The sequence below is a fragment of the Pseudomonas lopnurensis genome (genome assembly GCF_015070855.1).
Classification (GTDB): domain Bacteria; phylum Pseudomonadota; class Gammaproteobacteria; order Pseudomonadales; family Pseudomonadaceae; genus Stutzerimonas; species Stutzerimonas lopnurensis.
Genome location: NZ_JADDIX010000045.1, coordinates 1 through 49,721, shown reverse-complemented (window position 1 = coordinate 49,721; position 49,721 = coordinate 1). Strand labels below are relative to the sequence as shown.

Genomic DNA, 49,721 nt, shown 5'->3' with positions numbered 1-49,721 from the left:
GTTTTGATCCTGGCATGCGTTGGTTCGAATCCAGCCGCCCCTGCCATACACTTGAAGCTGTTCAAGAGCCCGGCTTTTGAACAGCTTTTTATTCATCGGACCCACCCTCAGGCAGGTACTGCGCGTGTCCAAGATGATGGTCTTCACGGGGAACGCCAACCCCGATCTGGCCCGGCGTGTCGTACGTCAGCTGCATATTCCCCTCGGTGATGCCTACGTCGGAAAGTTCTCCGACGGTGAAATCAGCGTCGAGATCAACGAGAACGTTCGCGGCAAGGACGTCTTTCTGATCCAACCGACCTGCGCTCCGACCAACGACAACCTGATGGAACTGGTGGTACTGGCCGACGCCTTCCGCCGCTCTTCGGCTTCCCGAATTACCGCTGTGATCCCTTACTTCGGTTATGCCCGCCAGGATCGCCGCCCGCGCTCTGCCCGTGTACCGATCAGCGCCAAGGTCGTGGCCGACATGCTCGACGTCGTCGGCGTCAACCGCGTGCTGACCGTCGACCTGCACGCCGACCAGATCCAGGGTTTCTTCGACATGCCGGTGGACAACATCTACGGCTCGCCGGTACTGGTCGACGACATCCAGGCCCAGCGCTTCGAGAACCTGATGATCGTCTCCCCCGACATCGGCGGCGTGGTCCGCGCCCGTGCCGTGGCCAAGTCCCTCGGCGTCGACCTGGCGATCATCGACAAGCGTCGGCCGAAGGCCAACCAGTCCGAGGTGATGCACATCATCGGCGACATCGAAGGCCGTACCTGCATCCTCGTCGACGACATGGTCGACACCGCCGGCACCCTGTGCCACGCGGCCAAGGCGCTCAAGGATCACGGCGCGGCGAAGGTCTACGCCTACTGCACGCACCCGATCCTGTCCGGCCGCGCCATCGAGAACATCGAAGGCTCCGTGCTCGACGAACTGGTGGTGACCAACACCATCCCGCTGTCGGCCGCCGCGCAGTCCTGCACCCGAATTCGCCAACTGGACATCGCGCCAGTGGTGGCTGAAGCGGTTCGCCGCATCAGCAATGCCGAATCGATCAGCGCGATGTTCCGCTAAGCGAACGCTTCGCAAACCGCACTGAACGTAATGTGCCCCGCCTCGCGCGGGGCTTTTTGCCCAACAGCCCGAGCGCTGGTCGCAAGCGCGACAGGTAATGTTGCTACTGGAGAATCACCATGAACGATTTCACCCTGAATGCCCAAGTGCGTTCCGACCTGGGGAAAGGTGCGAGCCGCCGCCTGCGTCGTAACGCCGCCCTGGTTCCGGCCGTCATCTACGGTGGCGACAAGGCCCCGCAGTCCATCAGCATCCTGGCCAAGGATCTCGCCAAGCTGCTGGAGAACGAAGCCTCCTTCAGCCACGTGCTGAACCTGAACGTCGATGGCCAGAACGAATCCGTTCTGATCAAGGCGCTGCAGCGTCACCCGGCCAAGAGCTTCGTCCTGCACGCCGACTTCGTTCGCGTCGTTGCCGGCCACAAGCTGACCGCTGTCGTTCCCCTGCACTTCATCAACCAGGAATCTTCCGTGGGCGTGAAGCAGCAAGGTGGCGAGATCCTGCACAACCTCAACGAAGTCGAAGTGTCCTGCCTGCCGCAAGACCTGCCGGAATTCATCGAAGTCGATCTGGCCAAGGTCGAAGTCGGCCAGGTGCTGCACATGACCGACCTCAAGCTGCCGAAAGGTGTCGAGCTGGTCTCCCTGGCCCACGGCAGTGACCTGCCGGTCGCCAACATCCATGCTCCGCGCGTGAGCAAGGAAGACGCTCCGAAAGAAGAAGGCGCTGCCGAGTAATCCACTCGCGCACAGCCGAAGAAGAGGCCTCCGTCGTGACTGCCGTAAAACTGATCGTCGGCCTGGGAAACCCGGGCCCGGAATACGACCAGACCCGGCATAACGCGGGGGCCTTTTTCGTCGAGCGGCTGGCGGCCCGCGAGGGCGTCCAGCTCGCCAACGATCGCAAGTACTTCGGTCTGGTCGGCAAGTTCAGCCACCAGGGCGAAGACGTCCGCCTGCTGATCCCCACCACCTACATGAACCGCAGCGGTCAGGCGGTGGCGGCACTGGCCGGATTTTTCCGGATTCCCCCCGAGGCCATCCTGGTCGCCCACGATGAACTCGACATGCCGCCGGGCGTCGCCAAGCTCAAGCAGGGCGGCGGCCACGGCGGGCACAACGGGTTGCGCGACATCATCGCGCGGCTCGGCAATCAGAACGGCTTCCATCGCCTGCGCCTGGGCATCGGCCATCCCGGCCACAGCAGCCTGGTGACCGGCTACGTGCTCGGCCGGCCGCCGCAGGCGGAGCGGGAAAAGCTGGAAGCCAGCATCGATTTCGCCCTCGAGGTTCTGCCGGAAATGCTCTCCGGCGACTGGACCCGGGCAATGCAGCGCCTGCACAGCCAAAAGGCCTGAAACCTAACTCCGAGGCAAGCTCACCATGGGATTCAACTGCGGCATCGTCGGTCTGCCCAACGTCGGCAAATCCACCCTGTTCAACGCCCTGACCCAATCCGGCATCGCGGCGGAGAATTTCCCGTTCTGCACCATCGAGCCGAACAGCGGCATCGTGCCGATGCCCGACGCCCGCCTGGCGGCGCTGGCCGAGATCGTCAAGCCCGAACGCGTGCTGCCGACCACCATGGAGTTCGTCGACATCGCCGGGCTGGTCGCCGGCGCCTCCAAGGGTGAAGGCCTGGGCAACAAGTTCCTCGCCAACATCCGCGAGACCGACGCCATCGCCCACGTGGTGCGCTGCTTCGAGGACGAGAACGTCATCCACGTCTCCAACTCGGTCGACCCCAAGCGCGACATCGAAATCATCGACCTCGAACTGATCTTCGCCGACCTCGACAGCTGCGAGAAGCAATTGCAGAAGGTCGCGCGCAACGCCAAGGGCGGTGACAAGGAAGCCCTGGCGCAGAAGGCCCTGCTGGAAAAGCTCATCCCGCACTTCACCGAAGGCAAGCCGGCGCGTTCGCTGCTGAGGAACCTCGGCGACGAGGAGAAGCGCCTGGTGCGCAGCTTCCACCTGCTGACCAGCAAGCCGGTGATGTACATCGCCAACGTCGCCGAAGACGGTTTCGAGAACAACCCGCACCTGGACGTGGTGAAAGCCATCGCCGAGGAAGAAGGCGCCATCGTCGTACCGGTGTGCAACAAGATCGAGGCAGAGATCGCCGAGCTGGACGATGGCGAGGAGAAGGACATGTTCCTCGAAGCCCTCGGCCTCGAAGAACCCGGCCTGAACCGCGTGATCCGCGCCGGCTACGACCTGCTGGGCCTGCAGACCTACTTCACCGCCGGCGTCAAGGAAGTACGCGCCTGGACCGTCAAGATCGGCGCCACCGCGCCGCAGGCCGCCGCGGTGATCCACACCGACTTCGAGAAAGGCTTCATCCGCGCCGAAGTCGTCGCCTATGACGACTTCATCCAGTACAAGGGCGAAGCCGGCGCCAAGGAAGCCGGCAAATGGCGCCTGGAAGGCAAGGACTACATCGTCAAGGATGGGGACGTGATGCATTTCAGGTTCAACGTCTGAGTCAGAACGAACCCCGCCCCGGCGGGGTTTTGTTTATCTACGCCCCCTTGGGAATCCTGTTCACAGAAAGATACTCTCCAAGGCATAACGGAAAGGGGGCAATCCAACCCCCAAATGGGGTAATTCAGGTCACCTATACCCTTTTCTGCAAAGCGGCGCGGCAGGGAACAGAGCAGGACCGAATCCGACCGACAAGGAACGTGGGACGAAACATATCCGTACCACCCCAAGGCTGGGCACCGCAAAATAGAGAATCGGCATCCAGTCAAGCCGATCAAAACGATGGATATTGAAGTGACAAGTATCGAACAGAAGATCGAGCGCTTTATCAGCACGCTCGATGGCATGGGCGGTTCCGCCGGGAACCAGCGGCTGCGCGAGGCATTGGGATGGCCAGAAGCCACTTATGACAGCGTCAAGCAGCAGTTGCTCGCCGAACAGCGCATTGTCACCGGCCGTGGGCGCGGCGGTTCTGTCGCCATACTCGAATCCATCGAGGTAATGAAGACAAGGATCATCCACTCTTTAGCGGTTCGTGAAGTATCCGCACCCTATGAGAAAAAAGCAGTGAAAGAAGCTTCACCCAAAAAAGCAGCCCCCGGGCAACGCACCGGCGTCGTCAAGAAATCCGACCTCTACAGCTCCATCTGGGCCTCGTGCGACGAACTGCGCGGCGGCATGGACGCCAGTCAGTACAAGGACTACGTACTGTTCATGCTGTTCATCAAGTACATCAGCGACAAGTACGGCAACAGTGACGACTTCGCCCCGCCCGTGGTCATTCCTCCCGGCGCGTCGTTCCAGGACATGGTGGCGCTCAAGGGCAACCCGGATATCGGCAATCTGATCAACACCCAGGTCATCCAGAAGCTGATCGAGGCCAACACCAAACTGGCCCGCAGCGACTTTCCCGACTTCAACAACCCCAACAAGCTCGGCGAAGGCCCGGCGATGGTCGAGCGCCTGGGCAATCTCATCGCCATCTTCGAAAAGCCCGAACTGAACTTCGCCAACAACCGCGCCGACAACGACGATCTGCTCGGCGATGCCTACGAATACCTGATGCGTCACTTCGCCCAGGATTCCGGCAAGAGCAAGGGCCAGTTCTATACGCCTTCCGAGGTCAGCAGCATCCTCGCTCAGGTGATTGGCATTTCCCAGGCCAATACTCGCGGCTCTACCACCGCCTACGACCCTACGTGCGGCTCGGGCTCGCTGCTGCTGAAGGTCGCCGCCGAAGCTGGGCGGCATATCACCCTGGAGGGGCAGGAAAAGGACGTGACCACCGCCGGCCTGGCGCGGATGAACATGATCCTGCACGGCTTTCCCGACGCAACCATCCTTAGCGGCGACACCCTGGTGAATCCCAAATTCAAGGATGGCGAACAACTGCGCGCCTACGATTACGTGGTCGCCAACCCGCCGTTTTCCGACAAGCGATGGGCCACCGGCCTCAACCCGGCCAACGACCCTTACCAACGCTTCGCCTGGGGCGAGCCGCCTGCCAAGCAGGGCGACTACGCCTATCTGCTACACGTGATCCGCAGCATGAAGGCCACCACCGGCAAGGGCGCGGTCATCCTGCCGCACGGCGTGCTGTTTCGTGGCAACGCCGAATCCCATATCCGCAGGCAACTGGTACGTTCCGGCATGCTCAAGGGCATCATCGGCCTGCCGGCCAACCTGTTCTACGGCACCGGTATCCCCGCCTGCATCCTGGTGCTGGACAAGGAAAACGCCAGCGCTCGCAAGGGCATCTTCATGCTCGACGCCAGCAAGGGCTTCATCAAGGACGGCCCCAAGAATCGCCTGCGCGAACAGGATATCCACCGCATCGTCGACACCTTCCGTCGGGGTGTGGATGTGCCGCGCTATGCGCGCATGGTGCCGCTGGATGAAATCGCCAGCGAGAGGAATGACTACAACCTCAACCTGCCGCGCTACATCGACAGCAGTGAGCCGGAAGACCTGCACGACATCGACGCCCATCTCAACGGCGGCATCCCCGAGCGCGATCTCGACGCCTTCGCCGCCGATTGGCAGGAAATGCCCGCCCTGCGCCAGGCCCTGTTCGAGCCGCTGCGCCCCGGTTATGCACGGCTGCGCCAGCCGCTGAGCGAGGTACGCGCGATCATCCTGGCCCACCCGCAGTTCCTGCATTTTCAAAGCAAAGTCGCAACCCTGTTCGGCAAATGGCAGCAGGCCGTCATGCCGCTGCTCAGCGGTATCCAGCCTGGCGATAAGCCCAAGGCATTGATCGTCCAGGTGTCCGAAACCCTGCTCGCCACCTTCCATGCCGCGCCGCTGCTCGATCCCTACGACGTCTACCAGCACCTGATGGACTACTGGGCCGAGACCATGCAGGACGACGCCTACCTGATCACCGCCGATGGCTGGCAGGCCCGGCCCCGGCGCATCGTCGAAACCGACAAGAAGGGCAAAACCAAGGACAAGGGCTGGGTCTGCGACCTGCTGCCCAAGCCCTTGATCGTCGCCCGCTACTTCGCCGCCGAACAGGCCGTGCTGGAGGCGACACAGGCCGAGCTGGAAAGCCTCGTCAGCCAACTCGCGGAGCTGGAGGAAGAGCACGGCGGCGAGGACGGGCTGTTCCTCGAAGCCCAGGATGAAAAGGGCGCCTTGACCAAGGCGAGCGTCAGCCAACGCCTGAATGCCGCCGAGGAAGGCGGCATCGACGTTGCCGAGCCCGGTGAAACTCCGCTGCTGCGCAGATGGCTGGAGCTAAAGGACAGCGAAGCCGCACTGAAAAGAGCGCTCAAGGCGCTGGACGCCAAACTCGACCAGCAAGCCTACGACCACTACGCCCAACTGAGCGAAGCCGAAGTCAAAACCCTGGTGGTCGAAGACAAATGGCTGGCCCATCTGCAAGCCGAGGTGCAGCAGGAGCTGCAGCGCATCTCGCAAACCCTGGCCCAGCGTATCCGCGAACTGGCCGAACGCTACGACACCCCGCTGCCCAAGCTGGAAGATGAAGTAGCCGCCCTTAGCGCCAAGGTGGAAGCACATCTGAAAAAAATGGGGGCGGTATGGAAGTAAGGCCGGGGTATAAGCAGACGGAAGTAGGGGTGATTCCGGAGGATTGGTCGGTTGTCAGCATCGCATCTGTAGCGAGACTTGAGAGCGGACACACACCAAGCAAGAAAAAGCCAAGCTATTGGAACGGCTCTGTACCATGGGTCTCCCTGCACGATACAAGCAAGTTAGATGCTTTAGAAATTCACTCCACTTCGCATACCATTACTGAAGATGGGTTGAATAACTCATCTGCTCGCCTTCTGCCTGCTGGGACAGTTGTTTTCTCTAGAACAGCGACGGTAGGAAAGTGCTGTTTAATAGCTAGAGCCATGGCAACTAGCCAGGACTTTGCTTGCTATGTTTGCGGGACTTCATTAAACAACTATTTCTTGGTGTACCTTTTCCGAGGAATGGATCGTGTGTGGCGTAACCTGATGGCAGGCAGCATTCACAACACCATCTATATGCCTGTATTCAAGAAGTTGAAAATTCCTCTTCCTTCGATTGAGGAACAATGCGCCATCGCTACCGCCCTCAGTGATATGGATGCGCTGCTGGACGGACTGGATCGCCTGATCACAAAAAAGCACGCCATCAAACAGGCAACCATGCAGCAACTCCTCACCGGCCAAACCCGCCTGCCGGGGTATAGCGGGAAGTGGGAAGTGAAGCGGTTAGCAGAAGTAGCACCGCTTCAACGGGGCTTTGATCTTCCGAATCCTGATCTTCGATCTGGCCCATATCCAGTGGTTTACTCGAATGGAGTGCTTAACTGTCACGCAAAATTTCAGGTACATGGGCCGGGCGTGGTCACTGGGCGCTCAGGGACAATTGGAAAAGTCACCTATGTTGAGGGTCCGTATTGGCCCCACAATACTGCGCTATGGGTTACAAACTTCAAGGAAAACGACCCACGTTTCGTCTTCTATCTCTATACACAAATCGGTTTCGAGAAATTCGCCACAGGTTCTGGTGTCCCAACACTGAACCGTAATGACGTGCATAACTTTGAGGTATTGACACCACCCACAATAGACGAACAAATCGCCATCGCCACCGTCCTCACCGACATGGACGCCGAAATCGCCGCCCTCGAAACCCGCCGCACCAAAACCCGCGCCCTCAAGCAGGCCATGATGCAGGAACTGCTGACTGGCAGGACGCGGCTGGTATGAGTATGTTGAACGATGTCTATGCTGACGGGGGAGTCTCGTGACGGATAAGAAACGCATTGCTGATAACGAGTCGGTAGCAGAGATGCTTGAGCTCATTCAAGGCGCCAGCGCCATTGAAAGACTATGGCAGGCTGTCCCATTGTTTCAGAAGATGTTTCCTCGCCTCTCCGATTTTTCAGAAAAGCTCGTGGAGCTGAAAGAGCAATCCAAGATTCTTCTGCTACCGGATCGTTTCAACGAAATCTTTGCCTCGTCAGGTTGGATTGCTTATGAGTCCATGAACATGGATGTGATGAAGAAGTCCATAGAAACGTTTGAGGCGCATGGCTTGGAAGCAGCGGAAGATTATCTTGTCAGCACCTACGATGCCGACACCTTGAAGTTGGGAATTTTAAGATTCAGTGGGCATCCGGAGTTCAGGAAAAGGGTGCGCCTGGTCGAGCTCGCAAAAGAGGACTATCTGGCGGAGCGTTACCACGCCTGCACACCGTTGTTGCTGAGTTTGATGGATGGCTTGGCCAACGATGTTTCCCGGCATGTGGGGCTCTTTGCTGACAACGTAGACCTGACTGCATGGGATTGCATTGCGGCGCACGAATCAGGGCTTCAAACTTTGGTGGCGCTGATGACCAAAGGCAGAGGTAAGACAAACGAAGAAGCCATTTCCGTTCCATTCCGCCACGGAATTCTTCACGGGCGGGAACTGGCATTCGACAACCGTATCGTGGCTGCGAAGACGTGGGCGGCACTCTTCGCAATACGGGATTGGGCTGGGGCGCTTGCCGAAGGCAAGAAGACGCCGACACCAAAACAAGAACCAAGCTGGAGCGAACTGTTCCAGTCGCTCCAGAAAACACAAAAAACCAAGCGGCTTCTTGATGAGTGGAAGCCGAGAGCGCAAGAAGATTTTGTGCACCTTCCCTGCGATGGATTATCACCCTCGTTGCCTGAGAACTCGCCAGAACGCATGGTAGCTGGGTTCATGGAAAACTGGAGGCTAGGAAGGTTTGCCCCACTTGCCGATGCGCTTTCCCACACATACGACATGGCGATGGGAAAGAAAGCCGGAGAAGCAAAGCAGGACTTCGGGAACCACAAAGTCGTTTCGTTTCAGATCGTGAGCGTGGAAGACCGCACGCCTGCCTACTCCACCGTTGCCATCAGGGCAACATTCAGCGCCAAAGATGACGTTTTCGAAGAGGAACTGAAAGTGTCGGCGGGCTATCAGGACGAAAAAGGATTGCCCATGTGCCGACTGGAGTCCGGCGGGAAATGGACACTGGTTCAGAACTCATTTCGAAGTGTGATCTACAGAAATACCCAGTAAGGAAAACAACTAATAACGCAGAAGATGGAAAGCCGATGACCGACAAATCGATCTCTCTTACCTCCGTCCCACAAGGCTATTCTGATTGGCTGGCCGAACTGAAAGGCCGCATTCATACGGCGCAGCAGCGGGCCGCACTGGCGGTCAATCGGGAGCTGGTGGGGCTGTACTGGCAGATCGGTCGCGACATCCTGGCGCGGCAGGCCGAGCAGGGTTGGGGCGCCAAGGTGATCGAGCGGCTGGCGCATGACCTGCGCACGGCCTTTCCGGAGATGAAGGGCTTTTCGCCACGCAACCTCAAGTATATGCGGGCGTTTGCCGAGGCCTGGCCGGACGCCGAAATTGTGCAACAGGCTGCTGCACAATTGCCCTGGGGTCATAACTTGGTGTTGCTGGAACGCCTGAAGGAGCCCGCGGAGCGCCTCGCTTATGCACAGGCCGCCGTCGAACATGGCTGGTCACGCAACGTGCTGAACATCCATATCGAAACCCGACTGCTGGAACGCACGGGCAAGGCCGTTACCAACTTCGGCCAGCGTTTGCCCGCACCACAGTCCGATCTGGCCATCGAGTCGCTGAAAGATCCCTACCGTTTCGATTTTCTCGGCCTCGGCGAGCAGGCACAGGAACGCGAAATCGAGAACGCCCTGGTGCAGCACGTCACCGATTTTCTGCTGGAGCTGGGCGCGGGCTTCGCCTTCGTCGGGCGGCAGGTGCTGCTGGACGTGGGCGGCGAGGAGTTTTTCATCGACCTGCTGTTCTATCACCTCAAGCTGCGGTGTTATGTGGTGATCGAACTGAAGGCCGGCAAGTTCAAGCCCGAGCATCTGGGGCAACTGGGCTTCTACCTGACGGCGGTGGATCGGCAGGTCAAACACGCGCAGGACAACCCGAGCATCGGCCTGCTGCTGTGCAAGAGCAAGAACAAGGTGGTTGCCGAGTACGCCCTGGGCGACAAGTCGCAGCCGATGGGCATTGCCGAATACAAGCTGGTGGAATCCCTACCGCAAGAGCTGCAAACCAGCCTGCCGAGCATCGAGCAGATCGAGCGGGAACTGACCAATACCCCGAATGAAAGCACCAAGGAATGATGCAATGAGCCAATCCCTGCCGCGCTCCGAGCGCAACTCGCAGAACCGCGTGGCGAGCCTGTTCACCAGCTCGGAGAACGCTGGCGGCCTGGGCTACGAACACCTGGGCAACTGGAGCAAGCGCGACAACAACCGCGCCATCGAAAGCGACCTGCTGCGCGCCAATCTGAGCGCACGCGGTTACTCGCCCGCCCATATCAACGCCGCCTTGCAGAAGCTGGAAGTCGCGGTGGATGTCACCGGCATCACGCCCTATCAGGCCAACCTGCGCACCTACCAGTTGCTGCGTTATGGCGTGCCGGTGCAGATCGCCGCAGGCCAGTCCCACGACACGGTGCAGTTGATCGACTGGATGCAACCCGAACGCAATCACTTCGCCCTGGCCGAGGAAGTGACGCTCAAGGGGGTGAACACGCGCCGGCCGGACATCGTGCTCTATATCAACGGCCTGGCGGTGGCGGTGCTCGAGCTCAAGCGCAGCTCGGTGGATGTCGGCGACGGTATTCGCCAACTGCTCAGCAACCAGGAGGAAGTGTTCAACCAGGGTTTCTTCAGCACCGTGCAGTTGCTGCTGGCGGGCAGCGATGCGCAGGGCCTGCGCTATGGCACCACCGGCACGCCCGAGCATTTCTTCGTGCAGTGGAAAGACGAACAGCCGCAAGCCGCGGTAATCGCAGGCGCCTTGCTGGATCGCCCGCTGGCACAGATGTGCAGCAAGGAGCGGTTGCTGGATCTGCTCCGCCACTTCGTGATCTTCGACGCGGGCTTCAAGAAGGTGCCAAGGCAGCACCAGTACCAGGGCATCAAGGCCGCCCAGGAACGCCTGGCCAAGCGAGAAGGCGGGGTGATCTGGCACACCCAGGGCAGCGGCAAGAGCATCCTGATGGTGCTGCTGGCCAAATGGCTGCTGGAACATGACCCGCAAGCACGGGTGTTGGTGGTGACCGACCGTGACGAGCTGGACAAGCAGATCGAAGGCGTGATGCGTAACGCCGGGGTGATAGGTGCGGAGTCGGCTTCGCCGCGCATCACCTCGCGGGCAGACTTCGTGCAAAAGCTTGGAGCCACCACGCCACGCCTGTTGTGCGCACTTATCCACAAGTTCGATGCGGCCGATCTCAAGGGCGAACCACCGTCTATTCACGGACGTTTCTATGTGTTCGTGGACGAGTGCCATCGCACTCAGGGCGGCAACATGAACAAACAGATGAAACGCTGGCTGGCCGATGCCCTTTTCCTCGGCTTTACCGGCACGCCGCTGCTGCGCAAGGACAGGCAAACCACCCGCGATGTGTTCGGCACCTACATCCACACCTACAAGTTCCACGAAGCGGTGGCCGACAAGGTGGTGCTGGACCTGAAGTACGAAGCACGCGATGTGCCGCAGCGGCTGACCTCACGCGAAGCCATCGATGCCTGGTTCGAGAAGAAGACCCGCGGGCTGAACAATTTCCAGAAATCCATCCTGCGCAAGCGCTGGGCAACGATGGAAGAGTTGATGAGTGCCAAGGAGCGCAAGGAGCGCATCGTTGCCAACATCATCGAGGACTTCAGCCTCAAGCCCCGCCTGGACAACGATCGCGGCACGGCGATCCTGGTGGCGGCCTCGATCTACGATGCCTGCCATTACTTCCGCCTGTTCCAGAACACCCACTTTGGCGCTCATGTAGGCATCATCACCTCGTTCGAACCCAACCCGGCGGCTATCTCGAAGGCGTCATCCGGCAGCGACGAGCGTTACAAGTACGACACCTACAAGAAGCACGTCCTGCGCGAAGGTCAGAGCACCAAACAGTACGAAGACGAAACCAAGCGCCGCTTCATCGAGGAGCCGGCCAGCATGAAGCTGCTGATCGTGGTCAGCAAACTGCTCACCGGCTTCGACGCCCCCAGTTGTACCTACATCTACCTGGACAACGAACTGCACGACCACAACCTGTTCCAGGCCATCTGCCGCACCAACCGGCTCGATGGCGACGACAAGGATTATGGCCATATCGTCGACTACAAGGAGCTGTTCGGCGACGTGCAGCAGGCCATTGCGGTGTACAGCTCCGACGAGCTGGACATCGACGCGGGTAACGGCGGCGATAACAACATCCACTTGAAGAACTGGCTCGACGAAGGCCGTAAACAACTGGACGACGCGCGTGAAGCGCTGCATTACCTGTGTGAACCAGTGGAACAGCCCCGCGAACAGGAGCAGTTCATTCACTATTTTTGCGGCCATGCCGGCAATCCGGAGGCGCTGCTGGAAAGTGAGGCGCTACGTATCGCCTTCTACAAGGCAGTGTCGACCTACCTGCGCGCCTTTGCCGCCATCGCTCAGAACCTGGAAGAGGCCGGTTATTCCGGTAATGAAATCGATACCTTGCAGCGAGAAACCGGGTTCTATGCCGAGGTGCGTTCGGCCATCAAGCACTACAGCGGCGAAGAGCTGGACATCAAGCCCTACGAGGCCGACATGCGCCACCTTATCAACACCTACATTCAGGCGGAGCCGGCAAAGGCCCTGGGTGAGTTGGCCGAACTGTCATTGACCGAGCTGATCATCGAGACCGGTATCCACGACGCCATCGCCAAGAAGCTCAATGAGAAGGGCAAGCTATCGAAGAATGCCATTGCCGAAACCATCATCAACAACGTCCGCAAGACCATCATTCGCGACCGCCTGACCGATCCACGCTTTTATGAGCAGATGTCCAAACTGCTCGATGACCTGATCCAGCAAAGCCGCGAAAGCACCGAGGCCTACGAAGCATTCCTGCGCAATGCAGAAGCTCTGGTAAAGAAGGTGCACCAGAAACAGCACGATAGCGATGAACCCACCATCCTGCGCGGCAATACCAGCGCTCTGGTGATTTATCGCAACCTGCCGGACATCATTTCCGCTGATGCGCTGCCTGAGGACGGTGCCGTTCAAGAGCTGGAAGCGCATTACGGCGACCCGTTGGCCTTTTTGGCACTGAAGATCGACCGCCTGATGCTTGAGGAAGCCCCGGCGGGCTGGCGCGGCGACGAAGCCAAGGAACGCATCGTGCAGAACGTCCTGTACCCGCTGACCGGTCGCAACCGCGAATCAACGCTCAAGCTGTTCGATCTGCTGAAAAATCAGCCGGGCTACTGATGACACAGACACACATACGCCTGGGGGAGCTGGACATTACCGTCACGTTCAAGGCAGTGAAGAATGTCCATCTTTCTGTACATCCGCCCGAGGGTAGGGTGACGCTGGTAGCGCCGACCGGTACGCGGCTGGAAGTGGCGCGTGCCTATGCCGTTTCCAAATTACGCTGGATTCGCCAGCAACAGGCGCAATTGCTGGCACAAGCACGTGAAACGCCCCGCCAGTTCGTCACGAGGGAAAGCCATTACATCTGGGGGCGCCGCCATCTGCTCACGGTGGTGGAGCGCGAGGCTCCGCCTGTCGTGAAGATGGATCATCGGCGCATCACCCTAAGTGTTCGTCCTGGAGCCGATGCAAACAGGCGAGAAGCCATCTACCAACGTTGGCAACGGTCCTTGTTGCACGAAGCGATTCCGCCCTTGATCGTGCATTGGGAACGACGCATCGGCGTGAAGGTGGAAGGGTATTTTTTGCAGTGCATGAAAACCAAGTGGGGCAGTTGCAATCACCAACGCGCTCACATTCGGCTCAATACGGAACTGGTCAAGAAGCCTCGTGACCTGCTCGAATATGTGATCGTGCACGAGATGATCCATCTGATCGAGCCGACGCACAGTGAGCGCTTCATCGCCTTGCTGGATCAGCACTATCCCGCCTGGCGGGAGGCTCGTGCGGAACTGAACGCGCTGCCCCTGGGCAAGCAGTCTGAGTGACTTCTATCGGACCAGATAAATCGAGACTACACCGATCCGCTTATGTCCTAACTCAAGACTGATGAGTTGTCGGGATTGGTGATCTTGTAAGCGCTGCCCAGAGGTCGTGCTCGATGATGAACTCCACCACAGCAGGTGCTTCCAGCCGGTCAAGGCCTCATGGCGCATCTGGCATATTGATGCTGCAATCCATGCATGTTGCTTACCCCCACAGCCTTGGGCTGCCCGTCATAAACATGACGCTGTTGGATGTGGGATCTACTCGATGGAAGCAGTGCCCCCGAGCCCGCAAGCAGGCGGGCACCGTCCAGTAAGACGCGCTGTTCCGGCGTCGTGATAGGCACTGCCCGGTCAAGCCCACCTGTGGCCCATTAGCCTTTGATGGCGATGTGGTCGTCGCTGAGCCTGAACTTGATGGACTCTTCGCGGCGCAGCCCGAAGGCCGCCTGCAGGAACAGGCTCATGCGGATGTAGGGATCGGTAATCCTCCCTGCCCACCTTCATCCAATTCTTTGGCTTGGTCTCATTGGCTACAGCGGCCCCGGATCGGGTATCGGGTCGGGTGGCGGGGCGGCTTTTTCCAGCTGTTCGAGCGTTTCTTCCGGCAGCGCTTCAGGGTCATCCGGATCGGTGTCGTCCTCGGCTTCGTCCAGGTCGTTGAGGGGCGACTCGTCGAGCCACCAGGACTCTGCGGGTCGCGGTTGCGCATAGGGTTCGGTACCAGGCATGAACGTATCCTCCAGCAGTGCCTGGCAGGTTAGGCACGCCTGATCGCCCATCGTTCACGCTCAACCGTGCTGCGCCCACGCCTGCCGGGCGATTCGCTCGCCGAGGTAGTCGAGAAAACAGCTGATGCGCGAGGCCAGGGCGGTGTTGCGGTAGTACACGGCGTGGATCGGCTGCAGCACCTCGACGGTGACCGGCGCCAGCAGCTCGACCAGGCGCCCCTCGGTGCGGTCCGCGGCGGTCATGAAATCGGACAGGCAGGCGATCCCCTCCCCCGTCAAGGCCAGCTGGCGCACCGTCTCGCCACTGGATGCGCTCAGCCGCGGTACGATCGGCAGCCGCTCGCCCAAAGGGTGTCGCAACGGCCACTGGTTGAGCGTCTCCGGCTGGGTGAATCCGAGCAGGCGGTGGCCGGCCAGGTCCTCCACGGCCATGGGTGTGCCATGTCGGGCCAGGTAATCGGGACTGGCCAGTATCCGCAACCGGCTGCGGCCAAGCGGCCGGGCGTGCAGGGTGGAATCGGGTAGCGAGCCGTGGCGCAACGCCACGTCGGTGCGATGTTCGAGCAGGTCGATGATCCGGTCGCTGCTGTGCAACTCCAGCTCGATATCCGGATAGCGCCGACGGAACCCGCCGATCAGCGGCACCACGACATGCGACATGAACGGTGCCGACGCATTGATCCGCAGCAGCCCTGCCGGGTGCTGCAGGCGCCGGGCCATCTGCTCCTCGGCGTTTTCCACCTGGTCGAGGATCTGCCGCGCCTGATTCAGGAACAGCGCACCTTCCTCGGTCAGCTCCAGCCGGCGCGTGGTGCGCCGAAGCAGGGTCACCGCCAGCTTGGTTTCGAGCCGGCCCAGGGCGCGGCTGACCCCGGATGCCGTCTGCCCCAGTTGCTCGGCGGCGCCGCTGATCGAACCGGAATCCACCACCGCCGTGAAGGCCTGCAGTTCGTCGAGTGTCATTTTCATTACTGACTCGCAGTCAATTGCGTTTGCCTTGAACCCCGATTTTCCGCAAGAGTCTGGCGCCGACACTGCGCACCTGCAATCCCAGTCGGAGTGTTCCATGCCCATCGCCCTGCTTGCGCTGACGCTCAGCGCTTTTGCCATCGGCACGACGGAATTCGTCATCGTCGGCCTGATTCCCACCATCGCCAGCGACCTCGGCGTCAGCCTGCCGTCCGCCGGCCTGCTGGTCAGCCTCTACGCTCTTGGCGTGGCAGTCGGCGCCCCGCTGCTGACTGCGCTCACCGGCAGGCTGACGCGCAAGCACTTGCTGCTGGCGCTGATGCTGCTGTTCACCCTCGGCAATCTCCTGGCCTAGCAAGCCCCGGGCTACGAAGCGCTGATCCTGGCACGCATCGTCACCGGCCTGGCCCACGGCGTGTTCTTCTCCATCGGCTCGACCATCGTCACCGGTCTGGTCTCGCGGGAGAAAGCCGCCAGCGCCATCGCGGTGATGTTCACCGGGCTGACCGTGGCACTGGTCACGGGCGTACCCCTGGGCACCTTCGTCGGACAGACCTTCGGCTGGCGCGAGACCTTCCTCGCCGTGTCGCTGCTCGGCGTGATCGCCTTCATCGGCAGCCTGATCTGCGTACCCGGCGACATCCGCCACAGCAAGCCAGCATCGCTTTCCCAGCAGCTCGCGGTACTCAAGCAACCCCGACTGCTGCTGGTCTATGCCATGACCGCAGTGGGCTATGGCGGCACCTTCATCGCCTTCACCTTTCTCGCACCGATGCTGCAGGAGATCAGCGGCTTCGCGGAAGGCACCGTCAGCCTGGTGCTGCTGGTCTACGGCATATCGGTTGCGGTGGGCAATATCTGGGGCGGCCGGCTGGCTGACAGGCGCGGGCCGATCGGCGCGCTGCAGATCATCTTCGGGCTGCTCGCCGCCGTACTGCTGGCGCTGACCCTCACAGCCGCCAATCCCTGGCTGGCGTTGCTCACCGTGTTGTGCTGGGGAGCGGTGGCATTCGGCAGCGTGCCGGGGCTGCAGGTCTATGTGGTCCGCCAGGCCGAGCACCATGCGCCCCAGGCGGTGGATATCGCCTCCGGGCTGAACATCGCCGCGTTCAACCTCGGGATTGCCGGTGGCGCCTGGCTGGGCGGGCAGATCGTTGCGCACATCGGCCTGATCCATACCGCCTGGATCGGCTCGCTGGTAGTGCTGCTCGCCCTGGCGTTGACCAACTGGAGCGGGCGCCTGGACCGCCGCGACAACCCGCTCCGACAGCAGCCAGCGACACCGGGCGAGCCCTGCACCACCGGGGCCTGAATGGCCGCGTCACTTGAAGTTGCGCGTCACCAGGCGTTCCAGCCAGCCGACGATGCCGGAGCGGAACAGCAGCACGCAGAGCACGAAGATCACCCCGAGGATGACGTGCACCCATTCACCGAGCGGCCCGGCGCGCGGGGCTTCTGGGCACGCGGCCCAGCAGGTAGAACTCTTCGTTCGGCGGGGTGCGCGCCATCGAGACCAGGCGGTTGGATAGCCCGAAGAAGGCGGCGATGCCGCCGATGTCCCAGATGTCGTCGCGGCTGAAGCCTTGCGCTTCGAGCCGCGCCTGCCAGGCATCGTCGAGCACGCCGCGCTGCGCGGCGATATGCAGGGCGAAATCCAGCATCGCCTGCTGGCGCGCACTGATCGGGGCGGCCCGGTAGTTGACCGCGAGCTGATCGGCGATCAGCGGGTCCTTGGCGAGGATGCGCAGGATCGCGCCGTGGGCGACCACGCAGTACAGGCAGCCGTGATCGGCGCTGACGGCGACCACGATCATCTCCTTCTCGGCCTGGGTCAGGCTGTCGGCGGCACGCTCCATCAGCGCATCGTGGTAGGCGAAGAAGGCGCGGAATTCGTCGGGGCGGTGCGCCAGCATGAGAAACACGTTGGGCACGAAGCCGGCCTTGGCCTGCACCGCGAGGATGCGCTCGCGCACGTCCTGCGGCAGCGCATCGAGATTTTCGGCGAGCGGAAAACGGCTGATCGACTGGGTCATGTAAACACTCCGTAATGGTAGGGCCGGCGCGGCTCCGGCCGAATGCCGTCAGTGGCGTTCGTTGAGCCCCAGCTCGACCACGCTGATCTCGCGCATGCGGAATTTCTGCACCTTGCCGCTGATGGTCATCGGGAAGTCGTCGACGAACCTGATGTGTCGCGGCGTCTTGAAGTGAGCGATGCGGCCCTTGCAAAACTCGCGCAGCGTCTCGGCCTCGACCTGATGGCCCGGATGCAGCTTGATCCAGGCGACGATCTCCTCACCGAACTTGCTGTCCGGCACGCCGATCACCTGCACGTCGGCCACCGCCGGGTGGGTGAAGAGGAACTCCTCGATCTCGCGCGGATACACGTTCTCGCCGCCGCGGATGATCATGTCCTTGTTGCGCCCGACGATCTTCAGGTAGCCCTCGTCGTCCATCACCGCGAGGTCGCCGGTGTGCATCCAGCGCGCGCCGTCGATGGCCTCGCGGGTGGCCTCCGGGTTGTTCCAGTAGCCGAGCATGACGCTGTAGCCGCGGGTGCACAGCTCGCCGATCTGCCCGCGCGGCACCACTGCGCCGTGTTCGTCGACCACCTTGCTCTCCAGGTGCGGCTGGGTGCGGCCGACGCTGGTCACCCGGCGTTCGAGATCGTCGTCCGGGCCGGTCTGGGTCGACACCGGGCTGGTTTCGGTCATGCCGTAGGCGATCTGCACTTCCTGCATGTGCATCTCGTCGATGACCCGCTTCATCACCTCGATCGGGCAGGTGGCGCCGGCCATGATGCCGGTGCGCAGGGAAGCCAGATCCAGCGACTGGCGCTCGGGATGGTCGAGCATGGCGATGAACATGGTCGGCACGCCGTAGAGGCCGGTGGCGCGTTCCTCGGCGACCGCCTGCAACGCGGCCTGCGGCTCGAACGCGGCGCTCGGGTAGATCATGGTGGTGCCGTGGGTGACGCAACCGAGGTTGCCCATGACCATGCCGAAGCAGTGGTACAGCGGCACCGGGATCACCAAGCGATCGTGCTCGCTGAGCCCGAGGCTCTCGCCGACCATGTAGCCGTTGTTGAGGATGTTGTAGTGGCTCAGCGTGGCGCCCTTGGGGAAACCCGTGGTGCCGGAGGTGTACTGGATGTTGATCGGTTCGTCGAACTGCAGGCGCTCGCCGCACTGGCGCAGCTGCTCCGGGCCGACCTGCTCGGCCATGGCCATCAACGCCTGCCACTGCAGCATGCCGTCCGTCGGCCTGGCGCCGAGGCTGATCACCCCGCGCAGCTCCGGCAGCATGTGGCTCTGCAGCGCACCGATGGCCGAGCGCTCCAGTTCCGGCAGCAGCTCGTGCAGCATGGCGTGGTAATCGGACGTTTTGAAGGCATCGGCACAGACCAGCCAGCGACAGCCGGACTGCTTCAGCGCGTATTCGAGTTCGTTGAGCCGGTAGGCCGGATTGATGTTGACCAGTATCACGCCGATCTTCGCCGTGGCGAACTGGACGATGCACCACTCGGCGCAGTTCGGCGACCAGATCCCGAGCCGCTCGCCAGGCTCGAGACCGAGCGCCAGCAACCCGCGCGCGCACCGCTCCACCGCATCAGCCAGTTCCGCCCATGTGTAGCGCAGTTGCTGATGACGCACCACCAGGGCCTCGCGCTGGGCGAAGCGCTCCACGGTGCGGTCGAAGGCCGCGCCGATGGTCATGGGCAGCAGGGGTTTGCTCTGCGGTCCGCAGGTATAGCTCGGAAGACTCATGTCGATTTTCCTCGGTCTTATGCTTGTTATGAGGCTTTACTTCCCAAGGGCGCCGGCGGTGTTGACAGTCATCCAAGGGCACGGTTACGTTAACGTAAAGGTAACTACCTGACAACCCACTCCCCCAATGACGAAAAAGGGGAGCCGGAGCGCCGGGCCGGGCGGCGCCAAAGCCGCCCAACGAACCCTCTGAAACAGAACAAATACAAGACCAGCAGGTGACCCCATGAACTACTCCAGCCTCAACTTCGCCCTCGGTGAAACCATCGACATGCTGCGCGAGCAGGTGCAGGCCTTCGTCGCCGCCGAACTGGCGCCGCGCGCCGAGGCCATCGACCAGGACAACCTGTTCCCCGCGGACATGTGGAAGAAATTCGGTGAGATGGGTCTGCTCGGCGTGACCGTCTCCGAGGAATACGGCGGCGCCGGCCTCGGCTACCTGGCCCATGTGGTGGCGATGGAGGAAATCAGCCGCGGTTCGGCCTCGGTGGCCCTCTCCTACGGCGCGCACTCGAACCTCTGCGTCAACCAGATCAACCGCAACGGCAACCCCGAGCAGAAGGCCCGCTACCTGCCCAGGCTGATCAGCGGCGAACACGTCGGCGCGCTGGCCATGAGCGAGCCGAATGCCGGCTCCGACGTGGTCTCGATGAAGCTGCGCGCCGAGAAGCGCGGCGACCGCTACGTGCTCAACGGCAGCAAGACCTGGATTACCAACGGCCCGGACGCCAACACCTACGTGATCTACGCCAAGACCGCCCTGGACAAGGGTCCGCACGGCATCACCGCGTTCATCGTCGAGCGCGACTGGAAGGGTTTCTCGCGCGGCAACAAGTTCGACAAGCTCGGCATGCGCGGCTCCAACACCTGCGAGCTGTTCTTCGACGACGTCGAGGTGCCGGAGGAGAACGTGCTGGGTGTCGAGAACGGCGGCGTGAAAGTGCTGATGAGCGGCCTGGACTACGAGCGCGTGGTGCTCGCCGGCGGCCCCACCGGGATCATGCAGGCCTGCCTGGACGTGGTGGTGCCCTACATCCACGACCGCAAGCAGTTCGGCCAGAGCATCGGCGAGTTCCAGTTCATCCAGGGCAAGGTGGCCGACATGTACACCCAGCTCAACGCCAGCCGCGCCTACCTCTATGCCGTGGCTCAGGCCTGCGACCGCGGCGAGACGACGCGCAAGGACGCCGCCGGGGTGATCCTCTATACCGCCGAGAACGCTACGCAGATGGCCCTGCAGGCGATCCAGATCCTCGGCGGCAACGGCTATATCAATGAATTCCCCACCGGCCGCCTGCTGCGCGACGCCAAGCTCTACGAGATCGGCGCCGGCACCAGCGAAATCCGCCGCATGCTGATCGGCCGCGAGCTGTTCAACGAAACGAAATAAGCGGCAAGCCACAAGCCTCAAGCGGCAAGCAGAAGCACTCCGGTGCTCGTTCTTGCAGCTTGTAGCTTGCAGCTTGCAGCTCATGGAGAAGCCATGATTCTGCATACCCAGATCAACACCCGCTCGACGGAGTTCGCCGCCAACAGCGCAGCGATGCTCGAACAGGTGAACAACCTGCGCGCCCTGCTCGGCCGCGTCAGTGAAGGCGGCGGCGCGACTGCCCAGCAGCGCCATGTATCGCGAGGCAAGCTGCTGGTGCGCGAGCGCATCGATGTCCTGCTCGATCCGGGCTCGGCGTTTCTCGAACTGGCGCCGCTGGCGGCCCATGAGGTCTACGGCGAAGACGTCGCCGCCGCTGGCGTGGTGGCCGGCATCGGCCGCGTCGAAGGCGTCGAGTGCATGATCATCGCCAACGATGCCACCGTGAAGGGCGGCACCTACTACCCGCTGACGGTGAAGAAGCACCTGCGCGCCCAGACCGTCGCCCAGGAAAACCGCCTGCCGTGCCTCTACCTGGTGGACTCCGGCGGCGCCAACCTGCCGCGCCAGGACGAGGTATTCCCCGATCGCGAACACTTCGGCCGGATCTTCTTCAACCAGGCCAACATGAGCGCCATGGGCATCCCGCAGATCGCCGTGGTCATGGGCTCCTGCACCGCCGGCGGCGCCTATGTGCCGGCAATGGCCGACGAAACCATCATGGTGCGCAACCAGGCCACCATTTTCCTCGCCGGCCCGCCGCTGGTGAAGGCGGCGACCGGCGAAGTGGTCACCGCCGAGGAACTGGGCGGTGCCGACGTGCACTGCAAGACCTCCGGCGTGGCCGACCACTACGCCGAGAACGACGAGCATGCGCTGGCCCTCGCCCGCCGCTGCGTGGCCAACCTCAACTGGCGCAAGCTCGGCCAGTTGCAGGGTCGCGAACCACGCGCGCCGCTGTACCCGGCCGAGGAACTGTACGGCGTGATTCCAGCGCAGGCCAAGCAGCCCTTTGAGGTGCGCGAGGTGATCGCGCGGCTGGTCGATGGCAGCGAGTTCGATGAGTTCAAGGCACTGTTCGGCACCACCCTGGTGTGCGGCTTCGCCCACCTGCACGGCTACCCGATCGCGATCCTCGCCAACAACGGCATCCTCTTCGCCGAAGCCGCGCAGAAAGGCGCGCATTTCATCGAACTGGCCTGCCAACGCGGCATGCCGCTGCTGTTCCTGCAGAACATCACCGGCTTCATGGTCGGGCAGAAGTATGAAGCGGGCGGGATCGCCAAGCATGGCGCCAAGCTGGTCACCGCGGTGGCCTGCGCCCGGGTGCCGAAGTTCACCGTGATCATCGGCGGCAGCTTCGGCGCCGGCAACTACGGCATGTGCGGGCGCGCCTACGACCCGCGCTTGCTGTGGATGTGGCCCAACGCGCGGATCGGCGTGATGGGCGGCGAACAGGCCGCCGGCGTGCTGGCGCAGGTCAAGCAGGAACAGAGCGAACGCGCCGGACAGAAGCTCGGCGACGACGAGGTGGCGGCCATCAAGCAGCCGATCCTCGAGCAGTACGAGCGCCAGGGCCATCCCTACTATTCCAGCGCACGGCTGTGGGACGACGGCGTGATCGACCCGGCGCAGACACGCGAGGTACTGGCGCTGGCGCTGTCCGCGTCGCTCAACGCGCCGATCGAGCCGACCCGCTTCGGCGTGTTCCGCATGTGAGCGGCCCCGGTAGGGCGGGTGCAACCCGCCAGATCACGCGCGGGTTTCACCCGCCCTACGCATCATCACCGTTGGAGTCCAAATGACCCATTTCACCACTCTCCAGCTCGAGCGAGATTCCCGCGGCGTGGCCACCCTCTGGCTGAACCGCGCGGACAAGAACAATGCCTTCGACGCCCGGGTCATCGGCGAACTGAACGTCGTGCTGGCCCGGGTGCGCGACGATGCCAGCATTCGCCTGCTGGTGCTGCGCGGGCGCGGCAAGCACTTCTCCGCCGGCGCCGATCTGGCCTGGATGCGCGAGTCGGCCAGGCTCGATTACCAGGCCAACCTCGCCGATGCCCACGAACTGGGCGAACTGATGCAGCGCCTCTACCAACTCCCGCAACCGACCCTGGCCGTGGTGCAGGGCGCGGCCTTCGGCGGCGCGCTGGGGCTGGTCGCCTGCTGCGACATGGCCATCGGCGCCCACGACGCGCTGTTCTGCCTGTCGGAAGTGCGCATCGGCCTGGCGCCGGCGGTGATCAGCCCGTTCGTGGTCAAGGCCATCGGCGAGCGCGCCGTGCGTCGTTATGCCCTCACCGCCGAACGCTTCGACGGTGATCGCGCCCGCGAACTCGGCCTGCTCGCCGAAACCTATCCGGCCAGCGAACTGGACGCCGCCCTCGCCCAGTGGGTCGACAACCTGCTCAAGAACGGCCCGCAGGCACTCAAGGCCTGCAAGCGTCTATTACTGGAAGTGGGCAGCGGCGAGTTCGATGCCGAACTGCGCCAGTACACCGAGCAGGCGATCGCCGGCCTGCGGGTCAGCCCCGAAGGCCAGGAAGGCCTGAATGCCTTTCTGGAAAAACGCAGTCCCGCCTGGCAGGAGAAGAACTGATGAGTCGACCTATCGATACCCTGCTGGTGGCCAACCGCGGCGAGATCGCCTGCCGGGTGATGCGCACCGCCAAGGCCATGGGCCTGACCACCGTCGCCGTGCACAGCGCCATCGACGCCACCGCGCGGCACGCACGCGAGGCCGATATCCGCATCGACCTCGGCGGCGCCAAGCCGGCCGATAGCTACCTGCGTGTCGACAAACTGATCGAAGCGGCCCGCGCCAGCGGCGCCCAGGCCATCCATCCCGGCTACGGCTTCCTTTCGGAGAACGCCGGCTTCGCCCGCGCCATCGAAGAGGCCGGGCTGATCTTCCTCGGCCCGCCGGCCTCGGCCATCGACGCCATGGGCAGCAAGTCCGCGGCCAAGGCGCTGATGGAGGAAGCCGGCGTGCCGCTGGTGCCCGGTTATCACGGCGAAGCCCAGGACGTCGAGACCTTCCGCGCCGCCGCCGAGGTGATCGGCTATCCGGTGCTGCTCAAGGCCACTGCTGGCGGTGGCGGCAAGGGCATGAAGGTGGTCGAGCGCGAGGCGGATCTGGCCGAGGCGCTGGCCTCGGCCCAGCGCGAGGCGCAGTCGTCGTTCGGCGACGCGCGCATGCTGGTGGAAAAGTACGTATTGAAGCCGCGCCACGTGGAGATTCAGGTGTTCGCCGACCAGCACGGCAACTGCCTGTATCTGAACGAGCGCGACTGCTCGATCCAGCGCCGCCACCAGAAGGTGGTCGAGGAAGCGCCCGCGCCTGGCATGACGCCCGAACTGCGCCACGCCATGGGCGAAGCGGCGGTGAAGGCGGCCCAGGCCATCGGTTACGTCGGCGCCGGCACCGTGGAATTCCTGCTCGATGCCCGCGGCGAGTTCTTCTTCATGGAGATGAACACTCGCCTGCAGGTGGAGCATCCGGTCACCGAGGCCATCACCGGTCTCGACCTGGTCGCCTGGCAGATTCGCGTCGCCCGCGGCGAGCCGCTGCCGATCAGCCAGGCGCAGGTGCCGCTGCTCGGCCACGCCATCGAGGTGCGCCTGTACGCCGAGGACCCGGACAACGACTTCCTGCCGGCCACCGGCACGCTCGACCTGTACCGTGAAGCGACCGCAGGCCCGGGCCGGCGCGTGGACAGCGGCGTCGCCGAGGGCGATGCGGTGTCGCCGTTCTACGACCCGATGCTGGGCAAGCTGATCGCCTGGGGCGAGAACCGCGAGGAAGCGCGCCTGCGCCTCTTGGCCATGCTCGACGAAACCGCCGTGGGCGGCGTGCGCACCAACCTCGCCTTCCTGCGCCGCGTGGTCGGCCACCATGCCTTCGCCGAGGCCGAGCTGGATACCGGCTTCATCCCGCGCCACGAAGGCGAACTGCTGCGCCCGGCAGGCGAGCTGTCCGAGGAGTTCTGGCAACAGGCCGCCGAGCACTTCCTGCAAACCGAGCTCGCCAGCGTGCGTACCGATGATGCCCATTCGCCGTGGTCGAGCCGCAGCGGACTACGCTTCGGCATGCTGGCACAGAGCCGCCTGCACCTGCAGTGCAATGGCCGCTCGCGTACGGTGCGCATGCCTTGTAGGAGCCAGCTTGCTGGCGATCGACCACTCGAAGGGGACATCGCGAGCAAGCTCGCGCCTACAGGGGCCGTGCGTCGACCGAAAGCGATTCGCCAGGGCCGCACCCTGTACCTGCAATGGCACGGCGAATGGCTGGCGGTCAGCGCCTTCGACCCCATCGCCGAAGCCGAGGCCAGCCACCAGCATCACGGCGGGCTGACCGCACCGATGAACGGCAGCATCGTCCGCGTACTGGTCGCGGCCGGCCAGCACGTCGAGGCCGGCACCGCACTGATCGTGCTGGAGGCGATGAAGATGGAACACAGCATCCGCAGCGCCCAGGCCGGCGTAGTCAAGAGCCTGTACTGCAGCGAAGGCGAAATGGTCGGCGAAGGCGCCGTGCTGCTGGAAATGGAGGAGGCCTGATGCCATGCAAAGATGGACAAGGCTTCGCCATTGTCCACCCTACGCACGAATGCAAGGCCAACGTAGGGTGGAAAACGCCGCAGGCTTTTCCACCGGTACACCATCAGCCGAAATAAACGAACGGGTGATGCCGCAACACGCACTCACCCCCTGGAGGTCCATATGAGCCTGCCCAAACACGTGCGCCTGGTCGAGGTCGGCCCGCGCGATGGCCTGCAGAACGAGCGACAGCCGATCAGCGTCGCCGACAAGGTGCGCCTGGTCGATGACCTTTCCGCCGCCGGCCTCAGCTACATCGAGGTCGGCAGCTTCGTCTCGCCCAAGTGGGTACCGCAGATGGCCGGCTCCGCCGAGGTCTTCGCGCAGATCGGGCAGCAAGCGGGCGTGACCTACGCCGCGCTGACACCGAATATGCAGGGCCTGGAGGCGGCCATCGAGGCCGGGGTACGGGAGGTCGCGGTGTTCGGCGCGGCGTCCGAGGCCTTCTCGCAGAAGAACATCAACTGCTCCATCGGCGAGAGCCTGGCGCGCTTCGTCCCGCTGCTGGAGGCGGCGCGCGTCAACGGCGTCCAGGTGCGCGGCTACGTGTCCTGCGTGCTGGGCTGCCCCTACGAGGGCGAGGTCGATCCGGCGCGGGTCGCCCAGGTGGCCCATGAACTCTTCACCATGGGCTGCTACGAGGTCTCCCTCGGCGACACCATCGGCACCGGCACGCCGGGCAAGACCCGCCAGTTGATCGATGTGGTCGGCCGCCGTGTACCCCGTGACAAGCTCGCCGGACATTTCCACGACACCTACGGCCAGGCGCTGGCGAATGTCTACGCCAGCCTGCTGGAAGGCATCGCGGTGTTCGACAGCTCGGTGACCGGGCTTGGCGGTTGCCCCTACGCGAAAGGCGCCAGCGGCAACGTGGCCAGCGAGGATGTGCTTTATATGTTGAACGGCCTGGGCATCGACACCGGTGTCGACCTCGATGCGCTGATCGCCGCTGGCGAGCGCATCAGCCAGTTGCTCGGCCGCGCCAACGGCTCGCGGGTGGCGCGCGCCCGGCTGGGCCAATGAACGCTCCGGATCGCCGCTCGCGGGCCATCCGCCAGGCGCGCGGCAAACAGACAGAACAACAAGAGAGGTATTCATGAACAAGATCCACCCCAGCGCCGCCCACGCCCTGGAAGGCCTGGTCGAGGACGGCATGACCATCGCCGTCGGCGGCTTCGGCCTGTGCGGCATCCCCGAGGCGCTGATCGCCGCCCTGCGTGACAGCGGCAAGAAAGACCTCACGGCCATCAGCAACAACGCCGGCGTCGACGGCTTCGGCCTCGGCCTGCTGCTCGAAACCCGGCAGATCCGCAAGATGATTGCCTCCTACGTGGGCGAGAACAAGGAGTTCGAGCGCCAGTACCTGGCCGGCGAACTCGAGCTGGAATTCACCCCGCAGGGCACCCTGGCCGAGAAGCTGCGCGCCGGTGGCGCCGGCATTCCCGCATTCTTCACCCGTACCGGCTACGGCACGCTGGTCGCCGAAGGCAAGGAAACCCGCCAGTTCAAGGGCGAGTGGTACGTGATGGAGCAATCGCTGACCGCCGACATCGCCCTGGTCAAGGCGTGGAAGGCGGACAAGGCCGGCAACCTGCTGTTCCGCAAGACCGCGCGCAACTTCAACCCGCTGGCGGCCATGGCCGGTGAGACCTGCGTCGTCGAGGTGGAGCAGATCGTCGAAACCGGCGAGCTGGACCCGGACCAGATCCACCTACCGGGCATCTACGTGCACCGCATCGTGCACAACCCGGACGCCGAGAAACGCATCGAAAAACGCACGGTGAGGAGCTGAGAGCATGGCCTGGACACGTGAACAGATGGCGCAACGCGCCGCCCAGGAGCTGCAGGACGGCTTCTACGTCAACCTCGGCATCGGCCTGCCGACCCTGGTGGCCAACTACATCCCCGAAGGCATGGACGTCTGGCTGCAGAGCGAGAACGGCCTGCTCGGCATCGGGCCCTTTCCCAGCGAAGACGAAATCGACCCGGACCTGATCAACGCCGGCAAGCAGACCGTCACCGCCCTGCCCGGCTCGAGTTTCTTCGACAACGCGCAGAGCTTCGCCATGATCCGCGGTGGCCACATCAACCTGGCCATCCTCGGCGCCATGCAGGTGTCGGAAAAAGGCGACCTGGCCAACTGGATGATCCCCGGCAAGATGGTCAAGGGCATGGGCGGCGCCATGGACCTGGTGGCCGGGGTCAAGCGCGTCGTGGTGCTGATGGAGCACACCGCCAAGGGCGGCGCACACAAGATCCTGCCGGCCTGCGACCTGCCACTGACCGGCCTCGGCGTGGTCGACCGCATCATCACCGACCTCGGCGTGCTGGACGTCACCGAGCAGGGCCTGACGCTGGTGGAACTGGCCGAAGGCGTGAGTATCGAGGATATCCGGCAGGCCACCGGCTGCCCGATCCAGCGCTGAGCCGGCACGGGCCTGCCAGCGCAGCACCTCGGCCGTCGCGGCTGGAACTGGCCAGTCACCTGCGCGCCCGTATACTGCGGTTTCCACCTGCCGCCAGCAGGCTGGCCACCGCCGTGGCGCGCTGTTTCCCGGACGGGCGCCGATGAGTCGAGCGCCCTTTTCCCGGCGACAGGTTCTACCAGCCTGTCCCGGCGCAACGTCTTTTCATTCGGAGCCCGTCATGCAAGACGTCGTCATCGTAGCTGCAACCCGCACCGCCATCGGCAGTTTCCAGGGCGCGCTGGCCAATGTGCCGGCCGTCGAACTGGGCGCCACCGTGATCCGTGCCCTGCTGGGCAAGACCGGTATCGACCCGGCCCAGGTGGATGAAGTGATCCTCGGCCAGGTGCTCACCGCCGGCGCCGGGCAGAACCCCGCGCGCCAGGCCTCGATCAACGCCGGCCTGCCCCATGCCGTGCCGGCCATGACCCTGAACAAGGTCTGCGGCTCGGGCCTCAAGGCCCTGCACCTGGCGGCCCAGGCGATCCGCTGCGGCGACGCCGAGGTGGTGATCGCCGGCGGCATGGAGAACATGAGCCTGGCGCCCTACGTCATGCCCGGCGCGCGCACCGGCCTGCGCATGGGCCACGCGCAACTGGTCGACAGCATGATCACGGACGGCCTGTGGGATGCCTTCAACGACTACCACATGGGCATCACCGCGGAGAACCTGGCCGACAGGTACGGCATCGACCGCGCGCAGCAGGACGCCTTCGCCGCGCAATCGCAGCAGCGCGCCAGCGCCGCCATCGAAGCCGGCCGCTTCGATGCGGAAATCACCCCGGTCATGATCCCGCAGCGCAAGGGCGAGCCCGTGGCCTTCGCCCGTGACGAACAGCCCCGCGCCGGCACCACCGCCGACGCCCTCGGCGGCCTGCGCGCGGCGTTCAGGAAGGATGGCAGCGTCACCGCCGGCAACGCCTCGACGCTCAACGACGGCGCCGCCGCGGTCATGCTGATGAGCGCGAGCAAGGCCCAAGCCCTCGGCCTGCCAGTGCTGGCGAAGATCGTCGGCTACGCCAACGCCGGTGTCGACCCGGCGATCATGGGCATCGGCCCGGTGTCCGCCACCCGCCGCTGCCTGGAGAAAGCGGGCTGGACGCTGGACCAGCTGGACCTGATCGAAGCCAACGAAGCCTTCGCGGTGCAGGCGCTGTCGGTGGGTAAGGAATTGGGCTGGGATGCCGATAAGGTCAACGTGAACGGTGGCGCGATTGCGCTGGGCCATCCCATCGGCGCCTCCGGCTGCCGTATTCTGGTGACCCTGCTGCACGAGATGCAGCGCCGCGCGGTACGCAAGGGCCTGGCGACGCTGTGTATCGGCGGTGGGCAGGGCGTGGCGCTGGCCATCGAACGCCCCTGAGCAACGAGCGGCGCCCGGTAATGCCGGGCGCGTTTAGAGCCTGTTCACGATCTAGCGAGCTAGAGTCCTGCAAGGCAAGAACAAGCGAGGAAGCGGAGTTTACTGGTGTAAATGAGCATTCCGAGCCTGTTTTTAACGCAGCAGGGCCGACGCGCAGCAGATCGTGAACAGGCACTTAGGAAGGATCGAGACTGACCATGGCTAAGCAGACCTACAGCATTTCCGACCTGGCCAACGAGCTGGACATCACCACCCGGGCCATCCGCTTCTACGAAGAACAGGGCATGCTCTCGCCGACCCGCCGTGGCCAGGAGCGCATCTACTCACCGAAGGACCGCGTCGCGCTCAAGCTGATCCTGCGCGGCAAGCGCATCGGCTTTTCCCTGGCCGAATGCAAGACACTGATCGAACTCTACGATCCCAAGGCCGGCAACCAGAAGCAGCTGAACATCATGCTGCAGATGATCGCCGAACGCCGCCAGCAGCTCGAACAGCAACTGCTCGACATCCAGCAGATGCAGCTGGAGCTGGATACCGCGGAAGAACGCTGCCGTAGCGCCCTGCAGGCCACCCTCAAGAAAAAGACCGCGAGCTGAGCTGGCGGTCGCGGTCGCGGTCGCGGTCGCGATCGCTACGATCCCACGCCTTGCCCTTCCGCCCGTGCTGCGCGCGATGCACCGCCGGCCTCGTGTAGCTTCGGTTCGCCAGCACGCTTGGCTCTTCGCGTCGTGCCTGGGCGCTTAAAGAAGCCACACGGCGTCGATGAATTGGCGAATCTGTACGGTTAGCTGCAGCCCTCACAGCCCGCCTCAGCGTGAGGAAAACACACAGGCCCTCGGCCACCCGGCCCGCTCAAGCACGCTGCCTCCAGCCGCCACATCGCAGTGCAGAACCGTACGGGTTGATCTACCCTTTTTACCCAGGAGTTCGCCGATTCCCGGCCTCCGGCACGGGGGAAACGACATGACAGACGATGCAGGCAAACTGGTACTCAGACTGGCGGTGGGCGTGCTGATACTGCTGCACGGCATCTACAAGTTGCTGAACGGCGTGGACGGCATCGCCGGCATGCTCGCCGGCCAGGGATTGCCGGCCTTTTTCGCCTATGGCGTCTACCTCGGCGAAGTGCTCGGCCCGTTGCTGGTGATCGTCGGCCTGTACACACGCCTCGGCGCCCTGCTGATGATCGGCAACATGGTCGTCGCCCTGGCACTGGCGCACCGTGGCGAACTGTTCTCGCTGGGGCAGATGGGTGGCTGGGCGATCGAACTGCAGGCATTGTTCCTGTTCGGCGCAGTCGCGATCGCCCTGCTCGGCGCTGGGCGCATGAGTGTTGGTGGGCTGCATGGGCGGTTCAACTAGCATGGAGGCAGCAGCGCCACTGCCTTATGCATCGCACCAAGCCAAAAACCGCCAACCGCCAGTCACGACAAGTTGATGGGCAACCACATTGACAATGCGTTATGCGCACCTGTCGCCGGATCATCTGGAATCAGCGCTAAGGCTTTCGCCACTGGCTCAAGCCGGCCACGCTATTGGCACGTGTTGACGAAGTAGCCAATAGGCGTATGATTCATTAACGCTTAACGTTAAGGATTAAAGCGTGATACTGAGTTTCCGATGCGATGAAACCCGGTCCCTGTTTGAATCAGGAAGCTCCAGGCGCTGGGGAAACATTCTCACTGTCGCAACGCGGAAGCTCGCGATGCTCAATGCGGCCACAGAGTTGCGCGACTTGCGCTCTCCACCCGGTAATAGGTTGGAGCTGCTGCAGAGCAACCGCGTCGGGCAGCACAGCATCAGGATCAGGATCAGGATCAATGACCAGTGGCGGATCTGCTTTGTCTGGACGGACGCAGGCCCGATGCAGGTCGAAATCGTCGATTACCACTGAGGAGGTGGCTACATGGCAATCAACGGCATGCGCCCCATTCACCCTGGTGAAGTGCTGCGCGAAGAGTTCTTGGAGCCGCTGGAAATGACTCCGGCTGCACTTGCTCGCGCTCTGCATGTATCGGCGCCGACCATCAATGACATTGTGCGGGAACGTCGCGGTATCACTGCTGATACGGCTATCCGCCTGGGTCGCTACTTCGATACGTCCGCTCAGTTCTGGATGAACCTGCAAACCGAATATGCACTGGCAACGACCTACGCCGAGGCAGGCGAAGAGATCGAACACGAAATCGAACCGCTGCGGGCGGCCGGTTAAGGGTCGTAGTCGAGCCGTAGTCACTTCGTAGTCACCGGCCCAAAACAAAAAGGGGCTAGCTTTCGCTAACCCCTTGATTTGTCTGGTGGCTACACCGGGACTTGAACCTGGGACATCAGCATTATGAATGCTGCGCTCTAACCAACTGAGCTATGTAGCCAAGTGGCGCGCATTATTCTCCGGTCGCCTTGGGCTGTCAACCCTCGGGCCTAGGATTTTTTATCGTTTTCAATCGCTTAGTTACGAATGGTCGGAGCGGCGCAGGCAGCCTGCCCGCCCGTTCAACGATTCGGGCGCAGCGAGGGTCGGGTGGCGAGCAGCAGGCCGGTGAAGATCAGCGCGCCGCCGATCCAGTGGAAAGGCTGCAGGGCTTCACCCAGCAGCAGCCAGCCCAGCAGCGCGGTGAACACCGGCATCAGGTACATGGCCATCGCGGCCCTGCCGGCGCCGACGATCTTCACTCCGTGGTTCCAGCCGAGGTAGGCGACCAGCGAGGCGAACACGGCCGTGTAGGCGATGGCCGCGAGGTTGTCGGCGCTCGGCTCGAAGCCGCCGACGTGGCTCAACTCCAGCAGGTAGAACGGCAGGATCAGCGGTACACCGAGCAGCATCAGGGTGCCGAGCAGCACCAGCGGCGGCACCGCCAGGAATCGGGCCCAGCGCCGCAGCAGCAGCGTGTAGAGCGCCCAGGCGAGGACGGCGAGCAGCATGATCAGGTCGCCCGGCTGGAATGCCAGGCGGGCCAGGTTCGTCCAGTCGCCCCGGCTGATCAGGTACAACAGCCCGCCAGCGGCGACGGCCATGCCGTACCAGGCACGTCGGGCGGGCCATTCGCCGAGCAGGAAGCCGGCACCGATGAAGGTGGCCAGCGGCAGGCAGGTATTGACCAGGGTGAGGTTGATCGCCGCGGTGCTTTGCGCGGCGGTATAGAGCAGCGAGTTGTAGCTGGCGATACCGAGCGCGGCGACCACCGGCAGGCGCCAGCTCGCTGCACGCAGCGTCGCCCGGTGCGCCCAGATGGCGCGCGCGACGAAGGGTAGCAGCAGCGCAGTGGCCAGGATCCAGCGCCAGAACGACAGGCCCAGCGGTGGGATGTCGTTGTAGAAGGCACGGGCCACCAGCGCGTTGCCGCTCCAGCAGAGCACGGCGACCAGCAGCCCGAGAAAGGCCAGGCCGTGACGCGAGCCCACTAGACCGGGCGCAACGGGCGCAGACGGTACTGCGGCGGCAGTTGCTCGAGCCCGCTGACGGTGACGTTGAGATTCTTCCACAGGCCGTCCTTGATGCCGTAAATACAGCCATGCACGGAGAGCGGTTGGCCGCGGTGCCAGGCGTTCTGAACGATGGTGGTGTGGCTGACGTTGGCGACCTGCTGGATCACGTTGAGCTCGCACAGGCGATCGACCTGCTCGTCCTCGGTGGCCAGCTTGGCCAGGTGCACGCGGTGCTCATAGTAAAGGTCGCGGATGGTGCGCAGCCAGCCATCGATGAGCCCCAGCTGGTCGTCGCGCATGGAGGCGCGCACGCCGCCGCAGCCGTAATGACCGGTGACCAGGATGTGTTTGACCTTGAGCACGTCGACCGCGTACTGGATGACCGACAGGCAGTTGAGATCGGTATGCAGCACGACGTTGGCGACATTGCGGTGAACGAACAGGTCGCCGGGCAACAAGCCGACGATCTCGTTGGCCGGCACCCGTGCGTCGGAGCAGCCGATCCACAGGTATTCCGGCACCTGCTGCTTGGCGAGCTTCTCGAAGAAGGTCGGGTCGTCCTGCTTGATGGCTTCGGCCCAGCGGGCATTGTTGTCGAACAGCTGATCCAGGTCGCTCATCTCATTACTCTCGAAAGCCTCGGGTACGCCGCGGTAAACAGGCCGCACTATGACATGCAGGCCTACCCCACGTCACAGCCGCTCCAGGGACTCCTCTTCCACCCTGGACACGCGCGGCTGCGAGACGAACGAGCGCAGGTCGCGCAGGAAGTTGTCGCGCCAGGCATCCAGGTCCGCCGCGCGGATGGCGCGCATCAGGTGCTCGTAGCGATCCTTGCGTTCGGCCAGCGGCATGCGCAGCGCGCGGTCGAGCGCCTCGGCCATGCCGACGCAGTCATAGGGATTGACGATCAGCGCCGAGGTCAGTTCGCGTGCCGCGCCGGCGAAGCGCGACAGCACCAGCACCCCGGGATCCTGGGGGTCCTGCGCGGCGACGTATTCCTTGGCGACCAGGTTCATGCCATCGCGCAGTGGGGTGACGAAACCGACATCGGCAGCGCGGAACAGCCCCATCAGCACGCGGCGGTCGTAGCTCTTGTTGAGGTAGTGCAGCGGCGTCCAGTCAAGGTCGGAGAGACGGCCGTTGAGGTGGCCGGCCTGGCTCTCCAGCTGTTCGCGGATGTGCTGGTAGGTGCGCACATCCGAGCGCGATGTCGGGGCGATCTGCAGGAATTCGACATTGCTGCGGTGCTCGGGATAGCGGTCGAGGAAGGCCTCGTAGGCACGGAAGCGCTCCACCAGGCCCTTGGAGTAGTCCAGCCGGTCGACGCTGATGATGGTTTTGCGGCGGGTGTCACTGGCGCGGCGCATGGGGTGCGCACGGCCCTTGTAGCCTTCGGCGAGGGTCTGGATCTCGTCTGGCACCACGCCGATCGGATAGACACCGGCACGGAAGTTCTGCCCGTAGGCGGTAAGGCTGCCGTCCGCCTCGATGACGCCGCGCACCTCGCGGGTGATGTAGTCCTGGAAGGCCAGGCGGTCGGTGTCGGTCTGGAAGCCGATCAGGTCGTAGTAGCAGAAGGTCTTCAGCAGCTCGTTGTGCGGCGGGATGGCGGTGAGGATTTCCGGCGCAGGGAACGGGATGTGCAGGAAGAAGCCGATGCGGTTGCGGATGCCCAGCTGGCGGCAGGCCTCGGCGAAGGGGATCAGGTGGTAGTCGTGGATCCAGATGATGTCGTCGGGCTCGAGCAGCGGCTTGAGCTTCTCGGCGAGCATCACGTTGACCCGCCGGTAGCCGTCGTACTCCTCGCGGCTGTAGCGGGCCAGGTCGATGCGGTAGTGGAAGATCGGCCAGAGGGTGGCGTTGGAGAAGCCTCGGTAGTACTGGTCGTAGTCGCGCTTGATCAAAGGCAGGGTGACGTAGGTGATGTTGCCCACGGTCTCGGTGCTGAGGGTGGGCGCCACGCCGATCTCCCCGCTCCAGCCGAACCAGATACCACCGGACTGGCGCAGGGCATCGTACACCCCGACGGCCAACCCTCCGGCGGCGACCTTTCCGGCCTTGATCGGTGCCACCCGGTTGGAAACCACTACTAAACGGCTCATGGCAAAATTCTCGCTTCAGTCTGGTTTTGTTATGTGTACGGCAGGCTCGCCGAGGGTTCGCAGCACTGCATCGAGCCAGCCGCCGACTGCCGCCACCGACTCCAGCCGCTGACGCGCCTCGCTGGGGCCTTCGCCGACCTTGATGGAAAGCCCGCCGAGCGCGTTGACGACAGCGAAGCCAGCCTCGTCGGTCAGGTCGTCGCCGACGAAGACCGGACGCCGTCCGCTGAAAGGCGCCTCGGCCATGAAGGCGCGAATCACCTCGCCCTTGCTCGCGCCACGCGGCTTGAGTTCGAACACGCACTTGCCCGGCTGCAGCGTCAGCACCTCGGCATAGCGCCGGGCGAAGTCGTCGGCGAGGCCGCGCGCGGTGGCCTCCAGCTCCGGCGCCAGGCGAAAGTGCAGCGCGAAGGCGACACCCTTGTTCTCTAGATAGAGGCCGGGATACTCGGCACAGGCCTGCAGCAGCTCCTGTTCGATCCGCGTCAGCACCTCGGCATCGAGCGCCAGCTTGTGCAGCCGGCCATCGGCGGCGCGGCGCTCGGCACCATGCACGCCAGCGGCGGGAAGCCGCAACGGGGCGAGCAATGCATCGAGCTGGCTGAGCGGGCGCCCGGAGATGACGGCGACGGGAACACCGGCGGCATGCAGCCGTTCCAGAGCCGCCAGGGTGGGCGATGGAATGAATACGAGTTCCGGACGGGGCTGTATTTCAGCCAGCGTTCCGTCCACATCGAAGAAGAAGGCGCAGCGTCGTGCCTCCTGCGCGGGTTGATCGTTCTGATCGTTCATGAAACCTAGGACTCCGAATCACATGCACGGGTTCGTCCATTTTTCGCATGACGCTCAAACGTTTACTGCGGAAAGACAGCATGGACCGGAATGCCGCTACCGGCCAGCGGCGAGCCTGAATCTTCGGGGTGGCGTCGGGTCACAACCAGCAAGAGCGACGTTCTGGAAGGAGACGAACATGAATGATCGAACCCCCTATACCCCGACCGAGATCGACGACACCGAGGACCGCATGGGCTCCATGGAGCAGCTCGATTTCAACCAGCGCAAGGACGAGCGCAAGGGCCGCATCGGCGACGAGGCACCGCGCGAGCAGGTCGAGGACGAATTCCCGCCGGAGCGCGTGGCCGAAGCCGGGATGAGCGCCGGCGAGGTTCCCGACGGTGAAGCCACCCTGGACGACATGAGCCCGGAGACGCTGATTCCCGACGATGGCGCACGTTCGGCCCGCGAACCCGGCCATGGCGAGCCGTCGGATCAGGACCTGAGCGTGGTATCCGAACACCGGATCGGTGCCGACGTCGATCTCGACGAAGCCGAACAGGCGCGCTACGACCCGCTCGACGGCAAGCCCTGGGATGGCCCCGCCGATGGCGATCCGGATACCGGCCTCAGCGGCGGCGATGCGGTGCTGTCGGATGACGACAGCGTGCTGGAAGAGGATCAGGACATCCTCTCCGACGAAGAACTCGAAGGCGATGCCCCACTGGATTCCGGGCGCGACAAGCGGCCGGGCCAGTGAGCGAGCCGCCCGCCGTGCAGGCGGGCGGCGATGCGTGGAGCATACCGGGTCAGTCCAGCAAGGTGCAGGCCATGACCAGGGCGTCCTCGCGCCCTTCCGCCGACGGATAATAGGCCCGGCGCCGGCCCACCTCGTTGAAGCCGTAACGCTCGTACAGGCGATAGGCCGGGGCGTTGCTGGCGCGGACTTCGAGGAAGCATTCGCGACCGCCGCGCGCACGCGCTCGCTCCATCAGATGGTCCAGCAGGCGCAGGCCGAGGCCGCGGCCCTGGCTTTGCGGCTTGACGGTGATATTGAGCAGGTGCGCCTCGTCGAGTATGACGTTGATCACCCCGTGGCCGACCTGCTGGCTGCCTTCGAACATCACCCAGCATTCATAGGCAGAAAGCGCATCGGTGAAGATGCCGCGTGTCCATGGGTGGCTGAAGGCTGCGTATTCGATCTTCAATACGGCATCGATATCCGTCTGGGTCATCGGACGGAAGCTGACGGCATCACTCATCAAAAGCGTACTCACGAACCTATGTTCCAACGTGGCATGCTACGGCGCACGGCCTTCCACAGTTCGGCCTTGCTGGCCGGCTGCTCCATCAGCCGTTCCAGGCCGGGCATCGCCAACGCATGGCCGAGGCCTTCGATGGCCAGCTCGCGGTAGCAGGCAGCCTCGTCCACCTCGGCGGCGAAACGCAGCGCCGGTAGGCCGACCAGCCAGATGCAGTCGCAGCCCATGCCTTCCAGTTCGGCGGCGACCACGCCCTGCACGTAGTCACGCGCAGCCTCCGCCCCCTGATCGAGGCTGCCTTTGTGCAACAGCGGCCAGCGGATCGGCTCGCCGTCTCCGACCTGCTGCGGCTTGTCCGGAAGGCGCGCGGCACGCAGCAGGTCCTTGAGCAGGATGTAGGCCGGGTCGCGGCCCTGGAAGGCTTCGCCCGTGGGCAGCTCTACCAGCAACAGGACGTTGCCGGCCCGCAGCAGCTGCAACGAGAAGCGCGGGGGTGGCTCGACGGGCCTGGCCTGTTCGGGCTGAACGTCCGGCGCGGCGGCGACCGGCTCGGGTTTCCTGGGCTCCGGCATCGCGACACGCGGGCGCGGCAGCTCCGGCCGCACGGCGGGTGCCGGGACCACCGCTACCGGCTCCGCCGCCGGCGCGGCCAGCTCGGCCGCCGCAGGAGGCGCGGGCGCAACGTCATCTTCCGACTCGGCCGTGAGCGGTAACAGCAATTCCGGCCGCGATGGCGCCGCAAACGGCAATTCGGTGCGCGGCAGCCAGCTGGCTACCTGCATGGCATCGAGGTAGGCCCGACGCGCGGCTTCGCTGATCAAACCCCTTCCACCTGCGGATGCGCCTTGGCGCCGACCTGCATCAGGTTCAGCGCATTGAGATAGGCCTTGGCCGAGGCGACGACGATATCGGTGTCGGCGCCATTGCCGTTGACGATGCGCCCGCCCTTTTCCAGCCTCACGGTCACTTCGCCCTGGGAGTCGGTGCCCTGGGTGATGGCGTTGACCGAATACAGCTGCAAGGTGGCACCCGATTCGACGATGGCTTCGATGGCCTTGAAGGTGGCGTCCACCGGGCCGGAGCCCTGCGCCGCGGCGCTGCGTTCGGCACCGTCGACGCTGAGCACCAGCTTGGCTTGCGGAATCGCACCGGTCTTGCTCGCCACGTCCAGGCTGGCCAGCTTGAAGTGCTCGGGCGCCTCGTCGGCCAGGGTGTCGGAGACCAGTGCCTGCAGGTCTTCGTCGAAGATTTCGTGCTTCTTGTCCGCCAGCGCCTTGAAGCGGACGAAGGCGGCGTTCAGCTCATCGCCTTCCAGCACGATGCCCAGCTCCTCCAGGCGCGAACGGAACGCGGCACGGCCGGAATGCTTGCCCATGACCATCTTGTTGGCGTTCCAGCCGACCGACTGGGCGGACATGATCTCGTAGGTCTCGCGGTGCTTGAGCACGCCATCCTGGTGGATGCCCGACTCGTGGGCGAAGGCATTGGCGCCGACGATGGCCTTGTTCGGCTGCACCGGGAAGCCGGTGATGCCCGACACCAGGCGCGAGGCGGCGAGGATGTGCTCGGTCTCGATGCGGGTATGCACGCCGAGCAGGTCCTGGCGGGTCTTGATCGCCATGACGATTTCTTCCAGCGCGGCGTTGCCGGCACGCTCGCCGAGGCCATTGATGGTGCATTCGACCTGGCGCGCACCGGCGACCACCGCCGCCAGCGAGTTGGCCACGGCCAGACCCAGGTCGTTGTGGCAGTGCACCGAGAACACCGCCTTGTCGGCATTGGGGATGCGTTCGAGCAGTTGGCGGATGGTGTCGGCATACTGGTGCGGGATCGCGTAGCCGACGGTGTCCGGAATGTTGATGGTACGCGCGCCGGCGTCGATCGCCGCCTCGATGATGCGGCAGAGGAAGTCGATCTCCGAGCGCCCGGCGTCCTCGCAGGAGAATTCCACGTCGGCGCACAGGCTACGCGCCTTCTTCACCGCGCGCACCGCCTGCTCGACCACCTGGTCCGGCTGCATGCGCAGCTTGTACTGCATGTGGATCGGGCTGGTGGCGATGAAGGTGTGGATGCGTCCGGCGTTGGCGCCGGCCAGCGCTTCGGCGGCGCGTTCGATGTCGGCGTCCACCGCGCGCGCCAGGCTGCACACGGTGCTGTCCTGGATATTGTCGGCCACCAGCTTCACCGCGGCGAAGTCGCCGGGGCTGGCGATGGCGAAGCCCGCTTCGATCACGTCCACCTTCAACCGCTCCAGCGCCCGGGCGATGCGCAGCTTCTCCTCGCCGGTCATGGAGGCACCGGGGCTCTGCTCGCCGTCGCGCAGGGTGGTATCGAAGATGATGACGCGGTCGTTGCTGCTCATGTCGGGTTCCTCATGGCCGGCCGAAGCATTCGGCGCCGTTGCGATAGGGTGAATTGTGGCCGGAAACCGGCGCAGCGGAAAGGCCGCCGAACCATCGCGCCGTCCCGATGATCGGTTCGGGCTGCGTCGCGCCAGGGCGAGGCAGTACAATTGCGGCTTTTATTCGCATCCGACAGAACCGGCTGACATGATCGAACCCAAGCGCGTACTGCGTGCCCTCGCCGAACACTGGACGTTGCTCGAGCCGCTGTGCGAGCGCTTCGATGCCGGCACCCTGAGCCTGGTGGAGCTGCGCCATCAGCTCGCCGCGCAATTGCCGGAAGGCACACCGACCGACATCACCGCGCTGCTCGACCAGTGGATCCGCCTGGACATCCTGGTGCCGGTAGCCAAGAGCCCGAACCGCTTCGAGCTGAATGCGCAGATCCACGATTTCCTCGCCTACCTGCGGCGCGAACACCGCCTCGGCCTGTGCCTGGAAATCGAGGCCTATCTGCGCCACCTGGAGCGCCTCGCCGGGCATATTCTCGATGCCTTCGAGATTCGCGACGGCAACGACCTGGCGCGCCAGCTGCGCCTGCTCGACATGCGCGTGCGCGATGTATTGAAAAAGCTCGACAACGACGAGCAGGCCCTGGTTGCCGTGGCCGACCGGGCCAAGACCAGCGACCGCCAGATCCCGCTGCGCCAGCGCTACGCCGAAGTCCTGGCGACCTGGGACGAATACGTCGAACCGATGATCCAGCTGGTGTCCGCCGATGGCGCCTTCGAGCAGGGCGTGCACCGCGTCGAGCAGGTGCTGATGAAGCTGCTCAGCGATCAGCAGCGCCTCGGCCAGTTGGTGGACGACGACCTGCTGCTGCGCACCCACGCGCGCATCCTGGAGATGCAGACCACCGCCCAGCTGACCCTGCGCAAGGCGCGCGAGCTGCTGCTGCCGCTGCGCGAGGAAGCGCGCCGGCACAACGCGGTGACCCGCGGCGCGGCATTGGCGCTGTCGGCGATCCGCAAGAAGGGCCTGGACGCCGTGCCGCAGGCTTCGCTGCCGCTGTTCACCCGCCCGCAGAGCACCTTCCTCGGCACCGCCAGTCAGGTCGAGGCCTATGTCTACGCCCTCGCCTGCTTCGAGCCGAAGCCGGCGCAGTTCCCCAAAGCCAGCGGCAAGCGCAAGGGCGATCAACCGCAGGCGCCGCGTACCGCCCGCGAGATGATCGAACGCTGCCAGCAGGCCCTGCCGCTGCCGGACCTGATGGCCTGGCTGCTGGAACAGGAGCCCGACGGCGCCACCGACGAGCTGCTCTACTGGTTCTCGCGCCTGTCACGCGACGCCCGCTTCCAGCGCGACCGCCTGGAACGCCGCGAATACCTGACCCGCGAGCACCGCGTCAGCCTCAGCTCGTTTGCCCTGATGGCCAATGCAAATGCTTGAGCCTTGCGTAGGGTGGACAACGCGCAGCTTGTCCACCACCGGCCGCACCGAACTCCCTGTCGGACGAGGCTTCGCCTTTATCCGCCCAACGATCTTCGAGCAACCTGAATGAACATCGACCTCAAGGAAATGACCCAGCTGGCGCCGATCTTCCGCGAGCTGTTCAAGGGCTATCACCTGTCGCGCAGCGAGCCGGAGCCCTACGCCCAGTTGAGCAACCTGCAGGACCCGTACCGCGCGCTGTTCAAGGCGCTCGGCTTCGAGCTGGTCTGCGACCCGCGCGGCTTCTACTACTTCGTCCCCGAACAGATGGGCGCGCAGGTGAACAAGACGGCGCAGCGCCTGGCGCTGTTCACCTTCATCCTCGTCGAACACCTGGCCGACCAGGGTCGCGACCCGCTGGCCGTGCTCGATGGTGGCAGCCTCGGCCGAGACGAACTGCCGGCACTGCTGGACAAGTACCGCGACCTGTTCCTGCAGGCCGAAGTCACCACCCAGGACGAACTGGAAGAGAAGATCATCCGCCGCCTGACGCAGCTGGGCTTCGCCGAGGACAGCAACGGCGTCTATCGCTTCCTGCCGCCGATGCACCGTTTCCTCGACGTCTGCCTGTCGGTGCAGCAGGACCGGGATCTGGCCGCCAGCCTGCACAGCAGCGACCTGCCGCTGCCGGCGCCGGAACTGATCGCCGAGGACGAGAGTGAAGACGAGATCATCCTCATCGACGAACCGTTCGAGGAATCAGAAGAGGACGCCCTGGCCCGCGCCATCGCCGAAGAAAAGGAGCTTGAAGCATGAGCCAGGAACGCTACGGCATTCGCCGTTTCGCCCTGCTGAACACCGCCGGCTACAGCCTCGGCATCTTCCCGCTGGAAACTCCGCTGTCGGTCTACGGCGCCAACAACCTGGGCAAGAGCGCCTCGATCAACGCGCTGCAGTTCCCGATCCTGGCGCGCATGTCGGACATGAGCTTCGGCAAGTACAGCCTGGAACAGTCGCGCAAGTTCTACTTCGCCTCGGACACCAGCTACATCCTGGTCGAGGTGATGCTGCCCCACGGCCCGCACGTGATCGGCGTCGCCGGGCGCGGCCCGGGCGGCGGCTTCGGCCACCAGTTCTTCGTCTACCAGGGTTCGCTGGATCTGGATCACTACCAGCAGACCGGCACCTGCCTGCGCCAGCGCGAGCTGTTCGCCAACCTCGAGCGCGCCGGCATCAAGGCCTACGAGGTCAAACCGGACGAACTGCGCCGACTGCTGGTCGGTGGGCACACCTCGATCCCGCTGGACATGACGCTGATCCCGCTGCGCTCGACCAGCGAGCAGAGCCTGAAGACCTTCCGCGCGCTGTTCATCAACCTGCTGCATATGCGCGAGATCACCGCGGCGAAACTCAAGCAGCTGTTCCTCGATGCCTTCGAGCACAGCCTGCGCTCCGGCAGCGTCGACTATATCGCCGCCACCGAGGAAGCCTTCCGCGACGTGCGGCGCATGGAGCAGGACTACCAGGCGCTGGTTGCCGCAGGCCCCTTGGTCGAGGCACTGGCCGCCGGTGTCGCCCAGCGCGAACTGCTGCGCGGCAAGCTGCATCGCCTCTCGCCGCTGCTCGACAACCTGCTCGGCAGCTGGCACGACTACGCCGATGCGCGCAAGGAAGAGCTGATGATCCAGGCCGAGCATTACCGCCGCGAGCAGGACGGCCTGCAGAACGAGCAGCGTGGCAGCACCTCCGAACTGATGCGTCTGGAACGCGAGATCAGCGAAACCCAGCGTTGGCTGGGCGAGCTCGCGGTGCTGAAGAACCGCTTCGCCCTGGTCGAGGATGCGCATGTGCTGGAGCAGCAACTGCTCGCCGCCAAGGACGCCCATGACGAGCTGGCCGGTGCGCTGGCGCAGTCCCGCCAGTTCTCCAGCGAGGATCTGGACGAACGCCTGCGCGACCTGGAAAAGCGCCTGAAGTCGGTGAAGCAGCAACTCGATCACGCCGACAACAACAGCTATTCACGCCTGCGCGAGGAATTCTCCCAGGCCGACGTCGACCGCCTGATGCGCCTGTTCAACGGCCAGCTGTTCAGTCTTCCGCTGGGTGAGAAAGGCATCACCGCTGAGGGTGACGATTGGGTCAAGGCCGTGGAAGCGGTGCTGGATCGCTTCAAGGGCGACACCTTCTCGGTGCCGGGCCTGTCCATCGACCTCTCGCATATCGAGCCACCGGCGCTGCAGGCCCTGGCCGACCGTGCCGCCCTGCGCGACCAGAAGGACCGCCTCGAACGCGAGCTCAAGCAGCTCAGAACCCAGCACGCCGTGGCCGTCGACCGCGTCGCGAGCAAGACCCAGGCCGAGGCGCTGTACCAGGCCGTGCTCGATGCGCAGAAGGCGCTGGAAGACTTCCGCCGCAGCCAGACGCTGAGCGCAGAGGAACCGGCCAAGCTGGAGCAGCTGGCCCAGGCCGAAGCCGCCCAGGAAGAACTCAAGCGCACCAGCGATGCCTTCGCCGACCGCGTGCGACACCTGTCGGCCAAGCTGCAGCTGGTCGGCCGTCAGCTGGCCGATCTGGAAGCCAAGGAACGCACCCTGGAAGATGCGCTGCGCCGTCGCCAGCTGTTGCCGGCGGATCTGCCGTTCGGCACGCCGTTCATGGACCCGGTGGACGACTCGCTGGACAACCTGCTGCCGCTGCTCAACGACTACCAGGACAGCTGGCAGGCGCTGCAGCGCGTCGACGGCCAGATCGAGGCGCTCTATGCCCAGGTGCGCCTGAAGGGCGTGGCCAAGTTCGACAGCGAGGAAGACCCCGAGCGCCGCCTGCAGCTGCTGGTCAACGCCTACGCGCATCGTCAGGACGAGGCACTGACCCTGGCCAAGGCCCGCCGCGCGGCGGTCACCGACATCGCCCGGACCCTGCGCAATATCCGCAGCGACTATGAAAGCCTCGAGCACCAGTTGGCGCTGTTCAATCGCGAGATCAACAAGCGCCAGGTGTCCAACCTGGCGAGCTTCCGCATCGTGCTGGCGCCGAACAAGGATGCGCTCAGGCACATCGACCAGATCATCCACAGCGCCGGGCAATACGAGGAAGGCGAGACGCTGTCGGTGTTCGACCTGTCCCAGTCAGCCGAGCAGGACGCGAAGAACGAGGAAGCCAAGGAGTACCTGGCGCGACTGGTGGCGGCGAACAACAACCAGTTGGGCCTCAAGGACCTGTTCGAGCTGGCGTTCGAGATCACCAAGGTCGGCGGCCAGCCGGTGATTCACACCGACATCGATGGCGCCGCAAGCAACGGCACCACCATGACCATCAAGGCGCTGACCAACATGTACCTGCTGCTGCACCTGATGGACCGCGAGCAGGCCGGGCGCATACGCCTGCCCTACTACCTCGACGAGGCGGCCGACATCGACGAGCGCAACCAGCAGGCGCTGATCGAAACCAGCCTGCAGCTGGGCTTCGTGCCGATCCTCGCTTCGGTCAAGCCGCAGGTCTCGGCGCACGTGGCCATCGACCTGGAAGGCGGCAGCGGGCCGGCGGGCATCTACATCGACGAAACGGACTGGAAACACATCAGCCGCCGCGACGCGAGCACGAGCCAACAAGCCAGCTCAAAAACACAACGGCAGGAAGAGCCAGCCCGAGCGACTTGAAAAACAAAGGGCCCCGCGGGGCCCTTTTTCATGAGCCTGCCGACCATCGCAAGAAGGCCGCACCGCTCAGCAACCAAACGCAACCGTAGGGTGGGCTTCAGCCCACCAGCACGCCGACCGCAGGCGGTTCTGCCCGCCAACCAGCCATCGTGCGCCTTGTCACTTGCTGGTCTCCACTCGCCCCAACTCGATCTTCGGCGCCCAGCCGAACCACTCCTCCTGCGGCTCCTTGAACAGCGCGAACGTCTGCCCCGGCAGGGCACGCCGTCCCATCTGCTCGCCATCCGGAGTGGCGAAGGCGACACCACCTTCGATCAGCGATTCCAGCGAGTCGGTACGCAGGCTCGCGCCCTTGAACAGGCTGAAATCGACACCGAAGCCACTGGTCTCCCAGAAGCGAGTGCCGGTATGCACCAGCGGCGCATAGCGCGGCTCGATGAGCACGCGGATCAATACCCGGTCGGCATTCTGACCCAGCTCGTAGCCGGTCACCTGGCCCACCTGCACTTCGCGGTAGGTCACGGCATTGCCCGGCTTGATCGAACCCAGCCGCGCGGCGCTGAGTACCAGCGTCAGCCCTTCGCCGGTCTTCTGTGGTTCACGCTCCTGGGCGACGAAGCGGGTCTGCGCGGCGGTGTCCGCTTTTCCCGGGGCAACCTCCAGATAGGGGCCGGTCACGAGCGTCTCCAGATTGGCGCTGCGCACGATGCCGAGCTCGGGCCGCACCACCCAGAAGCGCGTGCCGGCACGGGCGATGTGCGCCTGCGCAGCGGTGATGCGTGCGCGCAGCACGACGCCCTGCAGGTCATCGCTGAGACCCACGGCATCCACCTGCCCTACTTCAAGGCCGCGGTAACGGATCGGCGTCCCCGCGCTCAGGCCGTCGCCGCGCTCCAGGCGAATCTCGATCTGCGTACCACGCTGTATCGCGCTGTCGCGATCCTTGTGCAAGGCGAAGCGCGGAATACGCTTGGCCGCAGGCGCCTGCGGGTCCGGCGTCTCGAAGGCGATGCCACCGGCCAGCAGGCTCTGCAGCGATTCGCTGCGCACTTCGATACCGGACAGGCCGCCACTCAGCGAGATGCCGCTGGCATTCCAGAACTGGCTGGAGCTGTTCACCAGGTTGGCGTAGGGCTGCTCGATATGCACGCCAACCACCACCTGTTGCTGATCGCGGGAGAACTGATAGCTCTGCACCGAGCCCACGCGCACTTGGCGATAGAGCACCGGGCTGCCAACGTCCAGCGACCCCAGCGTGTCGGCCGTCAGCACCAGATGCAGCCCCGGCGCACGAACGTCCAGTGGCGGCGCCTTGGCTCGGGCAACGAAGTCACGCTTGGACGCGGCGCCCTTCTCACCCGGTCGCACGGCGATGAAATTACCCTTCACCAGCGCCTCGAGGCCGGTGATGCCACCCAGCGAGATGGACGGTTTGACCACCCAGAAGTCGGTGCCCTCGACCAGGTAATCCTCGAACAAGGGGTCGATGGAGAGCTCGGCCTGCGCGCCGCTGAGGTCCGCATCGATGTCCAGCATCTTCAACAGGCCGACCTGCATGCCCTTGTACATCACTGGCGTGCGCCCGGCCTGCAGGCCATCGAAATCCGTCAGGGAGACCAGCGCCTTGATCCCCGCCTGGGCCGCATCGAAGTCCTCATAGAGGCGGAAGGGAATGTTCGGATCGGTGGCCGGGCTGTCCTTGCGATGAGCCGGCGTGGCGAAGGCGATGCCGCCAGCGACGATACTGGCCAATGACTCGGTGCGGAACTTCACCCCACCCAGCCCCGCATCCACGGTGATGCCGCTGGCGTTCCAGAAACGCGTATGCTTGCGCACCAGATGCGCGTACTCCGGCAGGATGAACAGCTGCACCTCGACCGTACTGTCATCTTCGGCCAGCACGTAGTTCTTCACCTGGCCGACCTGGATCTGCCGGTAGAACACCGGGCTGCCGCGGTTCAGCGAGCCCAGGCGATCGGCCTTGAGCGTCAGGTGCAGCCCGATACGGCTGTCCGACATTGGCGGCTCCTCGGCCAGCGCCGCGAAGCGCCGCGTCTCTTCGCCCCCAGCCGGGCTGATGCCGATGTAGTTGCCCGACACCAGCGTCTCCAGGCCGGTGATGCCAGCCAGAGTAACGCTGGGCTTGACCAGCCAGAAGCGCGTACCGCTGCGCAGGTAGCCTTCGACGTCCTTGTGCATCTCGATATCGGCGACGACCACCTGCCGACGGCCATCCTCCTCCAGCCGCAGCCCGCGCACGATCCCGATCGTCATGCCTTTGTGCAGTACCGAGGTCTTGCCCACCTCGATCCCTTCGGCACTGTCGAATACCACTTCGATCTGAATGCCCCGTTCGCTATAGGCCTGCCAGGCCAGCCAGGCACCGATCATCAGCGCGATCAGCGGCAATATCCAGATGGCCGACCAGTTGGAAGCTGGGCGGGTTTTCGCTTGCGGCAGGTCAGTCATGCTTGTTCCCGGAATCCGTGTTATCCCAGATCAGACGTGGGTCGAAGGTGATGGCGGCGAGCATCGTCAGGATCACTACGCTGGCGAAGGCCACCGCACCGAAACCGGCTTCCACGCTGGCGAGGCTGCCGAAGTTGACGATGGCCACCAGAATGGCGATGACGAAGATGTCGAGCATGGACCAGCGCCCGATCCACTCGATGAAACGGAACATCAATATCCGCTGGCGTGGCGACATCGGGTGATGGCGTTGTACCGAAATCAGTAGCATGGCGATGCCCACCAGCTTGAAGGTCGGTACCAGGATGCTGGCAATGAACACTACTGCGGCGATCGGCAACATGCCGTGCTTGGCCAGCGCGACCACGCCGGACATGATGGTGTCCGGCGTACCGCTGCCCAGCATGCGTACCGTCATGATCGGCAGCAGATTCGCTGGCAGGTAAAGCAGTGCCGCGGCAATCAACAGTGCCCAGGTTCGGGCAATGCTGTTGGGGCGGCGCATATGCACGCGGGCGCCACAACGCGTGCAGTGCTGCTGCCTATCCTCGTCCGGCCGTTCACGATTCAATTGATGACATTCGTGGCAGACCATCAGCCCGACGTCAGCGGCGCGCATCGGTTCGCTCCGACAAGGCTTCCCAGACCTGGTGCGGCGACATCACCAGCTCCAGCCACACCTGCACCACCAGCAGCCCGGCGAAGCATGCCAGCCCGACACCGAGGCTCAGCTCAGCCATATCCCTGAGCTTGATGATCGACACCAGAATGCCGAGCAGATAGACCTCGAGCATTCCCCACTCCCGCAGATGGTGATAGATCCGGTAAAGGAACAGCCCGAGCGGCTTTGCCCGATCGACACCGATGCAGAGCAGCACTACGAGCTGGCACAGCAACTTGAGCAAAGGGACCGCCATACTGCAGAGAAACACCACCACCGCGATGCCCTGCATATCGCTCCGATAGAGGCTCAGCACGCCGCTCCATACGGTGTCGTCGGTGGTCCGCCCCAGCAGGTTCAGCTGCATGATCGGCAGGAAATTGGCGGGAAAGTAGAGCAGCAGCGCGGCGAGTACCAATGCCAGCCCCGGGCCGATGATGCGATGGCGCAGGCGGAACAATTCATAGCCACAACGCGGACATTCGGCAACCTCGCCGAGATCGAGCGCGGGCTTGAGCATCAGAAGATCACATTCGGGACAAGCGACCAGTTGATCGAGTGGACGCTCGTCAAGCCCTGGGGTGGCAGCCGATTCCGGCATGAAGAACATATCCGAGCAAAGCGCCCATTCTAAACGAGCCAGGAACACTGCTGTCAGCAGTGCGGTACGAACGGTGTTGATCCAGACGGTGTGCCTGTTACAGGATACTGAAGCGGACCGTTCCCTTCCCCAGCAACTCAGGCATGCTTTCTTCGCGCAAAAGCAAACCCCCGACCTGCTTGCGCAGATCGGGGGTTTGGGATAGGTGCTTGACGATGACCTACTCTCACATGGGGAGACCCCACACTACCATCGGCGATGCGTCGTTTCACTGCTGAGTTCGGGATGGGATCAGGTGGTTCCAACGCTCTATGGTCGTCAAGCAATTCGGTTGCTGCCTCGGGGTTGAGCCGCTGCAGCGTATTGGGCATGTGATATATCGGTATTGCGTGTTCTCTGCAAATCTTCGGCTTTGTGTCGACTTCGACCGTCTGACACGCAAACAGCAAATTGTTTGGGTGTTATATGGTCAAGCCTCACGGGCAATTAGTATGGGTTAGCTCAACGCCTCACAACGCTTACACACCCCACCTATCAACGTCGTAGTCTTCGACGGCCCTTCAGGGAGCTCAAGGCTCCAGTGAGATCTCATCTTGAGGCAAGTTTCCCGCTTAGATGCTTTCAGCGGTTATCTCTTCCGAACATAGCTACCCGGCAATGCCACGGGCGTGACAACCGGAACACCAGAGGTTCGTCCACTCCGGTCCTCTCGTACTAGGAGCAGCCCCTCTCAAATCTCAAACGTCCACGGCAGATAGGGACCGAACTGTCTCACGACGTTCTAAACCCAGCTCGCGTACCACTTTAAATGGCGAACAGCCATACCCTTGGGACCGGCTTCAGCCCCAGGATGTGATGAGCCGACATCGAGGTGCCAAACACCGCCGTCGATATGAACTCTTGGGCGGTATCAGCCTGTTATCCCCGGAGTACCTTTTATCCGTTGAGCGATGGCCCTTCCATACAGAACCACCGGATCACTAAGACCTACTTTCGTACCTGCTCGACGTGTCTGTCTCGCAGTCAAGCGCGCTTTTGCCTTTATACTCTGCGACCGATTTCCGACCGGTCTGAGCGCACCTTCGTACTCCTCCGTTACTCTTTAGGAGGAGACCGCCCCAGTCAAACTACCCACCATACACTGTCCTCGATCCGGATAACGGACCAGAGTTAGAACCTCAAAGTTGCCAGGGTGGTATTTCAAGGTTGGCTCCACGCGAACTGGCGTCCACGCTTCAAAGCCTCCCACCTATCCTACACAAGCAAATTCAAAGTCCAGTGCAAAGCTATAGTAAAGGTTCACGGGGTCTTTCCGTCTAGCCGCGGATACACTGCATCTTCACAGCGATTTCAATTTCACTGAGTCTCGGGTGGAGACAGCGCCGCCATCGTTACGCCATTCGTGCAGGTCGGAACTTACCCGACAAGGAATTTCGCTACCTTAGGACCGTTATAGTTACGGCCGCCGTTTACCGGGGCTTCGATCAAGAGCTTCGCTTGCGCTAACCCCATCAATTAACCTTCCGGCACCGGGCAGGCGTCACACCCTATACGTCCACTTTCGTGTTTGCAGAGTGCTGTGTTTTTAATAAACAGTCGCAGCGGCCTGGTATCTTCGACCGGCATGAGCTTACGCAGTAAATGCTTCACCCTCACCGGCGCACCTTCTCCCGAAGTTACGGTGCCATTTTGCCTAGTTCCTTCACCCGAGTTCTCTCA

41 protein-coding genes, 1 tRNA gene, 2 rRNA genes and 2 pseudogenes are annotated in these 49,721 nt (G+C 63.6%); 27 read left to right on the top strand and 19 right to left on the bottom strand.

Annotated elements, in window-relative coordinates; genetic code table 11:
• The first annotated feature begins 124 nt into the window (after nucleotides 1-124).
• The 4 genes from IN820_RS09170 (at nucleotide 125) to ychF (ending at nucleotide 3,549) form a co-directional block, all read left to right on the top strand.
• Nucleotides 125-1,066 (top strand): ribose-phosphate pyrophosphokinase, encoded by a 942-nt coding sequence (locus IN820_RS09170; RefSeq protein WP_003294564.1) that lies wholly within the window; start codon nucleotides 125-127, stop codon nucleotides 1,064-1,066.
• A gap of 119 nt (nucleotides 1,067-1,185) precedes the next feature.
• Nucleotides 1,186-1,803 carry a 50S ribosomal protein L25/general stress protein Ctc gene (locus tag IN820_RS09165; protein ID WP_193680676.1) on the top strand — a complete coding sequence of 206 codons (618 nt, stop codon included), beginning with the start codon at nucleotides 1,186-1,188 and terminating at the stop codon, nucleotides 1,801-1,803.
• A 35-nt stretch (nucleotides 1,804-1,838) separates the two neighbouring features.
• Nucleotides 1,839-2,423: an aminoacyl-tRNA hydrolase gene (pth, locus tag IN820_RS09160; protein ID WP_193680675.1), complete on the top strand. Its 585-nt coding sequence runs from the start codon at nucleotides 1,839-1,841 to the stop codon at nucleotides 2,421-2,423.
• Nucleotides 2,424-2,448: 25 nt separating this feature from the next.
• Nucleotides 2,449-3,549 carry a redox-regulated ATPase YchF gene (gene ychF / locus IN820_RS09155; RefSeq protein ID WP_193680674.1) on the top strand — a complete coding sequence of 367 codons (1,101 nt, stop codon included), beginning with the start codon at nucleotides 2,449-2,451 and terminating at the stop codon, nucleotides 3,547-3,549.
• 129 nt (nucleotides 3,550-3,678) lie between these two features.
• Here ychF and IN820_RS22425 read toward each other — a convergent pair whose 3' ends face one another.
• The gene (locus IN820_RS22425) at nucleotides 3,679-4,071 is read right to left on the bottom strand and encodes a hypothetical protein (protein WP_207793558.1); all 393 of its coding nucleotides are present in this window, start codon (nucleotides 4,069-4,071) and stop codon (nucleotides 3,679-3,681) included.
• A 45-nt stretch (nucleotides 4,072-4,116) separates the two neighbouring features.
• Here IN820_RS22425 and IN820_RS09150 point away from each other — a divergent pair, with 45 nt between their 5' ends.
• Genes IN820_RS09150 through IN820_RS09125 form a run of 6 tightly spaced genes read left to right on the top strand, consistent with a single transcriptional unit; the run spans nucleotide 4,117 to nucleotide 14,015 of the window.
• Nucleotides 4,117-6,603: a type I restriction-modification system subunit M gene (locus IN820_RS09150; RefSeq protein ID WP_328822092.1), complete on the top strand. Its 2,487-nt coding sequence runs from the start codon at nucleotides 4,117-4,119 to the stop codon at nucleotides 6,601-6,603.
• Between the two features lie 29 nt (nucleotides 6,604-6,632).
• Nucleotides 6,633-7,757, top strand: a complete 1,125-nt coding sequence (locus IN820_RS09145; RefSeq protein WP_193680673.1) for a restriction endonuclease subunit S — start codon at nucleotides 6,633-6,635, stop codon at nucleotides 7,755-7,757.
• A gap of 37 nt (nucleotides 7,758-7,794) precedes the next feature.
• Nucleotides 7,795-9,084 carry a hypothetical protein gene (locus IN820_RS09140; RefSeq protein ID WP_193680672.1) on the top strand — a complete coding sequence of 430 codons (1,290 nt, stop codon included), beginning with the start codon at nucleotides 7,795-7,797 and terminating at the stop codon, nucleotides 9,082-9,084.
• Between the two features lie 35 nt (nucleotides 9,085-9,119).
• Nucleotides 9,120-10,175 (top strand): PDDEXK nuclease domain-containing protein, encoded by a 1,056-nt coding sequence (locus tag IN820_RS09135; protein WP_193680679.1) that lies wholly within the window; start codon nucleotides 9,120-9,122, stop codon nucleotides 10,173-10,175.
• Between the two features lie 4 nt (nucleotides 10,176-10,179).
• On the top strand, nucleotides 10,180-13,302 hold the full coding sequence (locus IN820_RS09130) for a type I restriction endonuclease subunit R (protein WP_193680671.1): 3,123 nt from the start codon (nucleotides 10,180-10,182) through the stop codon (nucleotides 13,300-13,302).
• Nucleotides 13,302-14,015: a M48 family metallopeptidase gene (locus tag IN820_RS09125; RefSeq protein ID WP_193680670.1), complete on the top strand. Its 714-nt coding sequence runs from the start codon at nucleotides 13,302-13,304 to the stop codon at nucleotides 14,013-14,015. Before IN820_RS09130 ends, IN820_RS09125 begins: the two co-directional genes overlap by 1 nt.
• Before the next feature lie 530 nt (nucleotides 14,016-14,545).
• On the opposite strand, the gene IN820_RS09115 is transcribed toward IN820_RS09125, so the two are convergent.
• Both IN820_RS09115 and IN820_RS09110 read right to left on the bottom strand, forming a co-directional pair.
• Nucleotides 14,546-14,743, bottom strand: coding sequence for a hypothetical protein (locus tag IN820_RS09115; RefSeq protein ID WP_193680669.1), 198 nt, complete (start codon nucleotides 14,741-14,743; stop codon nucleotides 14,546-14,548).
• A 60-nt stretch (nucleotides 14,744-14,803) separates the two neighbouring features.
• A complete protein-coding gene (locus tag IN820_RS09110; RefSeq protein ID WP_193680668.1) occupies nucleotides 14,804-15,712 on the bottom strand; it encodes a LysR substrate-binding domain-containing protein in 909 nt (302 codons plus the stop codon).
• A gap of 97 nt (nucleotides 15,713-15,809) precedes the next feature.
• Between IN820_RS09110 and IN820_RS09105 the strand changes: the two are divergent.
• A pseudogene (locus IN820_RS09105) lies at nucleotides 15,810-17,024 on the top strand (MFS transporter).
• Nucleotides 17,025-17,033: 9 nt separating this feature from the next.
• Here IN820_RS09105 and IN820_RS09100 read toward each other — a convergent pair.
• The 3 genes and pseudogenes from IN820_RS09100 to IN820_RS09090 all read right to left on the bottom strand — a co-directional run.
• A pseudogene (locus IN820_RS09100) lies at nucleotides 17,034-17,153 on the bottom strand (branched-chain amino acid ABC transporter permease); the annotation flags it as partial.
• Entirely contained in the window at nucleotides 17,140-17,745 is a 606-nt protein-coding gene (locus IN820_RS09095; RefSeq protein ID WP_193680667.1) for a peroxidase-related enzyme, read from the bottom strand. The pseudogene IN820_RS09100 and the gene IN820_RS09095, both read right to left, overlap by 14 nt.
• 48 nt (nucleotides 17,746-17,793) lie before the next feature.
• Nucleotides 17,794-19,476 carry an AMP-binding protein gene (locus IN820_RS09090; RefSeq protein ID WP_193680666.1) on the bottom strand — a complete coding sequence of 561 codons (1,683 nt, stop codon included), beginning with the start codon at nucleotides 19,474-19,476 and terminating at the stop codon, nucleotides 17,794-17,796.
• A gap of 226 nt (nucleotides 19,477-19,702) precedes the next feature.
• Between IN820_RS09090 and IN820_RS09085 the strand changes: the two genes are divergently transcribed.
• From IN820_RS09085 to IN820_RS09030, 12 genes are all read left to right on the top strand, one after another.
• Nucleotides 19,703-20,866, top strand: a complete 1,164-nt coding sequence (locus tag IN820_RS09085; protein WP_193680665.1) for an isovaleryl-CoA dehydrogenase — start codon at nucleotides 19,703-19,705, stop codon at nucleotides 20,864-20,866.
• Nucleotides 20,867-20,959: 93 nt separating this feature from the next.
• Nucleotides 20,960-22,564, top strand: coding sequence for a carboxyl transferase domain-containing protein (locus IN820_RS09080; protein ID WP_193680664.1), 1,605 nt, complete (start codon nucleotides 20,960-20,962; stop codon nucleotides 22,562-22,564).
• Between the two features lie 82 nt (nucleotides 22,565-22,646).
• Nucleotides 22,647-23,444 carry a gamma-carboxygeranoyl-CoA hydratase gene (locus tag IN820_RS09075; protein WP_193680663.1) on the top strand — a complete coding sequence of 266 codons (798 nt, stop codon included), beginning with the start codon at nucleotides 22,647-22,649 and terminating at the stop codon, nucleotides 23,442-23,444.
• Nucleotides 23,444-25,405 carry an acetyl/propionyl/methylcrotonyl-CoA carboxylase subunit alpha gene (locus IN820_RS09070; RefSeq protein ID WP_193680662.1) on the top strand — a complete coding sequence of 654 codons (1,962 nt, stop codon included), beginning with the start codon at nucleotides 23,444-23,446 and terminating at the stop codon, nucleotides 25,403-25,405. Before IN820_RS09075 ends, IN820_RS09070 begins: the two co-directional genes overlap by 1 nt.
• 162 nt (nucleotides 25,406-25,567) lie before the next feature.
• Entirely contained in the window at nucleotides 25,568-26,467 is a 900-nt protein-coding gene (locus tag IN820_RS09065; protein WP_193680661.1) for a hydroxymethylglutaryl-CoA lyase, read from the top strand.
• Nucleotides 26,468-26,540: 73 nt separating this feature from the next.
• Nucleotides 26,541-27,236, top strand: a complete 696-nt coding sequence (locus IN820_RS09060) for a CoA transferase subunit A (protein WP_193680660.1) — start codon at nucleotides 26,541-26,543, stop codon at nucleotides 27,234-27,236.
• 4 nt (nucleotides 27,237-27,240) lie between these two features.
• Nucleotides 27,241-27,870, top strand: coding sequence for a CoA transferase subunit B (locus IN820_RS09055; protein WP_193680659.1), 630 nt, complete (start codon nucleotides 27,241-27,243; stop codon nucleotides 27,868-27,870).
• A gap of 220 nt (nucleotides 27,871-28,090) precedes the next feature.
• Nucleotides 28,091-29,272, top strand: a complete 1,182-nt coding sequence (locus tag IN820_RS09050) for an acetyl-CoA C-acetyltransferase (RefSeq protein ID WP_193680658.1) — start codon at nucleotides 28,091-28,093, stop codon at nucleotides 29,270-29,272.
• A gap of 197 nt (nucleotides 29,273-29,469) precedes the next feature.
• Complete coding sequence (locus IN820_RS09045) at nucleotides 29,470-29,868, top strand: MerR family transcriptional regulator (RefSeq protein ID WP_193680657.1); 399 nt, start codon at nucleotides 29,470-29,472, stop codon at nucleotides 29,866-29,868.
• A gap of 367 nt (nucleotides 29,869-30,235) precedes the next feature.
• Nucleotides 30,236-30,634 carry a DoxX family protein gene (locus IN820_RS09040; RefSeq protein ID WP_193680656.1) on the top strand — a complete coding sequence of 133 codons (399 nt, stop codon included), beginning with the start codon at nucleotides 30,236-30,238 and terminating at the stop codon, nucleotides 30,632-30,634.
• 241 nt (nucleotides 30,635-30,875) lie between these two features.
• A complete protein-coding gene (locus IN820_RS09035; protein WP_193680655.1) occupies nucleotides 30,876-31,166 on the top strand; it encodes a type II toxin-antitoxin system RelE/ParE family toxin in 291 nt (96 codons plus the stop codon).
• Nucleotides 31,167-31,178: 12 nt separating this feature from the next.
• Complete coding sequence (locus IN820_RS09030) at nucleotides 31,179-31,484, top strand: HigA family addiction module antitoxin (protein ID WP_193680654.1); 306 nt, start codon at nucleotides 31,179-31,181, stop codon at nucleotides 31,482-31,484.
• Nucleotides 31,485-31,567: 83 nt separating this feature from the next.
• On the opposite strand, the gene IN820_RS09025 is transcribed toward IN820_RS09030, so the two are convergent.
• The 5 genes from IN820_RS09025 to otsB form a co-directional block, all read right to left on the bottom strand.
• Nucleotides 31,568-31,644: transfer RNA gene (locus IN820_RS09025), tRNA-Met, on the bottom strand.
• A 121-nt stretch (nucleotides 31,645-31,765) separates the two neighbouring features.
• Complete coding sequence (locus IN820_RS09020) at nucleotides 31,766-32,674, bottom strand: DMT family transporter (protein ID WP_193680653.1); 909 nt, start codon at nucleotides 32,672-32,674, stop codon at nucleotides 31,766-31,768.
• Nucleotides 32,674-33,318 (bottom strand): carbonate dehydratase, encoded by a 645-nt coding sequence (gene can / locus IN820_RS09015; RefSeq protein WP_193680652.1) that lies wholly within the window; start codon nucleotides 33,316-33,318, stop codon nucleotides 32,674-32,676. Before can ends, IN820_RS09020 begins: the two co-directional genes overlap by 1 nt.
• Before the next feature lie 72 nt (nucleotides 33,319-33,390).
• Entirely contained in the window at nucleotides 33,391-34,803 is a 1,413-nt protein-coding gene (otsA, locus tag IN820_RS09010) for an alpha,alpha-trehalose-phosphate synthase (UDP-forming) (RefSeq protein ID WP_193680651.1), read from the bottom strand.
• 15 nt (nucleotides 34,804-34,818) lie between these two features.
• The gene (gene otsB, locus IN820_RS09005; RefSeq protein ID WP_193680650.1) at nucleotides 34,819-35,595 is read right to left on the bottom strand and encodes a trehalose-phosphatase; all 777 of its coding nucleotides are present in this window, start codon (nucleotides 35,593-35,595) and stop codon (nucleotides 34,819-34,821) included.
• 178 nt (nucleotides 35,596-35,773) lie between these two features.
• Here otsB and IN820_RS09000 point away from each other — a divergent pair, with 178 nt between their 5' ends.
• Nucleotides 35,774-36,337 carry a hypothetical protein gene (locus IN820_RS09000; protein WP_193680649.1) on the top strand — a complete coding sequence of 188 codons (564 nt, stop codon included), beginning with the start codon at nucleotides 35,774-35,776 and terminating at the stop codon, nucleotides 36,335-36,337.
• A 49-nt stretch (nucleotides 36,338-36,386) separates the two neighbouring features.
• Here IN820_RS09000 and rimI read toward each other — a convergent pair whose 3' ends face one another.
• Genes rimI through IN820_RS08985 form a run of 3 tightly spaced genes read right to left on the bottom strand, consistent with a single transcriptional unit; the run spans nucleotide 36,387 to nucleotide 39,201 of the window.
• Entirely contained in the window at nucleotides 36,387-36,839 is a 453-nt protein-coding gene (gene rimI / locus IN820_RS08995) for a ribosomal protein S18-alanine N-acetyltransferase (protein ID WP_193680678.1), read from the bottom strand.
• A gap of 11 nt (nucleotides 36,840-36,850) precedes the next feature.
• Entirely contained in the window at nucleotides 36,851-37,660 is an 810-nt protein-coding gene (locus IN820_RS08990; RefSeq protein WP_193680648.1) for an energy transducer TonB, read from the bottom strand.
• Nucleotides 37,657-39,201, bottom strand: a complete 1,545-nt coding sequence (locus tag IN820_RS08985) for a 2-isopropylmalate synthase (protein ID WP_193680647.1) — start codon at nucleotides 39,199-39,201, stop codon at nucleotides 37,657-37,659. The genes IN820_RS08990 and IN820_RS08985 overlap by 4 nt, the downstream gene beginning before the upstream one ends.
• Nucleotides 39,202-39,388: 187 nt before the next feature.
• On the opposite strand from IN820_RS08985, the gene mksB reads away from it, so the two are divergent.
• From mksB to mksF, 3 genes are all read left to right on the top strand, one after another.
• Nucleotides 39,389-40,630, top strand: a complete 1,242-nt coding sequence (gene mksB / locus IN820_RS08980; protein WP_193680646.1) for an Mks condensin complex protein MksB — start codon at nucleotides 39,389-39,391, stop codon at nucleotides 40,628-40,630.
• A gap of 108 nt (nucleotides 40,631-40,738) precedes the next feature.
• Complete coding sequence (mksE, locus tag IN820_RS08975; protein WP_193680645.1) at nucleotides 40,739-41,428, top strand: Mks condensin complex protein MksE; 690 nt, start codon at nucleotides 40,739-40,741, stop codon at nucleotides 41,426-41,428.
• Complete coding sequence (gene mksF, locus IN820_RS08970) at nucleotides 41,425-44,271, top strand: Mks condensin complex protein MksF (protein ID WP_193680644.1); 2,847 nt, start codon at nucleotides 41,425-41,427, stop codon at nucleotides 44,269-44,271. Before mksE ends, mksF begins: the two co-directional genes overlap by 4 nt.
• A 159-nt stretch (nucleotides 44,272-44,430) precedes the next feature.
• Here mksF and IN820_RS08965 read toward each other — a convergent pair whose 3' ends face one another.
• The 5 genes from IN820_RS08965 to IN820_RS08945 form a co-directional block, all read right to left on the bottom strand.
• Nucleotides 44,431-46,740: a PqiB family protein gene (locus tag IN820_RS08965; protein WP_193680643.1), complete on the bottom strand. Its 2,310-nt coding sequence runs from the start codon at nucleotides 46,738-46,740 to the stop codon at nucleotides 44,431-44,433.
• The gene (locus IN820_RS08960; protein WP_193680642.1) at nucleotides 46,733-47,359 is read right to left on the bottom strand and encodes a paraquat-inducible protein A; all 627 of its coding nucleotides are present in this window, start codon (nucleotides 47,357-47,359) and stop codon (nucleotides 46,733-46,735) included. Before IN820_RS08960 ends, IN820_RS08965 begins: the two co-directional genes overlap by 8 nt.
• Nucleotides 47,346-48,002, bottom strand: coding sequence for a paraquat-inducible protein A (locus IN820_RS08955; RefSeq protein WP_193680677.1), 657 nt, complete (start codon nucleotides 48,000-48,002; stop codon nucleotides 47,346-47,348). Before IN820_RS08955 ends, IN820_RS08960 begins: the two co-directional genes overlap by 14 nt.
• A 207-nt stretch (nucleotides 48,003-48,209) precedes the next feature.
• Nucleotides 48,210-48,325: ribosomal RNA gene (gene rrf, locus IN820_RS08950) — 5S ribosomal RNA — on the bottom strand.
• Nucleotides 48,326-48,467: 142 nt separating this feature from the next.
• Nucleotides 48,468-49,721 (bottom strand): 23S ribosomal RNA (locus IN820_RS08945); the annotation flags it as partial.

Coding starts and splice junctions, on each gene's coding strand:
- IN820_RS09060 (WP_193680660.1), top strand. CDS start 26,541: ATGAACAAGATCCACCCCAGCGCCGCCCACGCCCTGGAAGGCCTGGTC.
- IN820_RS08960 (WP_193680642.1), bottom strand. CDS start 47,359: ATGCGCGCCGCTGACGTCGGGCTGATGGTCTGCCACGAATGTCATCAA.
- IN820_RS08985 (WP_193680647.1), bottom strand. CDS start 39,201: ATGAGCAGCAACGACCGCGTCATCATCTTCGATACCACCCTGCGCGAC.
- otsB (WP_193680650.1), bottom strand. CDS start 35,595: ATGAACGATCAGAACGATCAACCCGCGCAGGAGGCACGACGCTGCGCC.
- IN820_RS09055 (WP_193680659.1), top strand. CDS start 27,241: ATGGCCTGGACACGTGAACAGATGGCGCAACGCGCCGCCCAGGAGCTG.
- IN820_RS09110 (WP_193680668.1), bottom strand. CDS start 15,712: ATGAAAATGACACTCGACGAACTGCAGGCCTTCACGGCGGTGGTGGAT.
- IN820_RS09135 (WP_193680679.1), top strand. CDS start 9,120: ATGACCGACAAATCGATCTCTCTTACCTCCGTCCCACAAGGCTATTCT.
- otsA (WP_193680651.1), bottom strand. CDS start 34,803: ATGAGCCGTTTAGTAGTGGTTTCCAACCGGGTGGCACCGATCAAGGCC.
- IN820_RS09165 (WP_193680676.1), top strand. CDS start 1,186: ATGAACGATTTCACCCTGAATGCCCAAGTGCGTTCCGACCTGGGGAAA.
- IN820_RS09030 (WP_193680654.1), top strand. CDS start 31,179: ATGGCAATCAACGGCATGCGCCCCATTCACCCTGGTGAAGTGCTGCGC.
- IN820_RS09050 (WP_193680658.1), top strand. CDS start 28,091: ATGCAAGACGTCGTCATCGTAGCTGCAACCCGCACCGCCATCGGCAGT.
- IN820_RS09085 (WP_193680665.1), top strand. CDS start 19,703: ATGAACTACTCCAGCCTCAACTTCGCCCTCGGTGAAACCATCGACATG.
- IN820_RS09125 (WP_193680670.1), top strand. CDS start 13,302: ATGACACAGACACACATACGCCTGGGGGAGCTGGACATTACCGTCACG.
- mksE (WP_193680645.1), top strand. CDS start 40,739: ATGAACATCGACCTCAAGGAAATGACCCAGCTGGCGCCGATCTTCCGC.
- IN820_RS09130 (WP_193680671.1), top strand. CDS start 10,180: ATGAGCCAATCCCTGCCGCGCTCCGAGCGCAACTCGCAGAACCGCGTG.
- IN820_RS09065 (WP_193680661.1), top strand. CDS start 25,568: ATGAGCCTGCCCAAACACGTGCGCCTGGTCGAGGTCGGCCCGCGCGAT.
- IN820_RS08965 (WP_193680643.1), bottom strand. CDS start 46,740: ATGACTGACCTGCCGCAAGCGAAAACCCGCCCAGCTTCCAACTGGTCG.
- IN820_RS09045 (WP_193680657.1), top strand. CDS start 29,470: ATGGCTAAGCAGACCTACAGCATTTCCGACCTGGCCAACGAGCTGGAC.
- can (WP_193680652.1), bottom strand. CDS start 33,318: ATGAGCGACCTGGATCAGCTGTTCGACAACAATGCCCGCTGGGCCGAA.
- mksB (WP_193680646.1), top strand. CDS start 39,389: ATGATCGAACCCAAGCGCGTACTGCGTGCCCTCGCCGAACACTGGACG.
- IN820_RS09095 (WP_193680667.1), bottom strand. CDS start 17,745: ATGACCCAGTCGATCAGCCGTTTTCCGCTCGCCGAAAATCTCGATGCG.
- rimI (WP_193680678.1), bottom strand. CDS start 36,839: ATGAGTGATGCCGTCAGCTTCCGTCCGATGACCCAGACGGATATCGAT.
- IN820_RS09040 (WP_193680656.1), top strand. CDS start 30,236: ATGACAGACGATGCAGGCAAACTGGTACTCAGACTGGCGGTGGGCGTG.
- IN820_RS09070 (WP_193680662.1), top strand. CDS start 23,444: ATGAGTCGACCTATCGATACCCTGCTGGTGGCCAACCGCGGCGAGATC.
- IN820_RS09090 (WP_193680666.1), bottom strand. CDS start 19,476: ATGAGTCTTCCGAGCTATACCTGCGGACCGCAGAGCAAACCCCTGCTG.
- IN820_RS09080 (WP_193680664.1), top strand. CDS start 20,960: ATGATTCTGCATACCCAGATCAACACCCGCTCGACGGAGTTCGCCGCC.
- IN820_RS09115 (WP_193680669.1), bottom strand. CDS start 14,743: ATGCCTGGTACCGAACCCTATGCGCAACCGCGACCCGCAGAGTCCTGG.
- IN820_RS09000 (WP_193680649.1), top strand. CDS start 35,774: ATGAATGATCGAACCCCCTATACCCCGACCGAGATCGACGACACCGAG.
- IN820_RS09075 (WP_193680663.1), top strand. CDS start 22,647: ATGACCCATTTCACCACTCTCCAGCTCGAGCGAGATTCCCGCGGCGTG.
- ychF (WP_193680674.1), top strand. CDS start 2,449: ATGGGATTCAACTGCGGCATCGTCGGTCTGCCCAACGTCGGCAAATCC.
- IN820_RS08955 (WP_193680677.1), bottom strand. CDS start 48,002: ATGCCGGAATCGGCTGCCACCCCAGGGCTTGACGAGCGTCCACTCGAT.
- mksF (WP_193680644.1), top strand. CDS start 41,425: ATGAGCCAGGAACGCTACGGCATTCGCCGTTTCGCCCTGCTGAACACC.